The 56,335-nt window shown below is 70.1% G+C and carries 52 protein-coding genes, 1 pseudogene and 1 riboswitch (1 of these 54 cut by a window edge); of the genes and pseudogenes, 18 read left to right on the top strand and 35 right to left on the bottom strand.

The genetic code is table 11. From position 1 onward, the window contains the following. Positions 1–955, top strand: the 3' portion of a protein-coding gene (locus ACERZO_RS34455; RefSeq protein WP_372669869.1) for a hypothetical protein. It extends 107 nt beyond the left edge of the window; the window shows 955 of its 1,062 coding nt (coding positions 108–1,062); its start codon lies beyond the left edge, outside the window; the stop codon is at positions 953–955. Next, positions 948–1,415: a YbaB/EbfC family nucleoid-associated protein gene (locus ACERZO_RS34450; RefSeq protein WP_372669867.1), complete on the top strand. Its 468-nt coding sequence runs from the start codon at positions 948–950 to the stop codon at positions 1,413–1,415. The genes ACERZO_RS34455 and ACERZO_RS34450 overlap by 8 nt, the downstream gene beginning before the upstream one ends. Position 1,416: 1 nt before the next feature. Here the strand turns inward: ACERZO_RS34450 and ACERZO_RS34445 are convergent, their stop codons facing one another. Both ACERZO_RS34445 and ACERZO_RS34440 read right to left on the bottom strand, forming a co-directional pair. After that, on the bottom strand, positions 1,417–3,132 hold the full coding sequence (locus ACERZO_RS34445) for an Hsp70 family protein (RefSeq protein ID WP_372669865.1): 1,716 nt from the start codon (positions 3,130–3,132) through the stop codon (positions 1,417–1,419). A gap of 106 nt (positions 3,133–3,238) precedes the next feature. Further along, on the bottom strand, positions 3,239–5,797 hold the full coding sequence (locus ACERZO_RS34440; RefSeq protein ID WP_372669863.1) for an ATP-dependent Clp protease ATP-binding subunit: 2,559 nt from the start codon (positions 5,795–5,797) through the stop codon (positions 3,239–3,241). A 341-nt stretch (positions 5,798–6,138) separates the two neighbouring features. Here ACERZO_RS34440 and ACERZO_RS34435 point away from each other — a divergent pair, with 341 nt between their 5' ends. Further along, positions 6,139–6,900, top strand: a complete 762-nt coding sequence (locus ACERZO_RS34435; RefSeq protein ID WP_372669861.1) for a (2Fe-2S)-binding protein — start codon at positions 6,139–6,141, stop codon at positions 6,898–6,900. A gap of 702 nt (positions 6,901–7,602) precedes the next feature. Here ACERZO_RS34435 and ACERZO_RS34430 read toward each other — a convergent pair. Further along, positions 7,603–8,172 (bottom strand): TIGR03086 family metal-binding protein, encoded by a 570-nt coding sequence (locus tag ACERZO_RS34430; RefSeq protein ID WP_372669859.1) that lies wholly within the window; start codon positions 8,170–8,172, stop codon positions 7,603–7,605. 65 nt (positions 8,173–8,237) lie between these two features. On the opposite strand from ACERZO_RS34430, the gene ACERZO_RS34425 reads away from it, so the two are divergent. Then, positions 8,238–9,071 carry a DUF6597 domain-containing transcriptional factor gene (locus ACERZO_RS34425; protein ID WP_372669857.1) on the top strand — a complete coding sequence of 278 codons (834 nt, stop codon included), beginning with the start codon at positions 8,238–8,240 and terminating at the stop codon, positions 9,069–9,071. Between the two features lie 106 nt (positions 9,072–9,177). Here the strand turns inward: ACERZO_RS34425 and ACERZO_RS34420 are convergent, their stop codons facing one another. After that, positions 9,178–9,528 carry a histone-like nucleoid-structuring protein Lsr2 gene (locus ACERZO_RS34420; RefSeq protein WP_086674451.1) on the bottom strand — a complete coding sequence of 117 codons (351 nt, stop codon included), beginning with the start codon at positions 9,526–9,528 and terminating at the stop codon, positions 9,178–9,180. Positions 9,529–9,662: 134 nt separating this feature from the next. Next, on the bottom strand, positions 9,663–11,174 hold the full coding sequence (gene lysS, locus ACERZO_RS34415; RefSeq protein WP_372669855.1) for a lysine--tRNA ligase: 1,512 nt from the start codon (positions 11,172–11,174) through the stop codon (positions 9,663–9,665). Positions 11,175–11,351: 177 nt separating this feature from the next. Here lysS and ACERZO_RS34410 point away from each other — a divergent pair, with 177 nt between their 5' ends. The 3 genes from ACERZO_RS34410 to ACERZO_RS34400 all read left to right on the top strand — a co-directional run bounded on the left by ACERZO_RS34410 (position 11,352) and on the right by ACERZO_RS34400 (position 12,964). Further along, a complete protein-coding gene (locus ACERZO_RS34410) occupies positions 11,352–12,104 on the top strand; it encodes a class I SAM-dependent methyltransferase (RefSeq protein WP_372669853.1) in 753 nt (250 codons plus the stop codon). Between the two features lie 27 nt (positions 12,105–12,131). Beyond that, positions 12,132–12,193, top strand: a riboswitch (guanidine-III (ykkC-III) riboswitch). Between the two features lie 27 nt (positions 12,194–12,220). Then, on the top strand, positions 12,221–12,526 hold the full coding sequence (locus ACERZO_RS34405; protein WP_372669851.1) for a DMT family transporter: 306 nt from the start codon (positions 12,221–12,223) through the stop codon (positions 12,524–12,526). Positions 12,527–12,559: 33 nt separating this feature from the next. Then, positions 12,560–12,964, top strand: a complete 405-nt coding sequence (locus ACERZO_RS34400; RefSeq protein ID WP_372669849.1) for a DUF6640 family protein — start codon at positions 12,560–12,562, stop codon at positions 12,962–12,964. On the opposite strand, the gene ACERZO_RS34395 is transcribed toward ACERZO_RS34400, so the two are convergent. Next, on the bottom strand, positions 12,925–13,800 hold the full coding sequence (locus tag ACERZO_RS34395; RefSeq protein ID WP_372669847.1) for an SDR family NAD(P)-dependent oxidoreductase: 876 nt from the start codon (positions 13,798–13,800) through the stop codon (positions 12,925–12,927). The genes ACERZO_RS34400 and ACERZO_RS34395 overlap by 40 nt on opposite strands. A gap of 38 nt (positions 13,801–13,838) precedes the next feature. On the opposite strand from ACERZO_RS34395, the gene ACERZO_RS34390 reads away from it, so the two are divergent. Further along, positions 13,839–14,405, top strand: coding sequence for a TetR/AcrR family transcriptional regulator (locus ACERZO_RS34390; RefSeq protein WP_372669845.1), 567 nt, complete (start codon positions 13,839–13,841; stop codon positions 14,403–14,405). Here the strand turns inward: ACERZO_RS34390 and ACERZO_RS34385 are convergent. The 7 genes from ACERZO_RS34385 to ACERZO_RS34355 form a co-directional block, all read right to left on the bottom strand. After that, positions 14,402–15,181 (bottom strand): type III pantothenate kinase, encoded by a 780-nt coding sequence (locus tag ACERZO_RS34385; protein ID WP_372669843.1) that lies wholly within the window; start codon positions 15,179–15,181, stop codon positions 14,402–14,404. The two genes, ACERZO_RS34390 and ACERZO_RS34385, sit on opposite strands and share 4 nt — an antisense overlap. A gap of 5 nt (positions 15,182–15,186) precedes the next feature. Further along, a complete protein-coding gene (gene panD, locus ACERZO_RS34380) occupies positions 15,187–15,684 on the bottom strand; it encodes an aspartate 1-decarboxylase (RefSeq protein ID WP_086674446.1) in 498 nt (165 codons plus the stop codon). Positions 15,685–15,693: 9 nt separating this feature from the next. Then, on the bottom strand, positions 15,694–16,599 hold the full coding sequence (gene panC, locus ACERZO_RS34375; protein ID WP_372669841.1) for a pantoate--beta-alanine ligase: 906 nt from the start codon (positions 16,597–16,599) through the stop codon (positions 15,694–15,696). Next, the gene (locus tag ACERZO_RS34370) at positions 16,596–17,555 is read right to left on the bottom strand and encodes a Rossmann-like and DUF2520 domain-containing protein (protein WP_372670403.1); all 960 of its coding nucleotides are present in this window, start codon (positions 17,553–17,555) and stop codon (positions 16,596–16,598) included. The genes panC and ACERZO_RS34370 overlap by 4 nt, the downstream gene beginning before the upstream one ends. A gap of 89 nt (positions 17,556–17,644) precedes the next feature. Next, on the bottom strand, positions 17,645–18,748 hold the full coding sequence (locus tag ACERZO_RS34365; RefSeq protein WP_372670402.1) for a PrsW family intramembrane metalloprotease: 1,104 nt from the start codon (positions 18,746–18,748) through the stop codon (positions 17,645–17,647). A 253-nt stretch (positions 18,749–19,001) separates the two neighbouring features. Further along, positions 19,002–21,242 carry a DUF6779 domain-containing protein gene (locus ACERZO_RS34360; RefSeq protein ID WP_372669839.1) on the bottom strand — a complete coding sequence of 747 codons (2,241 nt, stop codon included), beginning with the start codon at positions 21,240–21,242 and terminating at the stop codon, positions 19,002–19,004. 69 nt (positions 21,243–21,311) lie between these two features. Next, positions 21,312–21,773 (bottom strand): DUF3180 domain-containing protein, encoded by a 462-nt coding sequence (locus ACERZO_RS34355; RefSeq protein WP_372669837.1) that lies wholly within the window; start codon positions 21,771–21,773, stop codon positions 21,312–21,314. 61 nt (positions 21,774–21,834) lie between these two features. Between ACERZO_RS34355 and ACERZO_RS34350 the strand changes: the two genes are divergently transcribed. Next, on the top strand, positions 21,835–22,770 hold the full coding sequence (locus ACERZO_RS34350; protein ID WP_372669835.1) for a MerR family transcriptional regulator: 936 nt from the start codon (positions 21,835–21,837) through the stop codon (positions 22,768–22,770). A gap of 260 nt (positions 22,771–23,030) precedes the next feature. Here the strand turns inward: ACERZO_RS34350 and folK are convergent, their stop codons facing one another. The 13 genes from folK to dacB form a co-directional block, all read right to left on the bottom strand. Continuing rightward, complete coding sequence (gene folK, locus ACERZO_RS34345) at positions 23,031–23,522, bottom strand: 2-amino-4-hydroxy-6-hydroxymethyldihydropteridine diphosphokinase (protein WP_372669833.1); 492 nt, start codon at positions 23,520–23,522, stop codon at positions 23,031–23,033. Further along, a complete protein-coding gene (gene folB / locus ACERZO_RS34340; RefSeq protein WP_364248497.1) occupies positions 23,519–23,878 on the bottom strand; it encodes a dihydroneopterin aldolase in 360 nt (119 codons plus the stop codon). The genes folK and folB overlap by 4 nt, the downstream gene beginning before the upstream one ends. Beyond that, positions 23,871–24,677 (bottom strand): dihydropteroate synthase, encoded by an 807-nt coding sequence (gene folP / locus ACERZO_RS34335; protein WP_372670401.1) that lies wholly within the window; start codon positions 24,675–24,677, stop codon positions 23,871–23,873. Before folP ends, folB begins: the two co-directional genes overlap by 8 nt. A 35-nt stretch (positions 24,678–24,712) precedes the next feature. Then, positions 24,713–25,318 (bottom strand): GTP cyclohydrolase I FolE, encoded by a 606-nt coding sequence (gene folE, locus ACERZO_RS34330; protein WP_372670400.1) that lies wholly within the window; start codon positions 25,316–25,318, stop codon positions 24,713–24,715. Beyond that, positions 25,296–27,704, bottom strand: a complete 2,409-nt coding sequence (gene ftsH / locus ACERZO_RS34325; protein WP_372669830.1) for an ATP-dependent zinc metalloprotease FtsH — start codon at positions 27,702–27,704, stop codon at positions 25,296–25,298. Before ftsH ends, folE begins: the two co-directional genes overlap by 23 nt. A 202-nt stretch (positions 27,705–27,906) precedes the next feature. Then, entirely contained in the window at positions 27,907–28,722 is an 816-nt protein-coding gene (locus ACERZO_RS34320) for an ESX secretion-associated protein EspG (protein ID WP_372669828.1), read from the bottom strand. A 288-nt stretch (positions 28,723–29,010) separates the two neighbouring features. Then, positions 29,011–29,796, bottom strand: a complete 786-nt coding sequence (locus ACERZO_RS34315) for an ESX secretion-associated protein EspG (protein WP_372669826.1) — start codon at positions 29,794–29,796, stop codon at positions 29,011–29,013. A 61-nt stretch (positions 29,797–29,857) separates the two neighbouring features. After that, positions 29,858–31,246, bottom strand: a complete 1,389-nt coding sequence (locus tag ACERZO_RS34310) for a hypothetical protein (RefSeq protein ID WP_372669823.1) — start codon at positions 31,244–31,246, stop codon at positions 29,858–29,860. Positions 31,247–31,269: 23 nt separating this feature from the next. Continuing rightward, a complete protein-coding gene (locus ACERZO_RS34305) occupies positions 31,270–31,635 on the bottom strand; it encodes a hypothetical protein (protein ID WP_086671412.1) in 366 nt (121 codons plus the stop codon). Between the two features lie 144 nt (positions 31,636–31,779). Beyond that, positions 31,780–32,331: a hypoxanthine phosphoribosyltransferase gene (gene hpt, locus ACERZO_RS34300; protein WP_354823977.1), complete on the bottom strand. Its 552-nt coding sequence runs from the start codon at positions 32,329–32,331 to the stop codon at positions 31,780–31,782. A 3-nt stretch (positions 32,332–32,334) separates the two neighbouring features. After that, entirely contained in the window at positions 32,335–33,294 is a 960-nt protein-coding gene (gene tilS, locus ACERZO_RS34295) for a tRNA lysidine(34) synthetase TilS (protein WP_372669820.1), read from the bottom strand. Next, positions 33,291–34,301 carry a zinc-dependent metalloprotease gene (locus tag ACERZO_RS34290; RefSeq protein WP_372670399.1) on the bottom strand — a complete coding sequence of 337 codons (1,011 nt, stop codon included), beginning with the start codon at positions 34,299–34,301 and terminating at the stop codon, positions 33,291–33,293. The genes tilS and ACERZO_RS34290 overlap by 4 nt, the downstream gene beginning before the upstream one ends. Positions 34,302–34,382: 81 nt before the next feature. Further along, positions 34,383–36,692 carry a D-alanyl-D-alanine carboxypeptidase/D-alanyl-D-alanine endopeptidase gene (dacB, locus tag ACERZO_RS34285; protein ID WP_372669817.1) on the bottom strand — a complete coding sequence of 770 codons (2,310 nt, stop codon included), beginning with the start codon at positions 36,690–36,692 and terminating at the stop codon, positions 34,383–34,385. Positions 36,693–36,868: 176 nt separating this feature from the next. Here dacB and ACERZO_RS34280 point away from each other — a divergent pair, with 176 nt between their 5' ends. Beyond that, positions 36,869–37,381, top strand: a complete 513-nt coding sequence (locus ACERZO_RS34280) for an inorganic diphosphatase (RefSeq protein WP_004559896.1) — start codon at positions 36,869–36,871, stop codon at positions 37,379–37,381. A 67-nt stretch (positions 37,382–37,448) separates the two neighbouring features. Here the strand turns inward: ACERZO_RS34280 and ACERZO_RS34275 are convergent, their stop codons facing one another. The 6 genes from ACERZO_RS34275 to ACERZO_RS34250 form a co-directional block, all read right to left on the bottom strand. Beyond that, positions 37,449–39,101 (bottom strand): MDR family MFS transporter, encoded by a 1,653-nt coding sequence (locus ACERZO_RS34275; RefSeq protein WP_372669815.1) that lies wholly within the window; start codon positions 39,099–39,101, stop codon positions 37,449–37,451. A gap of 170 nt (positions 39,102–39,271) precedes the next feature. After that, positions 39,272–40,540: a serine hydroxymethyltransferase gene (gene glyA / locus ACERZO_RS34270; protein WP_372669813.1), complete on the bottom strand. Its 1,269-nt coding sequence runs from the start codon at positions 40,538–40,540 to the stop codon at positions 39,272–39,274. 137 nt (positions 40,541–40,677) lie between these two features. Continuing rightward, on the bottom strand, positions 40,678–41,100 hold the full coding sequence (locus tag ACERZO_RS34265) for an uL11 family ribosomal protein (RefSeq protein WP_372669811.1): 423 nt from the start codon (positions 41,098–41,100) through the stop codon (positions 40,678–40,680). Positions 41,101–41,139: 39 nt separating this feature from the next. Further along, on the bottom strand, positions 41,140–41,664 hold the full coding sequence (locus ACERZO_RS34260; protein WP_372669808.1) for a gamma carbonic anhydrase family protein: 525 nt from the start codon (positions 41,662–41,664) through the stop codon (positions 41,140–41,142). Positions 41,665–41,692: 28 nt separating this feature from the next. Then, complete coding sequence (locus ACERZO_RS34255; RefSeq protein ID WP_372670398.1) at positions 41,693–42,898, bottom strand: M14 family metallopeptidase; 1,206 nt, start codon at positions 42,896–42,898, stop codon at positions 41,693–41,695. Between the two features lie 106 nt (positions 42,899–43,004). Continuing rightward, positions 43,005–43,592, bottom strand: coding sequence for a TetR/AcrR family transcriptional regulator (locus ACERZO_RS34250; RefSeq protein ID WP_372669805.1), 588 nt, complete (start codon positions 43,590–43,592; stop codon positions 43,005–43,007). Between the two features lie 123 nt (positions 43,593–43,715). Between ACERZO_RS34250 and ACERZO_RS34245 the strand changes: the two genes are divergently transcribed. Next, positions 43,716–44,171 carry a GreA/GreB family elongation factor gene (locus tag ACERZO_RS34245; RefSeq protein ID WP_372669803.1) on the top strand — a complete coding sequence of 152 codons (456 nt, stop codon included), beginning with the start codon at positions 43,716–43,718 and terminating at the stop codon, positions 44,169–44,171. A 1,244-nt stretch (positions 44,172–45,415) separates the two neighbouring features. Here ACERZO_RS34245 and ACERZO_RS34240 read toward each other — a convergent pair. The 3 genes from ACERZO_RS34240 to ACERZO_RS34230 all read right to left on the bottom strand — a co-directional run bounded on the left by ACERZO_RS34240 (position 45,416) and on the right by ACERZO_RS34230 (position 48,325). Then, positions 45,416–46,744: an AlbA family DNA-binding domain-containing protein gene (locus ACERZO_RS34240; RefSeq protein ID WP_372669800.1), complete on the bottom strand. Its 1,329-nt coding sequence runs from the start codon at positions 46,742–46,744 to the stop codon at positions 45,416–45,418. A 9-nt stretch (positions 46,745–46,753) separates the two neighbouring features. Beyond that, positions 46,754–47,662 (bottom strand): hypothetical protein, encoded by a 909-nt coding sequence (locus ACERZO_RS34235; RefSeq protein WP_372669798.1) that lies wholly within the window; start codon positions 47,660–47,662, stop codon positions 46,754–46,756. A gap of 150 nt (positions 47,663–47,812) precedes the next feature. Next, the gene (locus ACERZO_RS34230) at positions 47,813–48,325 is read right to left on the bottom strand and encodes a hypothetical protein (protein WP_372669796.1); all 513 of its coding nucleotides are present in this window, start codon (positions 48,323–48,325) and stop codon (positions 47,813–47,815) included. Between the two features lie 238 nt (positions 48,326–48,563). On the opposite strand from ACERZO_RS34230, the gene ACERZO_RS34225 reads away from it, so the two are divergent. From ACERZO_RS34225 to ACERZO_RS34195, 7 genes and pseudogenes are all read left to right on the top strand, one after another. Further along, on the top strand, positions 48,564–48,857 hold the full coding sequence (locus ACERZO_RS34225; RefSeq protein ID WP_372669794.1) for a hypothetical protein: 294 nt from the start codon (positions 48,564–48,566) through the stop codon (positions 48,855–48,857). Between the two features lie 451 nt (positions 48,858–49,308). Then, positions 49,309–49,839: a hypothetical protein gene (locus ACERZO_RS34220; RefSeq protein WP_372669792.1), complete on the top strand. Its 531-nt coding sequence runs from the start codon at positions 49,309–49,311 to the stop codon at positions 49,837–49,839. Beyond that, positions 49,839–51,388, top strand: a pseudogene (locus tag ACERZO_RS34215) (DUF3631 domain-containing protein). The gene ACERZO_RS34220 and the pseudogene ACERZO_RS34215 overlap by 1 nt, the downstream one beginning before the upstream one ends. After that, a complete protein-coding gene (locus ACERZO_RS34210) occupies positions 51,385–51,615 on the top strand; it encodes a helix-turn-helix domain-containing protein (protein WP_372669790.1) in 231 nt (76 codons plus the stop codon). The pseudogene ACERZO_RS34215 and the gene ACERZO_RS34210 overlap by 4 nt, the downstream one beginning before the upstream one ends. Then, positions 51,599–52,804, top strand: coding sequence for a site-specific integrase (locus ACERZO_RS34205; RefSeq protein WP_372669788.1), 1,206 nt, complete (start codon positions 51,599–51,601; stop codon positions 52,802–52,804). Before ACERZO_RS34210 ends, ACERZO_RS34205 begins: the two co-directional genes overlap by 17 nt. Before the next feature lie 262 nt (positions 52,805–53,066). Then, positions 53,067–53,393: a trypco2 family protein gene (locus ACERZO_RS34200; RefSeq protein WP_372669785.1), complete on the top strand. Its 327-nt coding sequence runs from the start codon at positions 53,067–53,069 to the stop codon at positions 53,391–53,393. A gap of 16 nt (positions 53,394–53,409) precedes the next feature. After that, the coding region (locus ACERZO_RS34195; protein WP_372669783.1) for a tetratricopeptide repeat protein at positions 53,410–56,335 on the top strand (2,926 nt) is incomplete at its 3' end.

Raw genomic sequence — 56,335 nt, 5'->3', positions numbered from 1 at the left:
GAACGACGCGCTGGACGCCCTCGACGTCCTCCGGACGACCGACTTCCTGCTGTTCGGCTTCGACGACTCCAACGAGAACGTCCGGAAGATGCAGGACGAAATCGCCGGGGTCTACCGCGAGTTCTCCGACGCCGACATCGACCACGAGTCGGCTTCGGGTCTGCAGCACCTGATCATGAACCACGACGCCGTCTGGAAGCAGCTGCAGCGCGACTCGAAGCCGAAGCTCGACGACGCCCGGCAGTTCCTCGACGTGTGGCGCGGCTCCGCGGCGAACGCCGTCAAGGCCTACCTGAACGATCTGGCCGACACCTTCACCGAGGTCGAAACCAAGATCACCGTGCTGGAAGCCGATCTCGTCGCGGCGCGCGAGGCCGTCGCGTCCGCCCGGCAGGACCTGAACAACCTCGGCTCCACGTTCAAGCAGACGGCGGAGGACTACAAGAAGGATCAGGACCGCAAGCGCGAAGGGGCGGCGTCGAAGGTGCTCGCGGCGACGTTCGCCGGCGCGGTCACCGGCCTGCTCGCCGTGGCCACCGGTGGAGCGGGCGCCGCGGCGGGCGCGTCGATCTTCACCGCCGCCAACGGCGCGCTGGTCGCCGGCAACGCCGCGGGCGGCGCGATCACCGCGGTGGTCGCCAACCAGGCGGAGATCAAGGGCGACAACGCCTTGGACCTCTACAGCAGCTTCATGGACAGCGCGGGCAAGATCCGTGATGGCGCCGGCGAAGCGGCCCACACGCTGGCGAACCGCATCGGCGACGAAGCCGTCGACCTGCCGGCGATCCCCGACGCGCCCGACGTCAGCCCGGGCTCGAGCTTCGACCCGGACAACTTCGAAACCGACCACACTTCGCGCCGGACCGAGAAGAACGTGCGGGACGCGAACGTCGACATCGCGCCGGACGGGCAGGTGTCGAGCGGCGCGACGCACGCCGGGAGGCTGGATGGCTGACCGCGAAGCCCTCCTGGCCGAGCTGTCCGCGCTGTCGGCGACGGCGACGTCCGCCGACGGCGCCGTTTCGCTGTCGGTCAACACCGACGGCGTGCTGACCCGGCTGCGGCTCACCGACGCCGTCTCGGGGATGACGCCGGCGGAGATCGCGGACGCCGTGCTACGGACGTACATCGACGCGCAGCGGGAGTCGGCGCAGCGGACCGGGCAGCTGCTGGCGCAGGCCGGCGCCGGCGGCTACGTGCTGGACCGGCTGCGCTGGCGGATGCAGTTCGAGCCGACGCCGCCGCCGGTCCCGGCTCCGGACTCCGCTCCCGCCGCTGCTTCTGCTCCGGCGGAGCAGGACGACGCTGTGCTGAAGGACCGGTCTTCGGACGCCCCGCCCGCGGCGCCGCCGGCCGGGCCGGTCGCGGACGACGACTGGTACGACAAGGGCATGCGGCTCGGCAAGGCCTGGTGAGTCAGGACGGCTTGAGGTCGCTCTTGAAGAACTCGAGGAGCTCGCCGACGCGGCCGCCGCGGATGTCGAGCGAAACGTAGAGCGCGGCTGCCCGGCGGTCCTCCGCGCCGAAGAGCACGACGGCGGTGACGCTGCCGGCCCCGGCGACGTACCGGCCGCGCAGCCCGCCGCCGTCCCACGTGCCGCGTTCGACGCCGCCGCTGCCCATCTGCAGCTTCGCGCCCGCCTCGACGTCGTCGACGGTCACGCCCTGGTAGTAGCTGACGACGTCGCCGCGGCCGAGCCCGCAGCTGACCGCGGCCTGGGCGTGCACCAGCTCGGCCACCTGGTCGGCCCGCACGCAGGTCGCGTGGTCCGGGACGGTGCCGGCGAGCGAACGCAGGCAGGGCGTGAAACCGGTCTGGTCGCGCTGGGCCGTCGACGTGCAGTCCATTGTGGACTGAGCCGCGTCGCTCCGGCTGACCAGCACGGCGACGGTGACCACGATCGCGACGACGACGAGCACGGCGAGCGCGATGAGCCACGGCTTGGTGTTCCGGCGCTTCGGCGGCGCGGGCGGCGGCGCGTACCGGGCGGCTGGTGGTTGTTGCCACGGCTGGGGTCGCGGCGGCGCTGCGGGCGGGCGGACCGGAGCGAAGGCGGGCACGGTGAGGTCGGAGGTGCTGCCCAGCGGGACGTGGTGCAACCCGAAGGCGACGGCGGTCTCGGGCTGGTCCTGCGTGGTCGGCGTGACGCCGAGCTGGCGCGCGAGCAGCGTGGCCAGCAACGGCATCCGGCTCGGCCCGCCGACGAGGTAGACGCCGGCGAGCTGCGCGGGGCTCAGCCCGGCCCGGCGGATCGTCGCGCCGAGCAGTTCGGCGCTGCGGAGCAGGCTGGGCCGCACCAGGGCTTCGAGCTCGTCGCGGCTGACCAGGACGTCGCCGAACGGCTCGGGCATCGGCACGTGGGTCTGAGTGTGGCGGGAAAGGCTTTCCTTGGCGTCGCGGACGTCCTGCAGCAGCGCGCGCCGGGTGCGGCGGTCCGCGGTGGACTGCGGGCGCAGAAGCCGTTGCCACTGCGCGGGATCGGCGTGCGAGACGGACCGTCCGATGTGGACGAGCAGCGCCTGGTCGATGTCGAGGCTGCCGAGATCGGACAGGCCGTCCTCGGCGAGCACGACGAAGCCTTGCCGCGTCACCCCGACGACGGCGCAGTCGAAGGTGCCGGCCCCGAGGTCGTAGACGCCGATGGGCCCGGCGAGCCGGTGCCCGATGCTGGCGTAGTGCGCGGCGGCGGCGACGGGTTCCGGGACCAGCCGGACGTCGGCGAGCCCGGCCTTGGCGGCGGCGGTCCGGACGGCGTCCTGCCGGGTGGCGCCCCAGCCGGCGGGGTGCGAAATCCGCGTCTGCCCGGGCGGCCGGCCGAGCTGCCGTTCGGCTTCCTCACCGATCCGCCGCAGCACGGCGGCGAAGGCATCGGTGACGTCGACCCTCGTGCCACCGAGGTCGAGGGTGCCTTCATCGATGCGCCGCTTGGGATTGGGTTCGAACCGGCTGGGATCGAGCCGCGCCCGCCGTTCGGCATCCTGCCCGACGACGAGGAGGCCGTCATCGTTGACGAAGACGGCGGAGGACATGGTGACGGACCCGTCGACTTCGATGGCCCGCGGCCCGCGCCCGAAGGCGGAGAGGACGCCGACGGTGCTGGAAGTCCCGAAGTCGATCGACAGCACGTCCACGGCGGTTCCCTCCCAAGCCCCGCGGGCATCGTCTCACGGCCCCCGACAGCAAGAAGGGCGGCTCCCCGCTCAGGGGAACCGCCCTTCCTACGTGCCGCTCAGCCGATCACTCGCTTTCGGCTTCGCCGCTCTGCTCCTCGTGGCCCGCGCCGATGCTGACCGGCGGGGCGTCCGGGACCGACGACGGCTTGCGCTCACCGCGGAAGGTGAACCGGGCCTGGTCGTCCTTGTCCTCGGGGTTGCCGCTCCAGCCCTCGACGTCGACCAGGATGATCTGACCCGGCTCGACCTCGCCGAACAGGATCTTCTCCGACAGCTGGTCCTCGATCTCGCGCTGGATCGTGCGGCGCAGCGGCCGCGCACCCAGCACCGGGTCGAACCCGCGCTTGGCCAGCAGCGACTTCGCCTTCGCCGTGAGCTCCAGCTCCATGTCCTTCGCACGCAGCTGCGTCTCCACGCGGCCGATCATCAGGTCGACCATCATGATGATCTGTTCCTGCGTCAGCTGGTGGAACACGATGATGTCATCGATCCGGTTCAGGAACTCCGGGCGGAAATGCTTCTTCATTTCCTCGTTGACCTTCTGCTTCATCTTCTCGTACCGGGTGCCGGTGTCGTTGGACCCGGCGAACCCGAGCGAGACGGACTTCGAGATGTCCGACGTGCCCAGGTTGGACGTGAAGATGAGGACCGTGTTCTTGAAGTCGACCGTGCGACCCTGACCGTCGGTCAGGCGGCCGTCCTCCAGCACCTGCAGGAGCGTGTTGTAGATCTCCTGGTGCGCCTTCTCGATCTCGTCGAACAGCACCACCGAGAACGGCTTGCGACGCACCTTCTCCGTCAGCTGGCCACCCTCTTCGTAGCCCACGTAGCCCGGAGGGGCACCGAAGAGCCGCGAAGCGGTGTAGCGGTCGTGGAACTCACCCATGTCGATCTGGATGAGCGCGTCGTCCTCGCCGAACAGGAACGAGGCCAGCGCCTTCGACAGCTCGGTCTTACCGACACCCGACGGGCCGGCGAAGATGAACGAGCCCGACGGGCGCTTCGGGTCCTTCAGACCGGCACGCGTACGGCGGATCGCCTGCGAGACGGCCTTGACCGCGTCCTCCTGGCCGATGATGCGCTTGTGGAGCTCTTCCTCCATGCGCAGCAGCCGGGTGGTCTCCTCCTCGGTCAGCTTGAACACCGGGATGCCGGTCCAGTTGGCCAGCACCTCCGCGATCTGCTCGTCGTCGACCTCGGCGACGACGTCGAGGTCGCCGTCCTTCCACTGCTTCTCCCGCTCGCCCTTCTGGCCGAGGAGGGTCTTCTCCTCGTCACGCAGGCGGGCGGCCCGCTCGAAGTCCTGCGCGTCGATCGCGGACTCCTTGTCGCGGCGGACGTTCGCGATCTTCTCGTCGAACTCGCGCAGGTCCGGCGGCGCGGTCATGCGGCGGATGCGCATCCGGGCGCCGGCCTCGTCGATCAGGTCGATCGCCTTGTCCGGGAGGAACCGGTCGTTGATGTACCGGTCCGCCAGGGTCGCGGCGGCGACCAGCGCCGAGTCGGTGATCGAGACGCGGTGGTGCGCCTCGTACCGGTCGCGCAGGCCCTTGAGGATCTCGATCGTGTGCTCCAGCGACGGCTCGCCGACCTGGATCGGCTGGAACCGGCGCTCGAGGGCGGCGTCCTTCTCGATGTACTTGCGGTACTCCTCGAGCGTGGTCGCGCCGATCGTCTGCAGCTCACCGCGGGCGAGCATCGGCTTCAGGATCGAAGCCGCGTCGATCGCGCCCTCGGCGGCACCCGCCCCGACCAGCGTGTGCAGCTCGTCGATGAACAGGATGATGTCGCCGCGGGTCTTGATCTCCTTGAGCACCTTCTTCAGGCGCTCTTCGAAGTCACCGCGGTAGCGGGAGCCGGCGACCAGGGAGCCCAGGTCCAGCGTGTAGAGCTGCTTGTCCTTGAGCGTCTCGGGCACCTCGCCCTTGACGATGCTCTGCGCGAGGCCCTCGACGACGGCGGTCTTGCCGACGCCGGGCTCGCCGATGAGCACCGGGTTGTTCTTGGTCCGGCGGGACAGCACCTGCATGACCCGCTCGATCTCCTTGCCGCGCCCGATGACCGGGTCGAGCTTGCCCTCGCGGGCCAGCACGGTCATGTTGCGGCCGAACTGGTCCAGCACCAGCGACGAGGACGGGGTGCCCTCACCGCGGCCGCCGGAACCGGTCTCGGTGGACTCCTTGCCCTGGTAGCCCGAGAGCAGCTGCAGCACCTGCTGGCGGACCCGGTTCAGGTCCGCGCCCAGCTTGACCAGGACCTGCGCGGCGACGCCCTCGCCCTCGCGGATCAGGCCGAGCAGGATGTGCTCGGTGCCGATGTAGTTGTGGCCGAGCTGCAGCGCTTCGCGCAGCGACAGCTCCAGCACCTTCTTGGCCCGCGGCGTGAAGGGGATGTGCCCGCTCGGGGCCTGCTGGCCCTGGCCGATGATCTCCTCGACCTGCTGGCGGACGCCCTCCAGCGCGATACCCAGCGACTCCAGCGCCTTGGCGGCGACACCCTCACCCTCGTGGATCAGACCCAGGAGGATGTGCTCGGTGCCGATGTAGTTGTGGTTGAGCATCCTGGCCTCTTCTTGAGCCAGGACGACCACCCGCCTCGCGCGGTCGGTGAACCTCTCAAACATGTGCACTCCCTCGACTGCTGCGCCGGCGGCCCGTTTCCATCGTGCTTTCACCGCGATGGATTCAGCACCGTGAGACCACTCTAGTAGCCAACTCGTCGCGCTGGCGTACCGCTGGGGCTCTTCGTGGCCTTTTCCGCACCCGGACGTGGGGTCTGCCGGGTGCTTCCATCTTCAGGTTGCCCTGCACCTTTACGTCAACCCCAACGTGCGGACAGCCACCCGGATTCCGCCGTTCGCGCGGTGTCCGCTCACCGCGAACACTCCGCAAGCTGGGAGTGACCAGGGCGACAGCCACCCGATCGGCGCAATCCATTAGGTTAGGCACGCCTAAGGAGGACGCCATGACGCAGCCGAGCACCCGCGAGACGGCGGACGGTCTCGTGCCGTCCCTGCGGCGGCTCGACCTGCGGCGGGACGTCCCGGAGGGCGGAATCCGCTGTTCGGCCGCCTTGGCCGGTTTCCTCGGCGAGTGGCGCACCCGCCTGACCGCCTGGCTGCGGCGCGAGTACGGCGAGGCCCCGCCGCGGACCGCCGACGCGTACCTGGTCGCGTGGTACCTGCACGTCCCGGCCCGGGTCGGCGCCCTGCTCCTGCACCACGAGCGGCGGGTGCCCTCGCTCCGGCCCGCCGACCTGGCCTTCCGCGTCGGCGACGACCAGCCGTACCCGCACGCGCTGACGGTGCTCGGCGACGGGTTCTGCTGCCTGCCGACCGACCCGGCCTCGGCCACCCGGGGCGCGACGGTGGTCCGCGACGAGCGCGCCCTGGCGGCGGTCCTCCGGGCCCGCTACACGGCACACGCGGCCGAGTTCGTCCAGGCGTACGGGACCCAGAGCCCCTTCGGCCGCCGGACGCTCTGGGCCGCGGCGACGGACGCCCTGGAGAGCGCCTTGTGGGGCGCGGCCCGGACCCCGGAGGCCGAAGGCGCCGCCGTCGCGGACGCGGCCCTGGTGCTCGACGCGCGGTACCCGCCGCTGACGTCCGCCTCGACGTTGCGCCTGGAGAACCGGCAGTGGACCCGGCGGCGCGAGAGCTGCTGCTTCTCGTACCTGCTCCCGGCCGAGTCCGAGTGCGACGGCTGCCCGCGCACCTGCGCCCGGTAGCCCCAGCCCCCTCAGACGGCCCCCGCTCGTCCCTGGCAGGGCTCCGGCAAAGTCGGATCGGTGCGGCCGGTCCGGCGGCCGGTGACGTCATGGCCGAGTCGTTTACCTCGCCGGATGCGATGAACGATTCGTTGATGACCACCGAAGCCCAGCGTTCCGCGGGCGGTGGTGCCGGGCGGGAACAGCTGTCCTGCCAAAGCCCTTCCGGCACCCCGAAGCTGTCATGGTGACTACGGCCGGCAACACCGCGTCAAGGCGGGAAAGATGCCTTGACCCGGCGCTGCCGGCCGTGTTCTGGCTTCGGATCGGGGTGCGGGGGGAGTCTGGGTTCTCGTCGGTGTCTGTTCTCGGGGGCCTCCCGCCTTTGGCGTCGGCTTTTGTGGCGTGGCGAGGCGGTGGGTAGTCAGTCGTGGAGGTGGCGGTTGGCGGATGGCATGAACGAGTCGTTCGTCGCGTCCGCCGTCAGGGTCCCGGCATAGTCGGATCGGTGCGGCCGGTCCGAGGGCCGCCGAAGCGCCTCTTCGGCCCGGCGTTCGCGGGCGGTCGTGCCGGGCGGAGCATCGCCCCACCCGACTTTGCCGGAGCCCCGCCCTTCCCTGGGGGGCGTCCCCGTTCCAGTCTATCGGCGGCCCCCGACAAAACCGGCCGATCACCGCCCGAGCACCGCAGTTGTCCACATCCGAGCACCTCTGTGGACAACCGTCAGGCGGTCCAGGCCGGGTCCCGCCCGGAAGCGCCGAGAGCCCGCTCCAGCGGCGAAGCGCCCTCCGGCACCGCCACCGCCTCCCCGTAGACGCCCATCGACCGCGCCTGCTCGCCCATGGCCACCGCGGACTCGTACACCGCCATTGCCGCCTCGGGGGCGCACCGCAGCTCCTGCCCGCTCGCCCGGGCGAGGTCCCACCCGTGCAGGACGAACTCGCCCAGCACCATGTCGCCGACCACCGCCGCCGGGAGGGGCGAGGCGCCGAGCGCCGTCATCCCCTCCCACGCCGAAGGCGTGCCGAAAACGTCCACCAGCGTCTCCGTCTGCTTCTCCAGCGCCGCGCGCCAGTCCGCCGTCACCAGCCCCGCCGCGCCCTCGGTGGCCGACGGCTCCGGCGGGGCCTCCCGACGCCCGGCGGCGACGAGCCACGGGCCCCAGTACAAGAGGTGGTTGAGCAGCCCGCGGACGTCGTAGCCCGCGCACGGCGTCGGGGCGGACAGGTCGTGCGCCGCGTGGGCGACCCGGAGGAACTCGGCCGCGGCGGGCCGGAGGTGCGAAGCGGTCATCCCGCGATCCAATCGGGGGCGCCGCCGGGCCGTCTTGAAGGAACGCGACAGCTACCGTGGTCCACGTGGGCGAGCACCGGATCCCGCGCGGCATCGTGGCCGAGGCCACCGCGCGCACGATGTTCACGCTGAACCGATACGCGCCCGCGCCCGAGCTGGCGGAATTCGTCGACTACCACTGGGTGCTGCACTGGGACCTGCGCGGCAAACCGGCCCACGACCAGCGCGTCCTGCCGAACCTCGCGGTGCACGTCACGTTCTTCCCCGGCGCGTCCGGCGTCCACGGCCCGGCGCACGACGTCTTTTCCCACCGCCTCGAAGGCCGCGTCCAGGGCTTGGGTGTGCGTTTCCGCCCGGGGTGCTTCCGCGCGTTCCTCGGCGCCCCGGTGAGTGACATCGCCGACCGCGCTGTCCCGCTCGCGGACGTTTTCGGACGGAAGGCGATCGACGCCGCGGAATCGGTGCAGAACGCGGCCGGCGACGCGCAAATGGTCCACGCGATCGACAACTTGCTGATCGCAAATCCCGTCGAGCTCTCGCCGGCCGCGCGACGGGCCGCCGAGGCCGTGGAATCAATCGCGCGCGACCCGGGAATTACCCGGGTGGCGCAACTGTGCGCGGATACTGGACTAACCACCCGGTCCGTACAGCGGTTGTTCGCCGAACACGTCGGCTGCACCCCCAAGTGGGCGATCCGGATATACCGGCTCAACGACGCCGCGCGGCGGATCACCACCGAAGGTGAGGCGGATTACGCCGGACTGGCGGTTCGGCTGGGCTATAGCGACCAGTCGCACTTCATCCGCGATTTCCGCGCCGTCACGGGTCAGCCGCCCGCGGAGTACGCCCGGACGGCGCGGGCGGACAGCGAACGGACACCGGACAACGATCGGACATGAAGAAAGCCGCCGGGCGAATTCGCCCGGCGGCCTCGGCTGTACCCCGCTTCGAGGAGTTTCCGGCCGGCCCGGTGACCTGCGTGCACCCGGACCGGCGGAAGCGTCCTCAGTTCTTCTTGTGGTAGGCGTCGACGACCTCGGACGGGATCCGGCCCCGGTCCGAAACCGCGTAACCGTTCTTGCGCGCCCACGCGCGAATGGCCTGGTTCTGCTCGCGGTCGACGGCCGCCGGCCGGGACGGGCCCTTGCCCGCGACCGGACGCACCGAAGCGCGCTTGCGGCCACCGGCGCGACGCGCGTGCTCGACGTACTGGGCGAGTGCGTCCCGCAGCTCCTCGGCGTTTTCCGAAGAGAGGTCGATCTGGTAGCTGACGCCGTCCAAACCGAACTCGACGGTCTCTTCCGCCTCGCTGCCGTCCAGGTCGTCGACCAGCGAGACGAGCACCTTCTGTGCCATCCGATTCCTCCTGCGGGGACTTGCGCAATGATCTGGTTACGGGGCGAGCCCCGGACAGAAGACTTTGTCTAGAACATTAGTACCCGCTTCTGGAGGACAGCGCAAATCTCATTGCGGTATACGACACCGCCGGGTTATTCAGGTCGCACGAGCGGGAAGAGGATCGTCTCCCGGATACCGAGACCGGTCAGCGCCATCAGGAGCCGGTCGATCCCCATTCCGACACCGCCGCTGGGCGGCATTCCGTACTCCAGGGCACGGAGGAAATCCTCGTCGAGCCGCATGGCTTCGCTATCGCCCTGCGCGGCCAGCCGGGACTGTTCGGTGAGCCGTTCCCGTTCGACGACCGGATCGACCAGCTCGGAGTATCCGGTGGCGAGTTCGAATCCGCGCACGTAGAGGTCCCACTTCTCGGCGACGCCGGGCCGTGAGCGGTGCTGCCTGGTCAATGGCGACGTCTCCAGCGGAAAATCACGCACAAACGTGGGGGCGTGCAGGTGATCTCCGACGAGGTGTTCCCACAGTTCCTCGACGAGCTTCCCGTGCCCGAGCTTCGGATCCACTTCCAGGCCCCTGGCCTGCGCGAATCCGTGCAGTTTGGCGGCGGGCGTCTCCGGCGTCACCTCTTCGCCGAGGGAATCGGACAACGACTCGTACATTCCGAGTGTGGTCCATTCGCCGGACAGGTCGTACTCCGAACCGTCGGGCAGGGTGACGACCTGGGTGTCCAGCACCGCCTGCGCGGCCTCCTGGATCAGCTCGCGGGTCATCACCGCATTGGTGTCGTAGGTGGCGTACGCCTCGTAGTACTCGAGCATGGCGAACTCCGGCGAGTGCGAGGAGTCGCTGCCCTCGTTCCGGAAGTTGCGGTTGATCTCGAAGACCTTTTCGATGCCGCCGACGACGCAGCGCTTGAGGTAGAGCTCCGGCGCGATCCGCAGGAACAGCTCCATGTCGAACGCGTTCGAGTGCGTGACGAACGGGCGGGCCGCGGCGCCGCCGTGCAGCGTCTGCAGCATCGGCGTCTCGACCTCGGTGAACCCGCGGCGGTGGAACGACTCCCGCAGCGACCGGACCACGCCGGCGCGCGTGCGCACGACGTCCCGCGCACGCGGGCGCATGATGAGGTCGACGTAGCGCTGGCGGATCCGGGTCTCTTCGGCCAGGTCCTTGAAGGCGTTGGGCAGCGGGCGCAGCGCCTTCGACGTGATGCGCCAGGCGTCGGCCATCACGGACAGCTCGCCGCGCTTGGAGGTGATGACCTCACCCTGCACGAAGACGTGGTCGCCGAGGTCGACGTCGGACTTCCACGCCGCCAGCGCGTCCTCGCCGACCTTCGCCAGGCTGATCATGGCCTGCAGCTCGGTGCCGTCACCCTCGCGAAGGCTCGCGAAGCACAGCTTGCCCGTGTTGCGCAGGAACATCACCCGGCCGGTGACGCCGACGGTCACACCGGTGGCGGTGTCGACGGGCAGCCCCTCGTGCGCCGCCCGCACCTCGGCGAGCGAGTGCGTCCGGGGTACCTCGACCGGGTAGGGATCGATACCCTCCGCGAGGATCCGGTCGCGCTTCTCCCGGCGCACCCGCATCTGCTCGGGCAGTTCGTCTTCGGCGGGCACGCTGGTGGAAGCGGGGTTTTCGGTCATGGCCCATAGGGTACGAACCCGGCTGTGCGCTACGCCAACCGGATTACCTTTCCTTTCCGTCCATACTGCGTCGTTCGTTACCGATCCGGCTACAGTCACGGCCGACGGCTTTCGCAGCGACGGTTGCTCGCCGCTCGAGGGACGGCCTACTTCCGGCCGGATCGGTAACCTGGCCCCGTGAGTGATCCCACGCGCGCCCGCCGGGCGGCTTCGTTCGGCAGCCGAGCCGCCGCGTACGCCGAGCACCGGCCCGGCTACCCGCGGGAAGCGATCGAATGGGGCCTTTCGGGCGCTCGCGAGGCACCGCGGCGCGTACTCGACCTGGGTGCCGGAACGGGCAAGCTCACTCTCGGCCTGGCGGAACTCGGGCTCGACGTCACGGCGGTCGAACCCGACCCGGAAATGCGCGCCGAACTGGGCCGGGTGGTGCCGTCGGCGACGTCGCTGGCGGGCCGCGCGGAACGGATCCCGGTGCCCGACGCGGCCGTCGACGCGGTTTTCGTCGGCCAGGCGTTCCATTGGTTCGACGTCCCGGCGGCGATGACGGAGATCGCGCGCGTGCTGCGCCCGGGCGGCGTACTGGTCCCGATGTGGAACTACGAAGACGAATCGGTGCCGTGGGTGGCGAAGTTCACCGAACTCGGCCGCGAGGGCGCCCGCCGCCCGGCGTCCACGGAGGATTTGCGCGACGTGGCGCACCCCGAGTTCGAGCCGTTCGAAAGCGACCGGTTTCGCCATGTGCAACGGCGCACGGCGGAGAGCCTGCTGGAAACGATCGCGACGTATTCGATGGTGATCGTGTCGGCACCGGAGGAGTCGACGGCGCTGCTGGCGACGCTGCGCGAGTTCCTGGCGTCGAATCCGGCCACGGCGAGCGGCGAGTTCGACCTGCCGTTGATTACGTGGGGCCTGCGCGCCCGGCGCCGGTGAGACATTTTTTGTCATGCTAGCTTCGGAAGGGACGTCGCCCGACGTCCCGGACGAGCGCGTCGTACCCGGTCAGGACAAGACGGCGCAGTGTGAACAAGCACTGCGAAAGGGTTTTCATGTCCTGGTTGGTCCTGATCCTGTCCGGAATCCTGGAAACGGTCTGGGCGGCGGCGCTCAAGGGGTTCTTCAAGCCGGCTTCGGTGGCGACGTTCGCGGTCGCACTGGTACTCAGCATGAGCGGACTGGCGTACGCGCTGCGGGAGATCCCGCTGGGGACGGGGTACGCGGTGTGGGTGGGCATCGGGACGATCGGCACGGCGCTGTACGGGATGCTCGCACTGGGCGACTCGGTGACCGCGGCTCGGTTGACGTGCTTGGGGTTGATCGTCGCCGGTGTGGTGGGGTTGAAGATTTTGCATTGACCTCGATCAAGCTGGAGGTTCCATACTGCGGGGATGAGCCGGAAATCGTTGGGCCGCACCCTGATCTCGCTGACGTCACTCGTGACCGCGGTCGGCCCCTACCGGGCCGACTGGAACGAAACCCACGTGCACAACCCCGCTTGGCCGCCGCACGCGAAGTTCCACAACGGGCAGACCATGAGCCTCGGGCTCGCGCTCGGCGTCACCAGCCTGTGGCAGCTGTGGCGCGCACCGACCCGGGCCAGTCTCGACGCCGGGGCCGCGTTGGCCTCGCTGTACTGGCTGACGCAGATCTCCGCGCTGGCCTACCCCGGCTCGAAAGCCGTGGACCCGCCGGGCGAAGACAAGTTCCCCCAGGCCAAAGTGGCCTTCCCGGCCCTGGCGGTGACGGCACTCGGCTACGTGCTCGAGCGCCGAAGGCTGGCCCGCGGAAAGTAAGGCCGCAGAGTCGCCGCGGTGACCCGATCCAGCAGCCGGTCCGGCAAAACCCGCACCAATCGCGTCAAAAACCCCGCGTCCCGGCCGATCGTGTACCGCGTCCGCGGGCGCCGGATCGTGGCCGCGTCGGCCACGATCCCGCCCGCCTTCTCCGCCGGCATGCCCGCCCGCGTGAACCGCAACGAATGAGCGACCACGGCCTCGACGAGCCCGCCGTACCGCCGCTGATGCTCCGCGCTCATCTTCGCGGCGAGCCCGGTCGCCGTGGCCGCGCCTCGCGAGCCCATCTCAGTCCGCACCGCGCCCGGCTCGACCACGACCACGTCCACGCCGTGCGGGGCGAGTTCCCGGCGGAGTGCGTCACTGACCGCCTCGAGCGCGAACTTCGTCCCCGCGTACGGCCCGTAAGTCGCCATCGCGACCTTCCCACCCACCGAGCTGATGTTCACGATCCGCCCGCTGCTGGCGTGCAGGAACGGCAGCAGCGCCTGCGTCACGGCGACCTGCCCGAACAAGTTGACGTCGAACAGCCGCCGCCACTCGTCGAGCGGCAAGGTCTCGACCGGCGCGTTCACCGAGATGCCCGCGTTGTTGATCAGAGCGCGCAGCGGAAACTCCGAAGCAGCCACCTGCGAAGCAAGAGAAGCAACGTCCGACGGCCGCGTGATGTCCAGGATCACCGGCGAAATGCCCTCGGCCCGGATGGCGGAAGCGTCAGCTTCACGGCGGACGCCCGCCAAGACGTGGTAGCCGCGAGCGGCGAGCGCGCGGGCAGTCGCCAAACCCAGCCCCGTCGAGGCACCGGTGACGACCATGAGTTCATGTGACGCTGTCATACGAACCACTGTCCAGAACTCATGTGACAATGTCAACCATGACGACCCGAGCGGAAAGCGCGGCCGCGACCCGGAACGCCCTCGTGCGCGCCGCGGCGGAGCTGCTCGACGAGGGCGGACCCGACGCCGTGACGCTCCGCGCGGTGGGTGCCCGGGCCGGCGTCTCGCGCGGCGCGCCGTACGGGCACTTCGAAGACAAGGCGCACCTGCTGACCCAGCTCGCCGTCGACGCCTGGAACTCCCTGGCCGACGACGTCGAACAGCTGCGCGCCGAGCCGGACGCGACTCCGGCCGAGACGCTCGAACGAGCGCTCCTGGCCCTCATCGGGCTCGGCCGGAAGCAACCGCACCTGTACGCGCTGATGTTCAGCACCCCGGCCGACGCCCCGGACGCCGCCGCGGCCGCGAGCCGCGTCGAGAACCAGTACCTCGACGCCGTCGCCGCCTTGGTCGGGGACGCCGACGCCCGCCGTTACGGCGCCCTGCTCATGTCGAGCGCGCACGGCATCGCCGGGCTCGAACTCACCGGCCACCTGGCCGAGGAGAAGTGGGGCGTGGACGGCGAAGAACTCGTGCGCACGCTCGTCACCGCGATCAAGACCTAAGGGCGGATATTCCGCTCGTAGACCAGCCGCAGCCCCAGCAGCGTCAGATCCGGGACGTGGTCGGTGATCGTCTCCGACTCGCTGATCACCAACGGCGCCAACCCGCCGGTCGCCAAGACCGCGACCGGTTCCGTCCCGTTCGGCGACAGCTCGCGGACGATCCGCCGCACCAGCCCGTCCACCTGCCCGGCGAACCCGTAGAGGATCCCCGACTGCAGGCACTCGACCGTGTTCTTGCCGATCACCGACCGCGGCGGGACCAGCTCGACCTTCCGCAACGCCGCCGCGCGCAACGCCAGCGCGTCCACCGAAATCTCGATCCCTGGGGCGAACGCGCCGCCGAGGAACTCGCCGCGCGCCGAGATCGCGTCCACATTGGTCGACGTGCCGAAGTCGACGACCACGCACGCCGTTCCACTGTGGAGGTGGTGCGCGGCCAGCGTGTTCGCCAGCCGGTCCGCGCCCACCTCCTTCGGGTTGTCCACCAGCAGCGCCACACCCGTGCGGACGCCCGGCTCCACCACGATCTTCGGCACGGCGGCGTAGTACCGCGTCAGCATCACGCGCAGTTCGCGCAGCACCGCCGGCACCGTCGACAACGCGCTGATGCCCGTCACGGAATCCGCGTGCGGGCCCAGCAGGCCGCGCACCGTCAACGCCAGCTCGTCGGCCGTGATGCGCGCGTCCGTCCGCATGCGCCAGTCGCCCACCAGGTCGTGGCCGGACCAGAGCCCCAGGACGATGTTCGTGTTGCCGACGTCGACGGTGAGCAGCAAGCGCGTCAGCTCTCGGCGTGCAGCAACGCGTCGAGGCGGCGGGCGTCGGCCGTCTCCGCGACCGGGAACACCGCCGTCTCCTCCTCCGGCGGCAGCGTCACCGTGCCGGACAGCAGCCCCGATCCCTCCGGCGCGTAGCCCGGGTCGGCGTGCCGGTGGACGATCCGGTTGTCCGCGTCGACGAACACCACGCGCGGTTCGTACGTCGCGGCTTCGGCGTCGTCCATCTGCCCGTAGGAGATGAGGATGACCAGGTCGCCCGGGTGCACCAGGTGCGCCGCGGCGCCGTTGATGCCGAGCACGCCGCTGCCGCGTTCGCCCTTGATGACGTAGGTCTCCAGCCGCGCGCCGTTGGTGACGTCCACAATGGACACCTGTTCGCCCGGCAGCAGGTCCGCGGCCTCCATCAGGTCCTCGTCGACCGTCACGGAGCCGACGTAGTGCAGGTCGGCCTGGGTCACGGTGACGCGGTGGATCTTCGACTTGAGCATGGTGCGGTACATAGTGGACTCCTATTCCCCTGCGTCCAGCCGCTCCGGGTGCTCGACGGCGGCGCCGAGCAACACCGGAACGTTGTCGATCAGCCGGGTACTCCCCACCCGGGCCGCGATCAACAGTCGTGCTTCACCATCGACGGGCGCGGGCCCGAGGTCGGTTCCCCTCAACTCCAGGTAATCCACCTCGACCGCGGGCCGCGCGGCGAGGGTCTTCCACGCGGCCTCGAGGACCGCCTCCGCACCGTCGCGCCCGACGAACGCGCCCGCGGTGAGGGCGGCCGACAGGACGACGGCGTCTTCACGCTGCTCGGGCGTCAGGTAGACGTTGCGCGACGACAGCGCCAGCCCGTCGCGCTCCCGCACGGTCGGCACGCCGATGACGTGCGTGTCGATGTTCAGGTCGCGCACCATCCGCTTGATCAGGACCAGCTGCTGGTAGTCCTTCTCCCCGAACAGCGCGTAGTCGGGCCGAAGCAAGTTGAACAGCTTCGCGACGACCGTCAGCACGCCGGCGAAATGGCCGGGCCGGACAGCGCCCTCCAGCTCGTCGCCGAGCGGACCCGGGTGCACGGTCACGACCGCGCCCTCGCCGTAGAGGGCGTCGGCACTCGGCGTGAACGCGATTTCGACGCCGTCCTCGCCCAGGACGGCCAGGTCGGCCTCCAGCGGCCGCGGGTAGGCCTCGAAGTCTTCGCCCGCGCCGAACTGCAGCGGGTTGACGAAGATCGAGGTGGCCACGACGTTGTTCGGCAGCCGCTTGGCGCGGCGGATCAGCTCGCGGTGGCCGGCGTGCAGCGCACCCATGGTCGGGACGAGCGCCAGCTTGCGGCCGACGCCGTGCAGGGCCTTGCTGACCTGGCTCATCTGCTCCGGCGACGCGAACGTGTTCAACGTGCCGCGGCTGAATTTCGGTGTGGTCACTGGTCTTGCTGCCCTTCGGCGGGATCGTCGAGGAGTTCGGTGAGGTCTTTGGCGGCCGCGGTGTCCAGCAGCCCGGCAGCCGAGGAACGCGCCACCGTGCGCCTGGCCAGCGCGCGATAGGCCGGCTCCACCTCCGGCGCCCGGTCCGCCAGCACCGCGAGGTGCTTGCGGACGGTGCCGAGATCGCCACGCGCGACCGGCCCGGTGAGGGCGCGGTCGCCGTGTCGCAGCACATTATCCAACGCCGCCGAAAGCAGTGGTGCCACCAGGCGCTCGGAATGCCCGATTCCCGCTTCCCGCAAGACTTCCGCGCAGTCGGCGACCAGCGTCATCAGGTGGTTCGCGCCGTGGGTCAACGCAGCGTGGTAGAGCGCTCGCGCGGAGTCGGGGATGCGCACCGGCTCGGCACCCATCTCGACCGCGAGCGCCTCGCCGACGTTCCAGGCCGCCTCGTCGTCGGCCGCCGCCGTGACGCCGATGCTGCACGCCGCCAGCCGCTCGAGGTCCTCTTCGCGGCCGGTGAACGTCATCACCGGGTGCAGCGCGAGCGCCAGCGCGCCGGCCTCGGCCGCGGGGGCGAGCACGTCGATGCCCTGCGCGCCGGAGGTGTGCACGACGATCTGGCCGGGCCGCAGCGACTCGGTCGCGACGAGCCCGCGGACCATGCCGGCCAGCGCGTCATCGGGGAGGGCGAGCAGCACCAGGTCCGCCTGGCGGACGGTTTCGTCCGGCGGCAGCAGGGGCACGTCGGGGAGGAGGCGTTCGGCACGGGCCAGCGACGCGGCGGACAGCCCCGACGCGGCGACCACGGTGTGCCCCGCCCGGCCCAGCGCGGCACCGAGCACACTGCCCACCCGGCCGGCGGAGACGACGCCGACCGCCAGGCGAGCGGGCCTCATCATGGCGTGCGCCTGTGGACGCTCATGGTTGGCAGACTCCCTCTGCTCTCGTTCCAGTCCCTTTCCGGGTACCGGACGACGGCGCGAGACTAACTCGATTGAGCGGGAAGCGTTGAGCCCGGGTGACCAGCTTCACCCGGACCGGGTCACCCTCGGGCGGCCTCGTCGGCGAGGCGCGTCGCCTCCGCGCGGGCGGCCTTCAGCGTGCGCAGCAGCTCCTGCTGGCGCTGCCGGTCGTCGTCGCTCGTGAGCTCCTGGCGGTCCAGGAACGCCAGCTCCGTGACGCTCGCCTGGTACACCGCGACGGCCTTCGCGGCTTGTTTGCCGGACTGGCGTTTCGCCTGCCGCCGCCACGCGCGTCGCCCGGGCAGGCTGGCCAGCAGGTCGACCTCCGACGGCGCGATCCACCGCGCGGCGGCCATGTGCGGCAGGGCGGCGGCGATGATGCGCTGCTCCCGCCGTCGTTGCAGGACGACCAGGTAGACCACGCCGAGGAACAGCGGCAGCATGATCAGGAAGTAGACGGTGAGGAACTTCGACCCGCCCAGCAGCGCGGCGCTGTTCCACAGCGCGTGCAGGCAGACGGCGGCGAGGTAGCCGGCGATCGGCGCGATGACCCGCATCGCCTTCGTGGTCGTGCGCGCGGCGATGCCGATCCCGATGCCGGTGAGCACGGCGAACAGCGGGTGCGTGAACGGCGCGAGGACACCGCGGAGGAAGAACGCCGTGATGACGCCTTGGCTGTGCCCGTCGCCGAAGCCGTAGTCGGCGAACGCGCGGCCGAAGTAGTAGATGTTCTCGGTGAACGCGAACCCGGCGGCGCTGAACCCGGCGTAGACGACGCCGTCCACGACGCCGTCGAACTCGCTGGACCGCCGCCACAGGATGAGGACGACGAAGAGGGCTTTCGCGGCCTCCTCGACGACGGGCGCCGAGATGAGCGCGGCGATGGTGTTGCCGGTGCCCTTGCCGAGCAGCTCGTCCCCGACGGCCTCGGCGGTGGTGTTGATGAGCAGCGCGGTGATGGTCGCGATGCAGGCACCCCACGCGAAGGCGAGCAGCAGGAACTTCGCGGGCTCGGGCTCCCAGCGGTCGACCCAGAGGAACCCGGCGACGACCCCGGCGACCGGCACGAGCGCGGCGAGGACGCCGATGGTGACGGCGAGCGGGCCGACCCGCGCGGTGGCCAGGCCGAAGAGGAACAGGCCGCAGAGGGCGACCACGATCAGGCCGAGCACCGGCAGCAGCACGGTGATCCGGCGAGGCCGCCGTCCCCGGTCGAGTCCCGTCGCGGGCGAGAGGGTTCCGCTCACAGCCGGTCACCCTACGCAGACCGGACAGGAAGAGAAACGCCACCTGGCACACACGGCACGGGTTCAGCCCGCCGGGCGCTTTCGAGTGCGCCCCAAGGCGGCCTTCGGTGCGTCTTGCGCACCCAATGTGGCCTTCGGTGCGTGTGACGCACCGAAGGCCACATTGGGGCGCTTGGGTCCGGCGCTGGGCTCAGTCCTCCGCGCGGCGACGGCGGCGGGGTGTCGAGCCCGTTCCGCCGTTCGCGGCCAGCAGCTCGCTCACCGAGCGGCCCGCCGTGTGCGATCCGCTGCCCGGGGGCGCCTCGGCCGACCGGCGGCCGTTGCGAGCGCCGTTGTGGCCGTTGCCGTTCTGCTCCACGTCCGCCGGGTCGACCGGGGCCATGTTGCGGCGCGACATCGACGCCCGCTCGGCGACCATGCCCTCCCACGCCGGGGGCTCGCCGTCCGGGCGACGGCGGCGGCCACCGCCCGTCGGCTCCGGCGGCGCGGCGGGCACGGCCGGCAGCTGCTGCGACTCGTCCGGCTTGCGGCGGCGGCCACCCGAGCGGCCCTGGAAGTTGCGGACCGACTCCGGCAGCGTCGGGTTCACCATCGGCGCGTCGGCCTGCGCGGCCTCGGCGGGCGCGCGGTGCGAGCCCCCGTGGCGCGACGCCGGCTCGTCGAGGATCGGCGACATGTCCGCCCGCGAGAACTGCTCCAGCCGCGACGGACGGCGCCCGTCGGCGGCCGGGACCGGCGTCGTCGGGGGCACCACCGGCGGCAGGTTCGTGCGCGACGGCTGCCGCGCGGCCGGCGGGTTGTTCGGCACCGGAGTCGTCGGCGGGACGACCGGGAGGTCGCGCCGCGACGCCGTGGCGTCCCGCGGCACCGGCGGCGTCTTCGGCTCCGGCGGCTTCGGCCGGTTGGGCCGCTGGCGCTCGGCGAAGTCGTCGCGGTTCTGGAAGGCCGCGCTCAGGTCGGTCACCGGCCGGATGTCCGACCGCGACATCTCCGACGGCTTCACCGGCGGCGCGGGCCGGGCGGGCGCCGGCCGCGGCGGCTCGGGCGGCTTGGGGCGCGCACCGTTGCCGACGCGCGGCAGGTCCGGCCGCGACATCTCGACGCGCGGAATCGCCGGCATCGACCGCTCCACGCGCGGGATGTCGGACATGGACCGTTCCACCCGCGGAATGTCCGGCCGCGACATCTCCACCCGCGGAATGGCGGGCATCGACCGCTCGACCCGTGGGATGTCCGGCATGGACCGTTCCACCCGCGGAATGTCCGGCCGCGACATCTCCACCCGCGGGATCGCGGGCATGGAGCGTTCGACGCGCGGGATGTCCGATCGCGAGACCTCGCCCGGCCGCGGCGCTTCGACGCGCGGCAGGTCCGAGCGCGACACCTCGGCGGGCCGCATCGCCGGCCGCGACAGCTCCGCGCGGCGCGCGGGCGGCGGCTCGGGACGGCGGATCTCCGTCTTCGGCTCCGGCGCGCGCCGGATCTCGGTCTTCGGGTCGGGCCGCGGCACCTGGCGCGTCGGCTCGGCGGCGGCCTCGGGACGGCGCTCGGGCTTGGCGACCTCTTCGGGCTTCGGCAGCCGCATCGGCTGCGACTCGGCCTGGCGGCGGGCCGCTTCGGCGCGCAGCTCGGCGGCCTTCAGCTCGCGCTGCGCGGCGTTCAGCGCCGGGTCGACCGCCGGCACCGGCGGCCGGCGTTCGCTCAACGGCGTCGGCCGCGAAATCTGCTGGGTGCTCTGCACGGAGACGTTCGCCGGGGCCTTCGGGACCGGCTTGCCGCCGAAGCCCTTGCCCTTGCCGAGGCCCTTGCCGTTCGCGGGCTTCCCGCCCGAGGCCTTGCGACGCCGTTCGTCGAGCACGCGGTCGATCAGCTCGGTCGGCCGCTCGCCCGCCTCGGCCGGCTTCTTCCCGGCCATCAGCTGAGCGGGCCGCTTCTTCGGCGGGCCGTCGGTGACCATGCGGTTCTCGTCGGAGAGCTTGCGCATCCGGGTCGCCTGCGCGGTCAGCGCGACGCGCTCGAGCAGCACCTCGCCGCCGAACAGCGACTGGAGGCTGTCGCGCAGCGCGGAGACTTCGGCGCGCAGCGCCTCCAGCTCCTCGCGGCCCTTGGAGTCGGCCGCCGTGCGGTTCTCGGCCTCCACCTCCAGCTCGAATTCGCGCCGGGCCGCGATCTCGCGTTCCAGCTCCAGTTCGTACACAGCCTGCGCCTCGGCGACCGCGTCCTCGCTCTGTGCCGCGTGCTTGCGGTACTTCACGGCGAGGAAAGCGCCGATCAGGGCGGCCCAGAGGGCGGCGACGATCCCGAGCCGGAGGTAGCGGAGATCGTCGCTGAGCACCAGTGCGAGGGTGGCTCCGATGGCGAGGACGAATCCGACGACGAGCCACGGCCTGCCCAGTAGGCGGCCGCGCGAGTCGTCACCCACGCCGGTCATGCCTGACACCGTACCTGCTCGTAATCCGAACGAGACCTACTCGGTCCCGCGAGCGGTGGGATTCCAGCGCTAACCGGTCGTCCCGCGGGTGTGCTCACGGTCTTGGTCACGCGGGGTCCGGCAGCAGTGCTCGAGCCACAAACCCGCTGCTACCAGGGCCGCGGAGGACGCAACGCCGACGACGCCGGCGCGGGTGTCGAGCACGGCGGCGAAGAGTTCGTCACGTCGTGGGAAAACGTAGGCGAGCGCGGCCAGCCAGGCGCCGCCCATGAACGCTCCGGCGAGTGACGACGCCTTCGCCAGCGCCACCGATCGGGCGATCCCGATCGCGGCGACGACCCGGCCGTTCTTGATCCGGGAGCGGATGGAGAGCGCGAGCCCTGCCTCGACGGCGGCCAGCACGGCGAAGGTGACGCCGGCGAACGTGGGCAGCTGCGGCAGCGAGCCGTACGCGACGACGAAGAGCAGGTAGCCGAGGACCAGGCCGAGCAGCCCGGCCACCACCAGGTCGCGAGGCCGGGTGAAGTGCATGGCACAACCGTACCGTGCGAGGCTTGACTCTCCAGCGACTGGAGAGTTCATCATGCGTCTTGTGGGCACCACCGCGACCTTCACCATCGGCGAGCTGGCCCGGCGGACCGGCCTGCCGGTCAAGACCATCCGCTTCTATTCGGACGAGGGCCTGCTGCCCCCGACCGAGCGGACGGACGCCGGCTACCGCCTCTACGACGCCGCGGCGATGGCCCGGCTCGAGCTGGTCCGCACCTTGCGCGAGCTGGGTCTCGGCCTCGCCGACGTGTCGGCTGCCTTGACGCGGTCGGCGACGGTCGGCGAGCTGGCGACCCGGCACGTCGAGGCGCTGGACGAGCAGATCCGGCGCCTGCGGCTGCGCCGGGCGGTGCTGCGCGCGGTGGCCAAGCGTGATTCCGAGCTGGAGGAAGTGAAACTGATGAACCGTCTCGCGTCGATGTCCGACGAAGAGCGCAAGCGGCTGGTGGACGAGTTCTGGGACGAGATGGTGTCCGGGCTCGAGATCGACTCGCAGTTCTACGAGCGCATGCGCGCCGGCAAGCCCGAGCTGCCGGACGACCCGTCGCCCGAGCAGCTGGAGGCGTGGATCGAGTTCGCCGAGCTGGTCCAGGACCCGTCGTTCCGGGCGCTGATCCGCGGCATGAGCGAGACCCAGGCCCGGCAGATCCGCGACGGCGAATTCGAGCAACCGTCCTCGGCCTGGCAGACCAACTGGCCGAGCTGGGTATCGCGCGCCGAAGCGGCGGTGGCGGCGGGCGAGTCGCCGACGTCGGAGGCGGGGCAAACGCTTGCGGCCGAGATCGCGGCGGCGACGGCCCGCACGGACCAGGACCCGGCGTCGCCGGAGTTCCGGAGCGAGATGGCGGCCCGCTTCGAGACGAGCGGCGACCCGAGGGCGGAGAGGTACTGGCAGCTGCTGGCGACGATCAACGGCTGGCCCCCGGTCCCGACGGCCCAGCCCGCGGTCCGCTTCATGATCGAGGCACTGCGCGGCTGAGAGTTGTGGGTGTCGGGGCGGTTCCAACCGCCCCGACACCCACGACAAATTCGGGGCCTTCCGCACGCCGACCCGCGACCGCAACTCGGCGATCAGCCGGGCGTGATCGGTAACGGACGCGCCCGACTCACCGATAGCCCGTCTTTCCGCCCCCGGCCGCTGGGGGACCCCCGGTTTCAACGTTACTCGCGACGGCCGACAGTTCCGGGCCCACGCACCGGGGTTGTCCACAGGGCGCTCGAGTTGTCCACAGGCCAGGTTCAGCGCAGGTCGAGGTTCGTCCGGCGGACCGTCGCCACCTCGTCCGCCGGCCGGGCCGCCAACAGCGAAGCGATCGGGCCGTGGCCCGGCAGTACCGCCGCCGGCTCGATCTCGACCCACGGCACCAGCACGCTCGCCCGGTCCGGCGTCCCCGGGTGCGGCAGGAGCAGCTCCGGGTCGGCCGACTCCACGCCGTCCACCGTGACCACGTCGACGTCCAGCGTTCGCGGGCCCCAGCGCAGCTCGCGGACCCGGCCCGCCTGCTGCTCGGCCGCCTGGCCCGTGCGCAGCCACGCCCAGTGGTCGCGCGCCGGGTCGTCGACCACGCACACCGCGTTCAGGAAGTCCGGCTGGTCCTCGACGCCCCACGCCTTCGTCTCGTACACGCTCGACACCACGACCAGCGCCGGCCGCACCGCGTCGAGTGCCAGCTTCAGGAAGCCGAGCCGGTCGCCGAGGTTCGAGCCCAGCGACAGCACCGCGCGGCTCATCGGTCGCGCCGGACCGTCACCGCGACGTCGTCGAACGTCAGCGGGATCGGGGCCGACGGCTTGTGCACCGTCACCTCGACCGCGCCCAGCCGCTCGTCGCGCATGACCTCGTCGGCGATCTTGCCCGCGACGCTCTCGATCAGGTCGTACGGCTCGCCCGCGACGATCCCCGCCGCCAGCTCGGCCAGCTCGCCGTAGTGCAGCGTCTTCGTCAGGTCGTCCGACGCGGCGGCCGGCCCGAGGTCCAGCCACACCGTGATGTCGACGACGAACTCCTGCCCGTCGCGCTTCTCGTGCTCGAACACGCCGTGGCGGCCGAACACGCGCAGGCCGGTCAGCGTGATCCGGTCAGACATCCGGGGAACCCTTCCACCAAGCGGCGGCCACGGCGACCGCGTCCAGCGACGCCCCGACCTCGTGCACCCGCACGCCCCACGCCCCCGCGGCGGCAGCGAGCGCGGAGATGGCGGCGGTAGCGTCCTCACGGCCGTCCGGTGGCCGCGGCGTGCCGTCCTTTTCGGACAGGAGACGGCCGAGAAACCGCTTGCGCGAGGCCCCGACGAGCACCGGGAACCCCAGCGACAGCAACGAATCCAGCCCGCGCAGCAACGCCCAGTCGTGCTCGGCGTTCTTCGCGAAACCCAGCCCCGGGTCCAGCACGATCGCGCTTTCGGCGACCCCGGCGGCGAGCGCTTCGTCCACCCGGGACAGCAGCTCGGCCCGCACATCGGTGACGACGTCCTGGTAGGACGCCAGCGCCTGCATGTCCTTGCTGTGCCCGCGCCAGTGCATCAGCACCCACGGCACGCCGCTGTCCGCGGCGACACGCGCCATGTCCGGATCGGCCAGCCCACCCGAGACGTCGTTGACGATGTGCGCCCCGGCTTCGAGCGCGGCGGCGGCGACGGCCGCGCGGGTCGTGTCGACCGAAAGCGCCATCCCCTCGCCGGCGAGGGTCCGGATGACCGGCAGGATGCGCCGCAGTTCGGTGTCGGCGTCCACCCGGGCCGCCCCGGGCCGGGTCGACTCGCCGCCGACGTCGATCAGGTCGGCGCCGCGCGCCCACATCTCGCGCGCGTGCTCCAGGGCCTGCTCGAGCCCGAGGTAACGGCCACCGTCCGAAAAGGAATCGGGCGTCACGTTCAGCACGCCCATCACGACGCACCGGCCGGGAGCGGGAAGCCCCACGCTCACCGGCGCGCCTTGATCAGATCGAGCGCCTCCGCCCGCGACGACGGCGAAGTCTTCAGCTGCCCGCGTACCGCGGAGGTGGTCGTGCGGGCACCGGGCTTCCGGATGCCGCGCATGGCCATGCAGAGGTGCTCGGCTTCGATCACGACGATGACACCGCGCGGTTCGAGCTTCCGGACGATGGCGTCGGCGACCTGCGAGGTCAGGCGCTCCTGGACTTGCGGGCGCTTGGCGTAGAGGTCGACGAGCCGGGCCAGCTTCGAGAGCCCGGTGACCTTGCCGGCGGCGTTAGGGATGTACCCGACGTGCGCGACGCCGTGGAACGGCACCAAGTGGTGTTCACACTGGCTGAACATCGGGATGTCCGTGACCAGCACGAGTTCCTCGTGGGACTCGTCGAAGGTCCGGTCCAGGACCGAGTCCGGCTCGGTGTACAGGCCCGCGAACATCTCGTGGTACGCGCGGGCCACCCGGGCGGGGGTCTCCCTGAGACCGTCCCGCTCCGGGTCTTCGCCGCAGGCCAGAAGGAGCTCGCGGATCGCCTTCTCCGCCCGGTCCTGGTCGAAGACCGGGCGGTCGGCGTCACTGGGGCTTTTCGGGTCCATCCACGTCACGTCGTTCTCCCTCGTTCTGCTGGTTGCCCGCCTGGTCGGCGAACCAGCCGTGCTCACGAGGGCGTTCTTCACCACCGGGCCGCCACGACTGGCCCGGCTGACCGCCCGGCGACGTCGCGGGCGTCCAGCCCGGAGGGGCACCGTAGTTCGGCGGACCGCTCTGGCCGGCCGGACCGCCCGGCTGGCCGCCGTAGTTCTGCGGCCAGTGCGCCGTGCCACCTGCGCCACCGTTCGGGCCGCCGTAGGGACGGCCGCCGTTCGAATTCGGGTAGGCGCCCGGCTGCGGCGGGGCGTACGGGTTCGCGTTGGGGTCGACCGGCGACGGCGACGGGTACGGCGGGCCGCCCGGGAGGTCGCCCGCGCCCTGGGCGGTGCCGACCGGGGTCGGCTCCGGCTTCAGGACCGGCTTCTCCTTCTCCGGCGGGGGCCACGGCTCGCCGCGCTCCATCGCCAGCTCGCCCGGGGTCTTGATCGGCGGCTTGTCGGACGGCGTCCGCTCACCGAACTCGTTGAACACGGTGATGTGCGGGCGCTTCTCGACCGTCGCGAAGATCCGCTCCAGGTCCTTGCGGGTCAGCGTCTCCTTCTCCAGGAGCTCGATGACCAGCTCGTCGAGCACGTCGCGGTAGGTGTTGAGCACGTGCCACGCCTCGGTGTGCGCCGTCTCGATGAGCTTGCGCACCTCCTCGTCGATCTCGTGCGCCACCTCGAGCGAGTAGTCCGCCTGCCGCCCGGCCGACCGGCCGAGGAACGGGTCGCCCTGCTCCTGGCCGTACTTGACCGCGCCGAGCCGGGCGCTCATGCCGTACTCGGTGACCATCGCGCGGGCGATCTTCGTCGCCTGCTCGATGTCCGCCGACGCGCCGGTGGTGGGCTCGTGGAAGACGAGCTCCTCCGCCGTGCGGCCACCCATCGCGAAGACCAGCCGCCCGATCATCTCGGAGCGGGTCATCAGGTCCTTGTCGTCCTCGGGGACGAGCAGCGCGTGCCCGCCCGTGCGGCCGCGCGGCAGGATGGTCAGCTTGTAGACCGGCTCGATGTCCGGCATCGCCCACGCGGCGAGCGCGTGCCCGCCCTCGTGGTAGGCCGTGATCTTCTTCTCCTTCTCGGAGATGATCCGGCTCTTGCGGGCGGGACCGCCGACGACGCGGTCGACGGACTCCTCCAGCGCGGCGTCGGTGATCACGTGCCCGTTCTGGCGGGCGGTGAGCAGCGCGGCCTCGTTGAGCACGTTCGCCAGGTCGGCGCCGGACATGCCGACGGTCCGCTTGGCCAGGCTGCCCAGGTCGGTGCCCTGGGCGATCGGCTTGCCCTTGGCGTGCACCTCGAGGATCGCCTTGCGGCCGCGCAGGTCGGGCGCGGACACCGGGATCTGCCGGTCGAACCGGCCGGGGCGCAGCAGCGCCGGGTCGAGGATGTCGGGCCGGTTGGTGGCCGCGATCAGGATGATGCCGCCGCGGGCGTCGAAACCGTCCATCTCGACGAGCAGCTGGTTCAGGGTCTGCTCGCGCTCGTCGTGGCCGCCGCCGAGGCCGGCGCCGCGCTGGCGGCCGACCGCGTCGATCTCGTCGACGAAGATGATGCAGGGCGCGTTCTGCTTGGCCTGTTCGAACAGGTCACGCACTCGCGAGGCACCGACACCGACGAACATCTCGACGAAGTCCGAGCCGGAGATCGTGTAGAACGGCACACCCGCTTCCCCGGCGACGGCTCGCGCGAGCAGCGTCTTACCGGTACCGGGCGGCCCGTAGAGCAGCACGCCCTTCGGGATCTTCGCGCCCAGCGCCTGGTAGCGCGCCGGGTTCTGCAGGAAGTCCTTGATCTCGTACAGCTCTTCGACGGCCTCGTCGGCACCCGCGACGTCCCCGAAGGTCGTCTTGGGCATGTCCTTGTTCAGCTGCTTGGCCTTGGACTTGCCGAAGTTGAGGACGCGGTTGCCGCCACCCTGCGCGTTGTTCATCATCCACATCAGCAGGCCCAGGACCAGGGCCAGCGGGATGGCGAAGATGAGGATCTGCGTCAGCACGCCCTGCTGGGTCACCTTGGTGGTGAACTTGATCGGCTGGCCGCCGGTCTTCGCCGCGATCAACGAGTCGTAGATCGGGCGGGTGGCGTCCGAGGGGTACTGCGAAATGATCTGGGTGACCTGCTGGCCGTCCACGTCGATGGGCTTGGACAGCAGCAGCTTGAGCTGCTGTTCCTTGTCCTCGAGGCTGGCTTCCTTGACGTTGTTCGAGGAGATCTGGGAGTTCGCCACCGAGATGGGTGCCTGGGTGTACCCACGATCACTGTCGAAGATCGTGTTGTACGCGAACAACGCCAGCAACCCCGCGACGATCCACAGCAGTGGGTTCCTGAGCACGCTCTTCCGGTTCATACGACTCGGCCCTGGTGGCCTCGACCCTCCCTGGTTGGGCGGCTCCTGTGATACCCGCCATCACGATCTTGACAACCCGTGGTGCCCGGGCTGCCGTCCCATCAGGGTACCGTCCGCTGCCGCGTTCATCCCCTGTGAGCCTCTCGCAGGTCAACGGGCGATACCGCGCCCGGGTTCCCGCCCGGCGTCCACGCACTTCACGCTAGCGCGTGCCGTCGGACACACTGCTCACCATCTCGCCCAGCCGGGTCCGCAGCGTCGCCGGGTCGGCGGGGGCGACCGTGACCCACTCGCGGCCGTCCGTACCTGCGCGGGAGAGGCTGAGGTAGCGCCCGGTCGCGGTGTCGAACCAGGCGAGCACCCGGGACCGCTGCTTGGCCCCGACCTGCGAACGGCTGTTCGCTGCCAGCTGACCGCCGCGTTGCCGCGGCTGCCCGGAGATGCGGCCGTAGGCCTCCCGCGGGTCGGCCGTGACGCGCTCGCTCAGCGGCGTCCGGCGCGCCCGCCCGCGGTCTTCGCCCGGGTTCGACGGCAGCGAGACGGGCACCCGGATCGGCGCGGTGCGCAGGGCGTCGTCCAGCGGGAGTGTGACCGACGCCTCGCTCCCGCGCGGGCCGGCCGGGAGCACCCCGACGACGGCGGAGACCAGGCCGTCCGGGGGGACGTCCCGCAGCCAGATGCCGTCGGCGTCCTGGACCGCGAGGACGCCGAGGGTGTCGTCGGCCGCCGCGAGCACGCCGATGGTTGGCGCCTCGAACTGCGGGATGTGCAGGGCGTCGATGGTCAGCGGGGCGAAGGCCAGCAGCTGCAGGGCGTCCTCGATCGGCGGCGCGAGCCGGCCGCGCGGATCGCGGATGCCGCGGGCCTTCAGCTCGGCGTCGACGCGGTGGCGCAGCGAGACGCGCTCGTCTTCGGTCGCGCCGTGCGACCGGACCAGCAACGGGTACGGCAGCTCCCCGACCTGCGCCGACTCCCAGAGGAAGTCGAACACGAGCGGCGAGAAGAACTCTTGCATCACTACTCTCCCGGTTCGGACTCTTGCTCAGCGTAGCCCGCACCACCGACAAAAAGTGATCGTCGGAGGAGCACGCTCGGAGAAAGCCGGAGCCCGATCTTGGCAGAGGCGCCGAAGCGGCCGTGGCCCGCGGTACGGCCCGGCGGCGGGAGGCCATCGCGCGGGGAAGACGAGGGCTCAGCCGGCCCCGGCGGCGGGCAGTCTCGCGCAGGCAGGGGCGCAGCCGAGCCGGTCGGATGCCTCGCACTGGCGAGGGCAAGACCTGTTCGGCCGAACGCCCTCGCGCGGCCGTCAGACCGTGCTGGTCTGCGCGGCCCCGGCCAGCATTTCGCCCAGCCGGTGGCGCAACGTCGCCGCGTCGGCGGGGGCGATCGTGATCCAGTCACGGCCGTCGCGGCCGCGGGTCGCCTGCGTGAAGTACCGGCCCGTCTCCGTGTCGAACCAGCTCAGCACCGGCGTCCGGGTGCGGCCGCCCATGCGCGACCGCGCGTTGGCCGCGATCTGGCCGCCACGCAGCCTCGGCTGGGCGTGCAGCTTCGCGAGTGCCTTGCGGTCCTCGTCCGCCGACGCGCGCTCGTCGCCGTTGCCGCGGCGGGACAGGAAGTCGACGCCGTGCGCGCCGACCAGCTGCTCCAGCGGGACCGTGACCGACTTCTCCGACCCGCGCGGGGCGCCCGGGAGCAGGGAGACGATCGCGCTCGCCAGGCCGTCCACCGGGCACGGCTGCAGGTGCAGGCCCCGCGTGTCCTGGACCGCCAGCAGGCCCTGGCCGCCCAGCACGCCGGCGATCGCCAGCAGCGGCTCGGCGTCCGGGGCGATCAGCTGGACCGCGTCGAGGCTCAGCTCGGCCTGCGCCAGCACGCCGAAGTAGTCCTCGACGTGCGGTTCCGGCCGGCCGCGGCCGTCGGCCAGCCCGCGTGCGGCCAGCCCCTCCAACGTGCGCCGGCGCAGCAGCGACCGCTCGTCCACGGTCTCCCCGTGCGAACGGACGCGCAGCGGGTACGGCAGCTCGCCCAGCCCGGCGGCCTCCCAGAGGAAGTCCACCTCGACCGGGGTGAGCAGCTCAGCGTTCGGCATCGAGCCACCCCCAGGTGAAACCGGGCCGGACCCGCCGTCGGCGGACCCGGCCCGGAAGGAATCAGCGGTCTTCGTCGTCCTCGGACCACGCGCCGATCACCGGCGGCGGGGTCGCCTGGTCGGCGCCGAAGGCCGCGTCCGGGTCGGCCTCGATGAGGAACGACGCGTGCGTGTGCTCCTCGTCCTGCTCGCCCTGGGCGCCCTGCGGGGCCATGCCGCCCATGCCCGGGTTCATCGGCGGCGGCGTCTGCCCGCCGATGGTGCCCGCCGACGAGACGAGACCCTGCTGCGGCGCCTGGGCCGACGCGGCGCTCTGCCCCTCGGCCGACGCCAGCGACGTGTCGTTCGCCTTCGCGCCCGACTTGCCGCCCTTGCCGAGCGCGCGGGAAGCCAGCGCGCCGAGGCCGCCGGCGGCACCGCCGATGCCGAGGCCCATGCCGATCTTGCTCAGCGGGTTGCCGCTGCCCTGCTGGCCGGCACCCGTGCTGACGTGACCCGCGCCGGTGTTCGTGCCCGCCGCCGTGCCGCCGGTGCCGCCGGCCGTGCCGCCCGCGCCGTCGCTGCCGAGCACCGCCGCGTCGTGGCCGAAGGCGCCGCCGTGGACGCCGTTCGGGCCGACCGCCGCGTGCTGCGCGTCGAACGCGCCGCCGTGGCCGCCGAAGCCCGAGCCGCTCGAGGCGAACACCGCGCCGCCCGCGCCGGACAGGCCCTGCACCGGGCCGGTGCTGCCGACGCTGCTGATGCCGTTGAACGACACGGAGTTGTGCGAACCGGTCGGCTTCATGCCGAGCGACTCCGGGCCGAAGCTCGGCGTCGAGCTGTCGACCTCGCTCATCGCCTTGGTGTAGGCGTTGAAGAACGCGACCTGCTGCGCCTTGACGTCGTTGGCCGCGTCCGCCTGCGCCTTCTGGTCGGCGATCAGCGCCGCCGGGCCGCCCGCCAGCGCGGCCGCCATGGCCTGCTTGGGGTCGTAGTCCTTGGGGGCCGGCATCTTCTTGACCTCGGCGGCCGCCGTGGCCTGCCGGGCGAGCCGGTCGGACATCGTGTGCGCGGCGTCGGAGGCCTGCGAACCGGAGTTCGCGATGGCCACCAGCGCGCCCTGCGCACCGGCGGCACCGCGGCCGACCCACGCGTTGCCCAGCTCGGAGATCGCGTTGTAGAGGTGGTCGGAGGCCTGCTTCAGCTCGGAGCCGTGGTGCGCCCAGGCGTGCCCGGTCGCCTCGGCCGTGCCGGGGTCGTTGTTGTTGACCGCGCCGTTGTACAGCTGCTGGCTGGCCTGCGCGTTCCAGTTCGGCGGGTTGGCGATCGCGCGGTCGCTGCCCATGTCGAAGCCGCCGGCGCTGCCGCGGGCGTTGTCGACGATGTTCTGCGACGACGCGTTGTCGCCGAGCGGCACGAGCGAGCCCGGGTCGGTCGTCGTCGCCGGCTGGTCGCTGTGGTTCGGAGCCATGACTTCGAAATCCCCCTCTGGGCTCAGGCGTTGCGGAACGGGTCGGCCGCGGCCTGGTCGATCTCGTGGTACCGGGACATCGCCGTGACGATGCCCTCCTCGGCGGCGGTGTACTGGTCGAGCAGGTTCTGCAGCGCGGCGGCGTAGGAGTCGTTCCCGCCGTCGGCGCGCTGGACGAACTTGGCCGCCATCGCGTTGCCGACCGGGTTGTCCCCGAGCTTCGGCGGCTGCGCGAGCGTGCCCGCCCCGCTGAGCAGGGCCTCGACCGCGTCCTTGCCGGTGCGGATCTTGTTCAGCACGGTCTGCGCGGCGTCGGGGTCGATCCCGACCTGACCCGCCGCGGCCGCGGCCTTGAACGCGTTCGCGTCGGCAGCGCTGCTGTTCCCCATCTGAGCTCTCTCCCGTTCCCCCGACCCGGTCACCGCGGGCACGAATGGTCTTCGCATAGGTTAACGCACGTGATCAGAGCGTATGACGCAATCAACGCAGCCGGGGTTCCGCAGATCCGGTAGTTGCGGTGAACGGTCGGTGAACTAGGAGGTGTACACCTTCGGGTCCAGCGTCCCGATGTACGGCAGGTCCCGGTAGCGCTCGGCGTAGTCGAGGCCGTAGCCCACGACGAACTCGTTCGGGATGTCGAAGCCGATGTACTTCACCGGGACGTCCACCTTGACCGCTTCCGGCTTGCGCAGCAGCGAAACGACCTCGAGCGACGCCGGGTTCCGGCTCGCGAGGTTCTTCAGCAGCCACGACAGCGTCAGGCCCGAGTCGACGATGTCCTCGACGATCAGCACGTCCCGGCCGGCGATGTCCCGGTCGAGGTCCTTGAGGATCCGCACGACGCCGGACGACGACGTCGCCGAGCCGTACGAGGAGACGGCCATGAATTCCAGCTGCGTCGGCAGCGGCAGCGCGCGGGCGAAGTCGGTCATGAACATGACCGCGCCCTTCAGGACGCCCACCAGCAGGAGTTCGCCCTGCCCGTTGGCCGGGTAGTCGGCGGCGATCTGCGCCGACAGCTCCGTGATCTTGTCCTTGATCTGCTGCTCGGTGACGAGCACGGAGGCGATTTCGCCCTCGTACACGGGTCATTCCCCTCGGGTGGTGGGTTGGGAGACGACGCAGAGCCTGCCATGTGCCCGCCGGGCTTCCAAGTTGCCGGGCAACCAGACACCGCCCTGACCACGCCACCGGGCGACGAGGTCGTCGACCGCGCGGAGGTGCTTGTCGGTGAGCTCGGGCACACCCGATTGCAGCAACCACCTGCGGAGAACCCGCCGGCGCACCGCCGCGGGCTCGGGCGCGAGGACGCCGACAGCCAGCCCTTCGGAGCCGCCCGCGCGGGTGAAGATCATGTCCGCCAATGTGTCCAGTGCCTCACTGTCCTCACGCAGCTGCGCGGCCGTGCGGGCGAGTGCGCCGGCGACGCCGCCGTTGAGGACGTCTTCCAGCAACGGCAGGACTTCGGTGCGCAACCGGACGCGGGTGAAGCGCGGTTCGGCGTTGTGCGGGTCCTCCCAGGGCTCGACGCCGAGCTCGGCGCAGGCGGCCCGGGTGGTCGAGCGCGGGACGGCGAGCAGCGGGCGGCCCCACGGCGGGTCGTGCGGGCGCATGCCGGCCATGCTGCGCGGGCCGGAGCCGCGGCCGAGGCCGAGCAGGACGGTTTCGGCCTGGTCGTCGAGGGTGTGGCCGAGCAGGACGAGGTCGTGGCCGGCCAGCGCGCGGTAGCGGGCCTTGCGCGCGGCGGCTTCCGGGCCGCCCGGGCCGGTGACGTCGGTCCGGCGCACCTCGGCTTCGTCGGCGCCCAGTGACTTCGCCGCGGCGGCCGCGTCGAGCGCGATCTTCGCCGAGCCCTCCTGCAGGCCGTGGTCGACGACCAGCGCGCGGACGCGGTGGCCGCGGTGGTGCCCGACGTACGCCGTGGCCTCGCACAACGCGAGGGAGTCGGCGCCGCCGGAGACCGCGACGCACAGCTCGGGGGGCGCTTCGACCGCGTCGAGGAACGCGCGGACGGCCCGGCGGACGGCCGCGACCGCCTTGTCCGTCATCCGTGCAGGCGCCGGACCCACGCGGCCGGGTCGGCGATCTCGGCGCGCGAGGGCAGGGTGTTCGGCGAGCGCCAGACGGCGTTGAAGCCTTCCATGCCGACGGCGTCCACGACGTGCTTCGTGAACTTCGCACCTTCTTCGTACTGACGGATCTTCGCGTCGACGCCGAGCAGCGCACGCAGCAGCCGGTCGAAGACGCCGCCGCCCTTGCGCCGGGCGGTGAACCGCGCGCGGATCGTGTCGACGCTCGGGACGACCCGCGGGCCGACGGCGTCCATCACGAAGTCGGCGTGGCCTTCCAGCAGCGTCGAGAGCGCCAGCAGCCGGTCGAAGACCGCACGTTCCTTCGGCCCTTGGAGCAGCTCGGCGAGGTTCAGCTTCGGCCCCTGCTTGATCGCCTCGGGCAGCCGTCCGACGAGGTCGGCGAGGCTGTCGGAGCCGCCGCCCGCGAGGCCGGCGACGAGCCGCTCGACTTCGTCGGCGAAGTAGTCGCGCAGCCAGCGGACCGCGGTGAACTGCAGGCGGTGGGTGCATTCGTGCAGGCAGACCCAGAGCCGGAAGTCGCGGCCGGGGACGTCCATCGCCCGCTCGGCGGCGACGACGTTCGGCGCGACGAGCAGCAGCTGCCCTTCCCGGTCCGGGCCGCCGAAGGGGTCGTACTGGCCGAGCACGCGGCTGGCCAGGAACGCGAGTACCAGCCCGGTCTGCACGCCGGCGCCGCCGGCCAGGATCGGCCCGAACGGCCCGCCCTGCCGCGGCAGCGCGCGCCCGGTCAGCGCGTCCAGCCCGTTCGCGGCCGAGCGCACCCAGCCGGGGCGGTCGACGACCTCGCCGGGCAGCAGCGGCAGGTCGAGGCCGAGGCTCGTCAGCTCCCGGACGTGCCCTTCGGCTTCGATGGTCAGCTCACGCAGGTCGGCGACGGCCGCCTCGGCCTCTTCACGCGGAACCTGCGGGCCGCCGCGCACGAGCAGCGCGCCCGTCTGCGCGGCGAGCGCCCAGTCGACCATGGGCCGGGTCTCGGTTTCCTGACTCACCCTTCCGACGCTACCTGGCCCAGGTCGGTTTCCGGCCACGATCTTCGTACGGTTCTACGAGCACCCGCACTTGCGCAGGCTGGTCGCGAGGGCGTCGATCGCGTCCCGGCCCGGTTGCTGGTCCGAGCCGTTCGACATGAACGCGAACACCAGCACCCGGCCGTCCTGGTCCAGGACCAGCCCGGCCAGCGTGTTGACGCCGGTCAGCGTGCCCGTCTTCGCCCGCACCCAGCCGCGGCCGGCCTGGGACGCCGGGGTCTCGAACCGCTTGTCCGCGAGGGTGCCCGAGCCGCCCGCCACCGGGAGGCCGGCCAGCATCGCGCGCAGCTTGGCCGTGTTCGGGTTCTTGCCCTCCGGCGCCGCCGCGGCCGCCATCAGCTGGGTCAGCAGCTTCGCCGGGATCTTGTTCTCCGTCGAGATGCCGCTGCCGTCGGACAGCTTGACGCCGGCGGTGTCGAACCCGTGGTCCTTGAGCACCTTGATGGTCGCCGCGGCACCGCCCGCGAAGGTCGCCTCCTGGCCGGTCGCCAGCGCGACCTGCCGGGCGAGGGCCTCGGCGAGGACGTCGTCGGACAGCTCCATCGTGTCCGAGACCAGCTCGGTCAGCGGGGCCGACTTGACCTCGGCGAGGACCTTCGCGTCCTTCGGCGCGGTCGCCTGGCCGCCCGCCGACGCGCTCAGCTTCGACGCGATCGTCCCCGCCAGCGCGCTGCCCGCGTTGGGCACGCGCTGGGAGTTGTTGTTCTTCGGGTCCTGGCGCCCGGCGTCGGCCATCACCGAGCCGATCTGGGTGGCGAACGTCGACGGCGCGTCGCCCGCGGCCCAGCCCGGCGCGGTCGTCGCGCCCTTGAACAGGCTCAGGTCGACCTGCACCTTCTTGACGTTCGGGTTCGCCTTCTTGACCTGCGCGACGAGGTCGTCGACGTGGGCGGCGCCCGGGTACAGCGGCGACTCGGTGCCCAGTGGCAGCGCGGTCAGGGTGACGTCGCCGCCGCCGACCAGGATCACCGTGCCCGGGTCGGCGCCCTGGACGATCTTCGTCGACAGCCGCGTGTTCGGGTCCATCGCCAGCAGCGCGGCCGCGGAGGTCAGGACCTTCGTCGTCGACGCGGGGGTCACCGCGGTCCCCGCGCTGTGGTCCCACAGCGTCGTGCCGGTCACCGGGTCGACGACGCTGCCGTTGAGCTGGCCCAGCGCGCTGTTGCCGGCCGGACCGGCCAGCACCGACTTGACGCCGTTCGCGGTCGGCGCCTTCCCCGACGTGTCCGGGCCCTGCAGCTGGCGCGTGGCGGCGGCCGGGTCCGGGCTGTCGCCCTTCGGCGCGTTCGGCGCCCACGGCAGGCCGAGCCGGTTCGACACCTTCGGCATCGCGGCGGCGACCCCGCCGCCGGCCAGCAGCAGCACGACGACCGCGACGATGGCGATGATCTTGCCCTTGCGGCGCTTCTTCGGCGGCTGCTCGGCGGCCGCGGGCTCGGCCGGCGGAGGCTCCGCGGGCGGCTCGTTCCGCGGCTGGGGCTGCTGCTGGAAGGCGCCGGGGAACTGGGTCGGCCGCTCGATCCCGACGGTCGCCTCGGCGTCGAACCGCTGCCCGTCCGGCTCGATCCGCATCGGCCGGGCCAGCGACCCGGCGGACGCCGACGGGACGACCCCGCGCGGCGGCTCCGGCGGCAGGCCGGGACGTCGTTCGGCCGGCTCGGCGGTGCGCTCCGGCACGTCGATGCGCTGCGCCCAGGGCGCGTCGGCCCGCTGCTGTGACTGTTGCGGCTGCTGGGGCTCCTGACGGCGTTGGGCCAGCTGCTCTTCGCGGCGCTGCTGCTCCTCGCGCCAGAGCTGGAGCTCTTCACGCCACGGCTGCGCCTCGGGCTTGTCGGACCGCGGCTCGTCGTGCCGTTCCGGCTGCTCACCGGGCCAGACGTTGCGCTCCACCGGCACGATCGGCGTCTTCTGCGGCGCCGGCTGCCGGGTGTCCGCGGGCTTCGGCTCGGCTTGGATGTACTGGGTGCTCTCGGCCTGCTTGACCTCGATGAACTGGGTGCTCTCCGCGACCGGCTCGGGCTCCGGCTTCGGCTTCGGCTTGGGTTCGCGGGACCCGAGCCGGTCGGCGAGGTCCTGCTTCGCCGGGGGCGGCGGGGGCGGCGGCTCCTCCGCGGGGGCGTTCAGGCCCGGGACCGGTTCGGGCGCGACGTTCGGCGCGAACCACGATCCCTTCGGTGCCTCACTGCCTGTGACCTTCGGCACGCCAGGACCGTCCGGAGCGCTCGCCGGCGGGTCGGGCAGCGCCATCGGCGTGGTCTCCCGCGCACCGGACGACGAGCCGTCTTCGTCCGACGACGGCCACATCGGCTGGTCGTTTTCCGGCACCCACCACTCCTTCTCACCTGCCCCGGAAGGGGCCAAGCTCACATGCCTCCGGGCCGACATCGATGCGACCCGGACGCAGGGCGTAGTCCACACTAGGAGACGTCAAGACAGTCATGAAGGTTGCCGCCCGCGACGCGTGGCATGCCGGGACCTATGAAGAAGCAGTGAGGACAGGCGTGGAGTTCGACGTCACGATCGAAATCCCCAAAGGGGAGCGCAACAAGTACGAGGTCGACCACAAGACCGGCCGGATCAAGCTGGACCGGACCCTGTTCACGGCCACGCAGTACCCGGCCGACTACGGCTTCATCGACGACACCCTCGGCCAGGACGGCGACCCGCTGGACGTGCTGGTCCTCGTGCAGGAGCCGACGTTCCCGGGCTGCCTGATCCGCTGCCGCGCGATCGGCATGTTCCGGATGACGGACGAGAAGGGCCCGGACGACAAGGTCCTCGCCGTCCCGACGAACGACCCGCGCCTGGAGCACCTGCGCGACATCCACCACCTGAACGAGTTCCACAAGCTGGAGATCCAGCACTTCTTCGAGGTCTACAAGGACCTCGAGCCCGGCAAGAGCGTCGAAGGCTCGTCCTGGGTCGGCCGCGCCGAGGCCGAGAACGAGATCGCCCGCTCGTACGAGCGCGAGACCGACCGCCTGGCCAAGGAAGAGGCCAACGGCGGCCACTGAGCCCCGCGCAGAGCTTTCACACGAGAAGGCCCCCTCGGGAATCTCCCGAGGGGGCCTTTTCACGCGGTCAGTGCGCCAGGGCGAGCGCCGGGGCGTCGGCCTCGGCTTCCGCGCGCTGCTCCATCGCCGACTTGTCCGAGAGCGGCTTCTCCTTGAGGAACCACACCAGCGCGAAGCCGACGGTCAGCACGATCCCGCCGACCAGGAACACCGTGCTCATCGACTCGGCGAAACCCTGCAGGATCGGCCGGGCCAGCGTCGGGTCGAGCGTCGACAGGAACGACGTGTCGTTGACGTCGAGGCCGCTCTGCATCTGCTTCGCGAACTCCGGGTGCTGCGCCAGCGCCGTCGCGTAGGCCGGCGTGGTCATCGCCGAGCGGATGGCGTTCGCGATCCGGTCGCCGACCGTGCCGAACAGGATCGAGAGGAACACCGCGGTGCCCGCCGTGCCGCCGATCTGCCGGAAGAAGGTCGCCGCCGAGGTGGCGACGCCGATGTCCTGCGGGCGGACGTCGTTGGTCGCGGCCAGCACCAGCGTCTGCATCGAGGCGCCGAGGCCGAGGCCGATCACGAAGGCGATGATCATGACCAGCGCGAGCGAGCTGTCGACGGTGATCGTGGACAGCGCGAACAGCGCCGCCGCCATCAGGCCGATCCCGGCCACCGCGAACATCTTGTAGCGCCCGGTCTTCGAGATCAGCCGGCCGCTGGTCAGGCTCGCGGACATGATGCCCAGCGTCAGCGGGAGCATCTGCAGGCCGGCCTGGGTCGGCGTCGCGCCCTTGACGATCTGCAGGTACAGCGGCAGCGACATCATCGCGCCGAACATCCCGGCGCCCTGCACGACGGTGACCATCGTCGACATCCGGAACACCGGCCGCTTGAACAGGCGCAGCGGCAGCAGGGCGGCGTCGCCCATCCGGCGTTCGATCCAGACGAACGCGGCCACGCCCAGCCCGCCGACGACGTACATGGCGATCGAAGCGGCGGAGCCCCAGCCCCACTCGCGGCCCTGCTCGGCGACGATCAGCAGCGGCACCAGGCCGGTGGCCAGCGCGACGGCACCCCAGTAGTCGACCTTCTGGTCCACGCGGGTGTGCGGGAGGTTCAGCACCTTGGTGACGACGACCAGCGCGGCGAGCGCGATCGGGACGTTGACCAGGAAGACCCAGCGCCAGCCGGTGATGCCCGCGAAGGTGTCGATGCCGGCGAAGAACCCGCCGACGACCGGGCCGGCAACGCTCGAGATGCCGAACACCGCCATGAAGTAGCCCTGGTACTTGCTGCGCTCACGCGGCGCGGTGATGTCGGTGATGATCGCGAGCGCCAGCGACATCAGGCCACCGGCGCCGAGGCCCTGGAAGGCGCGGAACGCGGCGAGCTCGTACATCGACGTCGCCATGCCGCTGGCCAGCGAGCCGACCAGGAAGAGCGAGATCGCCGTCAGGTACATGGGCTTGCGGCCGTAGAGGTCGGACAGCTTGCCGTACAGCGGCGTCGAGAGCGTCGCGGTGATGAGGTACGCGGTGGTGGCCCAGGCCTGCAGGGACAGGCCGTGGAGCTCGTCGGCGATGGTGCGCATCGAGCTCGAGACGATCGTCTGGTCGAGCGCCGCGAGGAACATGCCGAGCATCAGCCCGGACAGGACGGTCAGGATCTGGCGGTGGGACAGTTTGCCGTTCGTAGCGGCTGCTCCTTCCGCCGTGGTGGTGTCGCTCATGGTGGGTCTCCCTCAGCCTTCGTGCGTAGTTGCTTGTATCGCTCAACTACTTGTCTCGACCAAGTATTCCCAGAGAGCTTGCATGGTGCAATCAAATTTTCTGTGAGCCCGGTCTCGGACGCGGCGAAGGCCTCCTCACCGGCTCGGCGAGGAGGCCTTCGCGGTCGACGTCAGGCCGAGTAACCCGGGATCGGGAACGGCGCCAGGAACTCGCGGATCTCCGCGGCGATCGTGTCCAGCGCGGCCTCGTCGGACGCGGCCGCCGCGGTGATCGTGCGGTCGATCCACGCCGCCACCTCGACCTGGTGCTCCGGCCGCAGCCCGCGCGTCGTGATCGCGGACGTGCCGAGGCGGATGCCGGACGGGTCGAACGGCTTGCGCGGGTCGAACGGCACCGTGTTGTAGTTCAGCTCGATGCCCGCGCGGTCCAGCGCCTGCGCCGCCGGCTTGCCGGCGACACCCTTGTTCGTCAGGTCGATCAGCAGCAGGTGGTTGTCGGTGCCGCCGGACACGAGGTCGTAGCCGCAGGCGAGCAGGGCGTCGGCCAGCGCGCGGGCGTTCGCCACGATCCGGTGCGCGTATTCGCTGAACGACGGCTGCTGCGCCTCCCCGAGCGCGACGGCGATCGCCGCGGTCGTGTGGTTGTGCGGGCCGCCCTGCAACCCCGGGAAAACCGCCTTGTCGACGGCCTTCGCGTGGTCGGCGTCGGACAGGATCATCGCGCCGCGCGGACCGCGCAGCGTCTTGTGCGTGGTCGTCGTGATGACCTGCGCGTGCCCGACCGGCGACGGGTGCGCGCCGCCCGCGACCAGGCCGGCGATGTGCGCGATGTCGGCGACGAGCACCGCGTCCACCTCGCGCGCGATCTCGGCGAACGCCGGGAAGTCGATGACGCGCGGGATCGCCGTGCCGCCGGCGAAGATCAGCTTCGGCCGGTGCTGCCGGGCGAGGTCGCGGACCTGGTCGAGGTCGACGCGGCCGGTCTCCTTCGCGACGCCGTAGCGCACCGGGTTGAACCACTTGCCGGTCGCGGAGACGCTCCAGCCGTGCGTGAGGTGCCCGCCGTCCGGCAGCGCCATGCCGAGCACGGTGTCGCCGGGCTGCGCGAACGCCAGGTACACGGCCAGGTTCGCCGGCGACCCGGAGTACGGCTGGACGTTCGCGTGGTCGGCGCCGAACACGGCCTTCGCCCGCTCGATCGCCAGCTGCTCGACCTGGTCGATGAACTGCTGGCCCTCGTAGTAGCGCTTGCCCGCGTACCCCTCGGAGTACTTGTTGGTGAGCACGGTGCCGGTCGCCTCGAGCACGGCCTGCGAGACGTAGTTCTCCGACGCGATCAGGCGGATCTTGTCGTGCTGGCGCTTCGCCTCGTCCTCGACGAGCCCGGCGATGGCGGGGTCGGCGGCGGCGAGTGCGTTCAGTTTCGGCTGGTGTGTCATGGCGTACTCCGGCTCTGGAGTGGCCTTCACCCAGGCGCGCGGTGCCGGCCTCGTCGTCGCTTCCCGGTGGTGCTCCACCTCGATGGCGCCAGTCGCTGCTGCGCGTGGCAGTTTAGTGGACCCGGCTCGACGCGGCGTCAATCGACGACCACGACCCCCATGGACCGGGCCGTGCCCGCGATCGTGCGCATCGCCATTTCGACGTCGGAGGTGTTGAGGTCCGGCAGCTTCCGCTCGGCGATCCCGCGCAGCTGGTCCGTCGTCAGCTTGCCGGCGACCTCGTGCCCGGGCCGCGAAGAACCCTTGTCCCCCAGCGCTTTCTTGATGAGGAACGACGTCGGCGGCGTCTTGAGCCGCAGCGCGAAGGAGCGGTCCTCGAACACCGAGACGACGACGGGCACGATGTCGCCGCGCTGGGCCGCCGTCGCGGCGTCGTAGGCCTTCTTGACCTCGACGAGGTTGACCCCGGTCTGCCCCAGCATCTTGCCGAGGTCGACGACCGGGGCGTTGCCCGCGGACAGTTCCAGGGTGACCTGGTGGGTGAGTTTCTTCGGAGCCATGCCCCGAAGCTAGGGTCTCCAGTTACTGGAGGGTCAACCTCAATCCAGCGGCTCGATGCCGGCCTTGTGCCGCTTCGCCAGGTCCTGGTAGACGGGCGCGTTGTGCTCCACCCACAGCCGGGCGGAGTCGGTGAGCGGCACGAACTTCTTGGCCGGGCTGCCCATCGCGACGACCTCGGACGGCACCTCGGTGCCCGGCGTCACGGTGGCGCCCGCCGCGACCAGCGTCCGCTCGCCGATCTTCGCGTCGTCCAGGACCGTGGAGCCGTTGCCGATCAGGGCCTGCTCGCCGACCGTGCAGTCGTGCACCAGGCACTGGTGGCCGACCGTGGCGTTCTTGCCGATCTCGCACACCTTGCCGACGTTGACGTGCACGACCGAGTTGTCCTGGATGTTGGCGCCCTCCCGGACGATGATCTTGCCGAAGTCGGCGCGCAGCACCGCGCCGTACCAGATCGAAGCGTCCTTCTCGACGACGACGTCGCCGATGAGCGTGGCGGTGGGCGCGATCCAGGCGTCCGGGTGGACCTGCGGGCTGAGCCCTTCGAAGGAGAACAGAGGCATGCCCGCACCCTAGACCGCGCCCTGCGCCTCAGCCGGTGATCGCCGCGTTGATCAGGATGTCGACGGCTTGGTCGTTGCGCGTGGTCTGCGGAACGATCTGGGTGTCCCGCGGGTAGAAGCCGGGGCTGCTGCCCTTCGGGTACATCTCGAAGGTGAAGCTCCAGATCTTGTGCGTCGCCCACATCCAGTCGTTGACGCTGCCGTCGGTGATGTAGAGGTCGCTGGACTGCTGCGGCGTGTAGCCGTTGGTCGCCGCCATCTGCCGGCCGAGGTTTTCGAACTTCGTCGCTTCGGCGGCGGTGAGCCCGGGCGCGGTCCGGTCGTAGGTGTAGCCGAACGGCCAGAGCACCAGCTCGGAGTAGGTGTGGAAGTCGATGTGCGTCTTGATCTGCTGCGTGCCGCCGACGACCCGCGAGTTCACCCAGTTCGAGACGGCCCTGGTCTCGGGCGCGGAGAACGCCGCCGTGCCGCGGTAGGTCTCACTGGACGTCTGGCCCGACGAGCCGCCGCAGCAGCCCCACTTGTAACCCCAGTTCCGGTTGGGATCGGTGCCGGGGCCCTGGCGGTTCTTGCGCCAGCTGTGGAACGTGCCGCCGGAGATGTCGTACTCGGAGCCGTCCGGGTTGACGCTGGGGACGACCCAGATCTCGGTGCTGTCGACCAGCCGCTTGATCGCGCTGTTCGTGGCGTACCCGCTGGTCAGCCGCTGCACGATGTGCAGGCACATCTCGGTGGTGAGGTGCTCGCGCGCGTGCTGGTTGCAGGTGAAGAGCACCTCGGGCTCGTTCTCGTCGGTCGCGGCGTTGTCGGAGATCTTGATCAGCGACAGCGCGCGGCCCTCGTACGACGTCCCGGCGCTGCCCAGCTTCGTCAGCGACGGGTAGTTCGCGACGGCCTTCTGCAGCTCGGTCTGGCTTTCGGCGTAGGTGTGGTAGCCGGTGTAGCCGGCCGGGAAGTCCTCGACGGTCGCCGCGGTCCGCGGCCGGTTGACCGCGCCCAGCGCCTTGACGCCGAAGCCGAGCGCGCGCAGCTGGGCGGCTTCGCCGGGGTTGGCGATGACCGTCGTCGTGCCGTTCGTGCTGTCGAGGATGTCGGCGCCGGTCCGCGCGACCTCGGTGCGCTGCTGGGCGGTGCCGGTGCCGGTCACCTCGTAGACCTGCGGTCCACTGGGCTGGGCACCGGCCACGCCGCCGGTGGTGGTGAGCATCAAGAGGGCGGCCGCGGCCGCCGCCAGGCACGTTCGTGGGCGCATAGCGTCTCCTGCTCTCGGGGGTCTCTCGACCCTGGCCGGAGCCGGACGTACCGCGCAATCCGTACGTCTACGGATCTAAAGGGCGTTGCTAGCCGTAGTTGGCGAAGCAGAGCGCCTCGATGTCGCCACGCAGTGCGGCGAACGGCCGCGGGCGCACCCGCTGCTGGACGACCGTGCCGAGCAGGTACGACAGGAGCGCGCGGGCCCGCGCCCGCGGGTCGTCGACGTCGAGCGGCGCGAGCAGTTCGGCCAGCAGCTCGGTGAGCGACGTGAGCATGGCGTCGATGGCCTGCGGGTGCTGCGCGCGGCCGGCGGCGATCCAGTACTCGAACCAGAGGAACGCCGCGTTGGGGTTGGCGGCGAACACGCTCAGGTACTCCTCGAGGACGGCGAAGAGGCGCGTACGCGGGTCGTCGTGCTTCGCGGCGACTTCGCGCAGCCCCGCGGCGAAGGCGGTGATGTGCGCGGCCATGGCGCGATCGATGAGGACGTCGATGTCGGCGAAGTAGTAGTGGATCGCGCTCTTGGTGAGCGGCCCGGCGTCGGCGATGGCCCGGACGGTGCACCCGGCGAGCCCGTCGCGGGCGAGGACGATCCGCGCGGCCTCGACGATCTGCTCCTGCTTGGCCAGCTGGTTCGGGGAGAGCCGGTCGCTGCGACCGGGGACTGCGCTCACGGTGATTCTCGTTACCTTCTGACTGGACGGCAGCCCCGAATCCTAGGGCAGACGTCCCGTGGGTGGCCTGCGGGTGAAAAACCGGATTGGCCACCCCGGTCCGCGCAGCGGACAATGCCCGGCATGGTGATCTCAGGGGACAAGGGGCTCAGCTCGGCAGCGCGCAGCCAGCTGGAGAAGGAAATCGCGAACCTGCGCGCGCAACGGGAAGCCCTCGCGCCGCAACCCGGCGAGCAGGAGCGCACGGGTGACGCGGCGGACCAGGCGGACGTGATCGACCGCGCGGAGGCGGCGGCCCGGCTCGACCGCCAGATCGCGGACTTGGCCGCGAAGATGGAGCACGGCGGCTACGGCAACTCCCAGCTCCCCGACGGCACAGTGGTGACGCTCCGCTTCTCGGACGGAGACGAAGAGACGTTCCAGGTGGTGACGGTCCCGGGCGAAGACGCGGACGCGATCACCTCGGACAGCCCCTTGGGCCTGGCCCTGGTGGGAGCCAAGGCGGGCGACGAGATCACCTACCGAACCCCGCGCGGCGACGCGAAGGCCACCGTGGTCAAGGTAACGCCCCCGAAGTAACCCCCTGCTGATCCCGAAGGCCCCCGGCCACAAGCCGGGGGCCTTCGTTCGTACTTTGACCCGTAAGGGTGGTTCTGCAAAGGAGAAATCGCGAGAAACCCGCCAACGCAAGCGGGGCGGGGGGCCGGGGGCGGAGCCCTCCGGGCGGGGCGTGGGGCGGAGCCCCACAAGACACGCGAGACAAGGAAAAGGCCCACACCCTTGTGGGCATGGGCCTTCCACCTTGTCGAGCCGCCTGGGGGAATCGAACCCCCGACCTATTCATTACGAGCGGAATTCGTCACTTGTTGACCTTGACCGCAGAGCCCTGACCTGCACATACACGGTCCGCGAACGTCCGTGGACGTCCAGGATTAGCCACCCCGATTGTCACCCACTTCGACACCCATCCAGGTCAAGGAGGCTGCCACAGCCGACGAGCGCCTCCATGTACCACTCAACTCGATCAATGCGAGTGCTGCTGACGTGGGCCTCCGGAACCCGGGTGGCAGTTGCTCCGTTAAACCAGCCGGAGGCCCCCACTGGTGTCCCCTCCCTGCCGCCGCCCCAGGCAGGTGACCGTGTCCCCTTGCTGCTGCAGGTGGACCTTGAAGGCGGTCAGCGCAGTTTCTTGTCTCTCCTCCGGGAGGGGCTAGCGCGAGCGAGGTTGCAGTGCTTCACGAATTGCTTAATAACGATGTTATCCACGGAGTCGTCCGGGCCGCGATTCAAGTCGTCAGCATTTGGCTGGTGAGGCGAGTTGAGCGACGGAAGACGAGGCCATGTCCCACGTGTGGCGGGCCACACTGCGGGAAGTGACCTGAAGGGGCTTCCGGCTTGGCACCAGGCCGGAAGTCACATTGCCGTCGGCCGCCGTCCAGCCGCGGCTGGCACCTCGTCGGTTCCAGCGCGCCTCTCGCCCGGATGTGCCGATCACGATCCGGTTGGGTCGTTCAACAATGCGTGCCCGCTGGAAGAGCTGGTCTCGCGGCAGCAAACGCATGCCCAACCTCATCGGCGCCGGCGGCGAGCACGTCGTCCACCCGTCTCTGCTCGCCTCGGCCGCCACCATATCGACACCTATGCGGCGCTGCGCGACGAACGCCTGCGCTGGCGCGAGCGCACCTCCTGGCTCGAAGCCCTCCATGCCGCAGTCGCAGCGAATTTCGACACCGCCGGAGGCTGGGCGCCCACGGAGGAGGACGAACCCTACTTACCGTAGGGCGCCGGCTCGGTTTTCGTCAGTCAAGGCACACCAGCAACATCTAGTCGCTGACCAAGCCGACATTGTTCAACCACGCGTGAAGTTCGTTGCGGCCAGGCGCTCCCATCCTTTGCCATCTAACCGATCCGTCTGACTTGATCAGCGTGGTCTCAGGTTGGCCGTAGTCGGCCAGAAGATCAGCTGCAATGGAGTATGCGCAGCTCAGAAGCTGGGTCGGCTCGCCAACTACCGAATGCAGAGACGCAGTAAGATGAGTCGGCTCGTTAGAACTCCGCCTGACCGTTACCCGGTCAATAAACGCATGTTGCTGCGCTGGCGCATACAGATCGGGGTAAACCGTTCGTGCGCCAACGGTCCTCGCCAACACGTCTATGTCGCCGTAGGCCCCAGCCCAGTCAGCGTAAGCGGCAGCTATTTGCAGGAGCGACAAGATGCGCAGCTCAAGCGCCGAATAGTTGAGCCGAACGTGATCGCGATATTTCGCGAACCCCACGAGCACCCTTATGAACGATGAGCCGTCCGTGTACCACGCCGCCTCCACGTCGTTGTGATCACAGCTGAGTCGTCCCCGCTGCACGACGGGCATGCGACCAATAAAGCCCCGTACAAGATCAGGATCTGGCGTATTTTGAACCAGGCTCCCATAAAATCCAGCCATCTGACCAATGAAAGCCTCGTCAACTCGACGCTCCGCAGGCACAGCTGGCACTGCAGCTAGCTCCAGGAATATTAACGGCTCAGCGTTAGCCACATCACCCGCTTCCGGCGGAGTGCCGACTCCACGATTAAAAACCTCGCGAACTCGGGCGACATGGTCTTCAGCCAAGCGGAATCGATCTCGATAACGATTCGCTATCTCGGTTTCCTCAAGCCAAGCAGTATTTCGCCCCACCCGCAGTGCGTACGAGTACTCAGGTCGAGTCGTTCGCCGGACTGCGTGCGGCGCCAGCGGACTGCGAGGAACACCGATCAGAAGGACTCCCCTTCCCGGAGTATCGTGGTCCTCCACAGCCCGTATCGCGACAGCCGGGTAGAGCGGCGCCACCCTAGCTCGCAGACCTTGCTCCATTTTACCAATTAGATCATCGCTCTTGGTAATATCCAACGGCTTCAGAGCAGCCGCATTGCCCTGGTCATCCTCCACAATGCCGATCACCAGTAGCCCACCCTGCGCATTGGCCAGCGCAGTGACATCTTTGGCGAGTTCGTCCAACCCGGCCGGCTTAGATGTATACGAATCCTCGGCCTTGAAATCGAGATGTAGATCTTCGGCGACTCCCTCCGCACATGCCCTGCGCAGGTCTTCGGCGCGAAGATCTTGAAAATCGGCGCCGAGCTTGGCGGCCACCCGAGGCAGGCGTACGGACATGCGTTCAGCTTACTGGATGCCGTCGCCGTCAGCCTTCGCTTTTTGCGCATCAAGTCGCTCGTAGTAGCGCTCAGCCACCTCCCCATACTTCTCCGTCCACGGGTATGCAGGGTCGGGTTTAACAACTAGACGAGAGCCATCATTCTCAAAGTACCGGAGATCCAGATTAAATAGATGCGAGTCCCGAACGTTCATGCCGAGGTCACGCACCCAGAACTCAACTTGAAGGAAGCAGTTCTCGGCTTTGCCCGCACCAGCCATCCTCAACTCATCAGAGTGAATGAATCCACGCCATTCTACATACCGCGTCTCACTTGGCGGCAAGATAATCTCCTGCCCACTTCGCATTCCGACAAATTCTCCAGCCGAGTGCTTGAAGATGTCCACGCGCGCCGAGATATTAGAACAGTTAACGAGTGCAAAGGTTACATGTCGGACGAAGAGATAATTTTGCGTACTCTCCAGATGCATGTCAGTGTCAACTTTGAGGGGGATTGAGTTCCAATCAACGGGCACTGACCGGTCAAGGTAGCCGAGCGGCGGCAAAGGGTCCGCTGAGGAATTAGGTGGCCGACCGCCGGGCATCGCTCGGACGTACACGGCGGGCGCCCGCGTATCAAGCTGAGCCTTTATGAACCGCTCCTCAGTGGCCTGCGACGCAGCTCGCTCCCGTTCCTCAGCTGCCAGCGCACGTGCTTCCGTTCTCTTCGCACGCTCGTCGGCCTCCTGAAGTGCGCGGACCTGGCGGTCAGCGTCTTCACGTGCCAACTGCAGCTGTCCTAAATCAGCGGCCACCTGCTTGCGGATCTCCTCGACCTGCAGCTCGGCGGCTTTCGCAGTCTTAGCAGTCCACCTTGCAGCAAGCACAGCTGCACCTAAAGCCAGGAAAGCAGAGATGCCCCCGATCCAGGTCGGCACGTCGCCAAAGTCTGCGCTCATAAGCGTTCAGCTTAACGTGGCCTGCATCACGTTCGAGGTCCCCTCTGAACACTGCCCCGTCCTCCGCATCGGCCGAGACACGACGAGATCGTCGTCGCTTCAGCCTTGGAGAGGAAGGGCCGAGCAGGGCTAGGTGTTGATCACGCCGTAGTGAGTGGCAAGTGCCGCGAACTCGGCACCTCTGCGTCGAGTTGCCCGATCGATAAGGCGACGCATCGTGGTCCTGCCGAGCGGCTGATATCGCGCCCAGTCCGGCGCAAGGTCGCGCGCCTCGGCGAGCCAGGCCAGCGCGTCTCGGTCGCGGCGAAGGTCGGCGGCCGCAGCGGCAAGGAACAGCCGGTGGCCAGCTTCCCAGAAGGCTGGGACGTCGCCCGCCGTATCCGGTACCGCGGCCGCCAGACGTAGTGCCTGTTCGGGGTCGCCGGCACGAGCGGCAAGTTCAACGTTCTGCAAGGCGGCCACGCGCGGACCGAAGATCGCCGCCTCCGAAGCCGTATCGCCTCGTGACCGGATCGCAGCAGCGTGAGCAGCGGCAAGAAGATCCTCGGCGCGGCCGGCGCTCCCGGAGCGCAACGCTGCGGTTGCCGCATTGAACAGCAAATTGCCGAATACTCCGGCGCGTATCGGGTTGCGGTCGAGCATCCGCGGTTCGATCGCGGCGGCCGCCTGCGCGGCAACGCGCTCAGCATCTTCGGCTCGGCCCTGGCGGACCAGCGTCCACGCCAGGTAACGCAGGGAGATTGCAGCCTCTACCTCGGGAGAATCCGACTCGGCCGCAGCCTCGATCCGCGCACGAACCGCACGGCTGGCGGCCGGACGGCTGACCGGCTACGCCGCCGGCCTCGACCTCACGCCCGAGGAGGACGAGGACACGAGCACCTTGCTCGCCGACGTGCTGACCGCGATCGGCGACGCCGAGAAGGCGTGGTCGGAACGCATCGTCGACCGGCTCGCCGAGCTGCGGCCGGCGGTCTACGGCCCGTGGGCCGAACTGCCCACCGGGGCGGCGAAGGCAACCCAGCTCTCCACCGCGCTGAAACCGCTTGGGATCACCACCAAGCAGGTGTGGGGCAACGACGCCGACACCGGCAAGGGCGCCAACCGGATGGGCGTCAAGCGCGACTGGATCGCCGACGCGCTGACCGAACGTGACCGGAACCGCAAGAGCGGCTAGCTCCCGCAGGGCTCTAGGTCTAGAGCCTCGTCCCTCTAGACCTAGAGCCCTCCCTAGACCACCACAACACCGCTGATCAGCGCCCTAGCACCTAGAGGCGCGGGCCGAGTGCGGCCAAAAACAGCCCCGGAGGCTCCGTTGAACCCCCTCAGCAACCCGACCGTCCTACTCCTACTCATTATCGCAATCGTCACTCTCCGCTACTCCTGGTCGTGCGCGGTGTACCCGTACAAGCCGTGCCGCTCCTGCCGAGGCTTCGGCAATTTCCGCTCGCCGCTGCTCCGCGCGATCCGGCTATGCCGCCGCTGCAACGGGACCGGCCGCACGCTCCGCGCCGGCCGCCGCGCCTACAACGCCTGCCACCACGCCCGCCGGTCATACCGCGATCTCCGCGACCGCGACCGCCGCGAAGACAACCGCTGACGCGCAGCCCAACCGAAAGGCCATACCCATGAAGACCACACTGCTCGACCCCGAGCGTCAGTTCCTGGGCTGCGTGATGCAGGTCCGGCTGACCGCGGCCCGTCGACTGCTCGCCGGCATGCGCGCCGACGACTTCGGCTCACCGATCGCCTCTCGCGTTCTCCAGCTGGGCATCGAGCTGACCGGCGCGGGACACGCGCCGACCCCGATGGCCGTGCTGGATCACGCCCGGGAGAGGACGGCGACCGAACCGCGGTCCGGCGGGGCGCACCGCCTGCACAGCCTCGGCCTCTGGATCGTCGAGACGTACGCGGACGGCCCGATCCTGCCGCCGCCGTACTACGGCGCCTGGCTGAAAGCCGTCGTGCTGAAGAACGCGTACCGCCGAGCCGTCCGGGAGCACGCGGCCCGCCTGGTGCAGGCCGTCGAAGACGACTCGCCGACAGACATCCTCCGCCACCAGCTCGACGACACCGAACGCCTCGACGACCTGTGGCAGCGCTACCGCGCGGCCGGCGGCGACGACGAACCGACCGCGCGCCTGGAGGTGGCTGCCTGATGTCCGGATTCGACGACACCCTGTCCGTGATCGACTTCGTGATCGACGAGCCTTCGCCTTCCTGCCAGCAGTGCGGCCGGCCGCGTGGTGACTCGCCGTCCGGCGACTTCTGCTCGGAGAACTGCCAGCGCGTCTGGCGCGGCCGTCACACCGCGGCCAAGCCGGCCGAGGACGACGGCGCTCAGCCGAGCGAGTCGCTCCCGAAGGCCGCGCCGGTCAACCCGCTCACCTGGCTCGGACCGGCGCCGGCCGGCGCTGTCGCGAAGCCGGGTCACGAGGTCCTCGACGCGGTCGTGACGTTCGTGGCGCGCTTCTCCGCCTTCGCCAACGAGCACGCCGCGCCGACGCTGGCGCTCTGGTACGCCCACACCCACGTTGCCGAACGGCTCTACGTCACGCCGAGGCTGATCCTCGACTCGGCGGAGCCCGGTAGCGGCAAGACGCGCGTGCTGGAGGTCGCGCAGTACCTCGTCGCCAAGCCGGAGATGACGATCAGCATCACGCCGGCCGCGATCTTCCGCATGCTCGCCGACGGGCCGATGACGCTGCTGTTCGACGAGATCGACGCCGTGTTCAACCCGAAGACGGGCGGGAACAACGAGGACCTCCGCGCACTGCTGAACGCGGGGTACAAGCGGTCGGCGACGGTGACGCGGTGCGTCGGCGACGCCAAGAGCATGAACGTCACGCGGTTCCCGGTCTACGCGCCGGTCGCGCTTGCCGGGATCGCCGGCGGCATGCCGGACACGATCACCACGCGGGCGATCACCGTGCACATGCGCAAGCGCCGCTTCGACGAAGTGGTCGAGGAGTTCATCGAAGAGGACGTCGAGCGCGAGTCGGCGCCGGTGCGCGCCGAGCTGGCGGAGTGGGTCGGGCGCGTCGGCGACGAGGTGAGCCGCGCGCGGCCGGAACGCCCGGACGGCGTCCGCGACCGGGCGGCCGAGATCTGGCGGCCGCTGCTGGCCATCGCGGACGCGGCCGGCGGGCACTGGCCGGAGACGCACGGAAGGCGTGCCGTCACTTCGTGCTCGAAGCGACCGCACAGCCGGCGTCGATCGGCGTGCGGCTGCTGGCCGACGTCCGGCAGATCTTCGCCGCGCAGAACACCGACCGCATGGTCACCGCCGAGCTGATCCGCGAGCTGCACACCATCGAAGACGGACCGTGGACCGACGTCCAGGGCAAGCCGCTCGACAGCCGCCGCCTGGCGAAGGAACTCGACCGCTACCTGGTCCGGCCCAAGGACCTGAAGGTCAGCGGCAAGACGCTCAAGGGCTACCGCATCGACGGCGACGGCGGGCTGGCCGACGCCTGGAGCCGCTACCTGCCGCCGCCCGAAACGGGCGCGACCTCCGCGACCAGCGCAACCCCGCAGGTCGGAGCCCGATCAGACGCCGCGGAGTCGTCGGCCGTTGCCGCGACCTCCGCAACCGGGGTCGCGGACGGTCGCGGCACTCAACAGCCGCTCGCACCCACGCTGACCAGCCCGGTCGCGGAGGTCGCGGACGTCGCGCCTACCAAGCCGGACCACGAGGGGGATCGATGAACGCCGTACCCATGCCGGTCGCCGTGCCTGAACGGCACCTCTACCGGATCACCGAAGCCATGCGCCTGCTCTCGATGAGCCGCTCGGTCATCTACGAACAGCTCCGCGCAGGTCGCCTGCGCTCGGTCAAGCAGGGCCGCGCCCGGCTCGTCCCAGCCGTCGCCATCCAGCAGTACGTCGAGTTGCTCATGAAGGAAGCGGAGGTCAGCTATGGCGAGTCGGCGTAGCCGCGGAGACGGCGGGCTCTACTGGTCGGAGAGTCGTCAGCGCTGGATCGCCGAGCTGACGACCGGCTACCGGCCGAACGGGAAGCGGACCGTCCGCAAGGCGAGCGGCAAGACCAAGACCGAAGCTAAGGACAAGCTCAAGGAGCTGATTCGTGACGTCGAAGAGGGCGCCGCTAACGCGTCGACCGGCTACACGGTCGAGCAGGCGGTGAACGACTGGCTGGTGAGCTACGAACGCGGTGAGCGGGACCCCAACACCGTGAAGGCCGTCCGGTCCCTGGTCAACAACCACATCGTGCCCGCGATCGGTGCTCGTCCGCTGGTAAAGCTCGAAGCCGACGACGTCGAGGACTGGCTGGCAGAGAAGGCCGAAGTGCTGGTGACCTCGACCTTGCGCAACCTCCGATCGATCCTCCGCCGGGCGATCAACCGCGCTCAGGTCCGCAAACGGGTTCGATACAACGTGGTGCTGCTGTGCGACGAGCTTCCAGCGGGTAAGGGCGCTGGTCGACCGTCGAAGGCGCTCACACTCGCTCAAGCCCAAGCGGTGCTCGCGGCAGCGGAGTCGTCACCGATGCGCGCCTACATCGTGGTGTCCCTGCTGACCGGCGCACGGACCGAGGAGATGCGACCGCTCACCTGGGACCACGTGGACCTCGTGGGCAAGCCGAACGCGACGCCGGCAATCCCGCCGAATGTCAAGGTGTGGCGTTCGGTCCGCGCCCGCGGCGAGACGAAGACGCGAAAGTCACGGCGCACGCTGGCGCTGCCTGAACGGGCCGTCAAGGCGCTGGAGGCACACCGAGTGGCCCAGCAGGCGGTGAAGGCTGTCGCGGGCGACGACTGGCACGAACAGGGACTCGTGTTCGCAACCAACGTCGGCACCGAGCGGGACGTCAACAACGTGCGACGGGACTTCCGCCGGGTGATCAAGGCGGCCGGGCTCAACCCGGCTCAGTGGACACCCCGGGAGCTGCGGCACAGCTTCGTCTCGATCCTCTCGGACGGCGGAATGCCGATCGAGGAGATCTCACGGCTGGTCGGGCACAGCAGCACCGCCGTGACGGAGCTGGTCTACCGGAAGCAGATCTGGCCGGTGGTCGAGTCCGGCGCGACTGCGATGGACCGGCTGTTCCCCGCGACGGACGAACCTGCGGGACTTCCTCCGACCACCAATCAGGTGTCTTAGCCGCCCACTCCGACGAGCCAGGCCCGCCCCGAGCTATCGGTGGGGCTGGCTCGTTAGCGATCTGGTCGAACGAGTGGCCGCATCGGGTCATCACGTGGCTTGATGGCGGCGTTCTCACGCCACCGTTCACCGAATAGGCCAGGGCCAGGCTGTGCTACGAATTCCGCCGTTCACCGGTGGACGGAGTTATGCGAATCCGCTCATGTAACAGCACGCGTACAGTGGCGACTTCTCGGAGAGCGTCGTGTGAGGAAGGACGTCGGTGGACGAGAACCAGTGGATTGAGCTGTCGGATGCGATCGGGGTTGTGCGCGAGCAGTTGGTTGCAGCCCAAACGATCGGTCGGCAGACCGTAGCGGGGCAGTCGTTGACCTTCGCTGTGGGAAAGGTGTCGATCGAGTTCGCCGGCGAGGTGAAGCAAGTCAAAGGCGGCTCCGGTGGCGTGAAATTCTGGGTGGTCACCGCAGACGCGAAGGGCGAACGCACGAGTAGCGCTGCGCACAAGGTGACCGTGGAATTGGTCCCGCAGACACTGCAGGGGACGCCATTCATCGTGGCTGACGACGCCGACGCTCCGCCACCGAACTGAGGATCGGCCAGCGGTGATGCGTCGCGAGGTCGAGGTGTACAGCGACTGGCCCGGTCATCCCCCGGAGCAGGGACGGTGGACGTGCGGGTCGGGGTATCTGCTGGCCGGACGGTTGGTGCTGACGGCGGCACATGTGGTTTGTCGGGCCAGTCAGGCATTGTCGAGTGTGCGGATTCGCGCCGAGTCCGGCGGTCTGGTCGCCGCTCGTGTGATGTGGCATCGTTGGGAAAGCACGATTGACGCGGCGCTATTGGAGATCACCGACTCGGCGTGGGTTCCGCCGCAGTGGCGTCATTCAGTGCGCTGGGGGCGGTTTGTCACGCGCAGCCCGGGCCAGGAGTGTGAAGCGATCGGCTTCCCCAAGGTAGTCGCCACCCCGCAGATGCGCGACAGCCATCACGCCGTAGGGACGCTCAACCCAGGCACGTTGGTCAAGTCGGGCCTGTACGCCATGGAGGTGACCAACCCGCCGTCGTTTGTGGGAGCGGACGGATCGGCATGGGCAGGCATGTCCGGTGCGGCCCTGCGATGCGGAGACCGTGCCGGCGTTCTGGTCGGTGTCGTAACCCAGGACCCGAGCGGATTCGATAACCGTCGTCTGATCATTATGCCGATTTCCGCGGTCGCATCGGACGTTGGATTCGCCAAGATCGTCGCCGACCACACAGGCCGGCCGCCGCTGGTGGAAGCCGTCGAGCTGGCGGAATTAGCGGAACCCGTGAGTACCCCGGCGTCGCCTGCCGAGTTGTTACGCGCTGATGCCGCGACCGTCCCGTTTCGACCTCGCCCCGAGTTCGACGAGCTTCGGGACTGGTGTGAGGCGGATGCGTGGGCAGGAACCCGCCTGGTGGCGGGGGCCGGAGGGCAGGGCAAGACCCGCCTCGCTCGCCATCTTGCCTCCTCGCTCACTAGCCGGGGCTGGGCGACAGTGATGCTTGGCGAACACGCTCGTGCCGAGGATCTCGCGGTGCTGGCTCATGTCGTGGCGCCAACATTGGTGGTGGTCGACTATGCCGAGGGCCGTGCTACCCAGCTCGACCCGCTCGTGGACGCCCTGAACCGGGCTGAGGCCAAGGTACGACTGTTGTTGCTGGCCCGAACCGCAGGCGCGTGGCGCACCGAGCGAGTCACACCCGCCTCGCATCTATCCATCCTGGCTGATGACCGCATCGTCGTGAATCTGAGACCGGTCGAGCCCGACCGCGACGGCAGGCAACTTGCGTGGCGAGAGGCAATCGACGCGCTAGCCAACCGGCTGGCCACCCTCGATGGGTACCAGGCCATCGCGTGGCCGAACGTAGTTAGCCGGCTGGCCTTACCACCACTGGACGATGACCGTTTTCGGACCATTCTCGCAGTGCAGATGCACGCCCTTGCTGCATTGCTGCATGCCGACGACCCTATTCCGGTGTTGACAGGGACGCCGGTGGACGCGCAGGAGGTGTTGCTGGAGCACGAGGCCCGCTACTGGTCCCGGATCGCCGAACGTTTCGGCATTAGCCTCGCCCCAGCCACTCGGCGAAGCCTGGTCGCCGCGGCCACGCTGTGGGGCGCATCGACGGGCGAGGAAGCGCGCAAGATCGTCGCTACCTCGCTTACACACGCAAGCGATGACCAGATCACAAATATCGCGGACTGGCTGGCCACCCTGTATCGCGACGGCGAACGCTACTGGTCCGGGCTGCAGCCAGACATACTCGGCGAGTACCTGGTCGGCACTGCCCTGTCCGAAGGGGAGCAAAACCCAGGCTTGGTAACCGCTACACTGGCCGCCGCGTCGACGGGACAACTGGAGCAGGCACTCACCGTGCTGGGCCGCGCCCACCCGCAGCACCCGCGCCTAACCGCAGTCCTCACCAGAGTCGTGCTGAACTCAGGAGTAGCCGGTGCCCGAGCAGCGGTCACGGTAGCTCCCCGCCTCGCCCAGCCTCGTCCTCTGCTGGCCGCGTTGGATCGGTTCGTCCACGGCGCCGAGCTTTCCCAGCTCTACGAGTTGCAGATCGCCTTGCCTCGCCTCAGCCTGTTGCTGGGGCCGACCACCGTCACTGCCGCAGCGCAGCTTACCCGTTTACTGCGCTCCGCCATCGACGCCGAACGCGACGCCTATCTGCCGGCCCTGGCCAGGTCGATCAACAACCTCGCGGTCCGGCTGGGTGAGGTGGGTCGACGACCCGAAGCGCTGGCCGCCGCTCAGGAAGCCGTCGAGTTCTACCGGGAACTTGTCAAGGGCAACCGCGACGCCTATCTGCCGGACCTGGCCATGTCGATCAACAACCTCGCGGTCCAGCTGGCTGAAGCGGGTCGACGACCCGAAGCGCTGACCGCCGGCCAGGAAGCCGTCGCCCTGCGCCGGGAACTTGTCAAGGGCAACCGCGACGCCTACCTGCCCAACCTGGCCACGTCGATCAGCAACCTCGCGAACCGGCTGGCTGAAGCGGGTCGACGACCCGAAGCGCTGACCGCCGGCCAGGAAGCCGTCGCCCTGCGCCGGGAACTTGTCAAGGGCAACCGCGACGCCTACCTGCCGGACCTGGCCACGTCGATCAACAACCTCGCGAACCGGCTGGGTGAGGTGGGTCGACGACCCGAAGCGCTGACCGCCGCTCAGGAAGCCGTCGCCCTGCGCCGGGAACTTGTCGAGGGCAACCGCGACGCCTACCTGCCGGCCCTGGCCATGTCGATCAGCAACCTCGCGGTCCGGCTGGCTGAGGCGGGTCGACGACCCGAAGCGCTGGCCGCCGCTCAGGAAGCCGTCGAGTTCTACCGGGAACTTCTCGAGGGCAACCGCGACGCCTACCTGCCCAACCTGGCCGGGTCGATCAACAACCTCGCGGTCCGGCTGGCTGAAGCGGGTCGACGACCCGAAGCGCTGGCCGCCGCTCAGGAAGCCGTCGAGTTCTACCGGGAACTTCTCGAGGGCAACCGCGACGCCTACCTGCCGG

Origin of the sequence: Amycolatopsis kentuckyensis, assembly GCF_041679295.1 — a bacterium.
In the GTDB taxonomy this organism is placed as follows: domain Bacteria; phylum Actinomycetota; class Actinomycetes; order Mycobacteriales; family Pseudonocardiaceae; genus Amycolatopsis; species Amycolatopsis kentuckyensis_A.
The sequence above is the reverse complement of the archived record's forward strand: the minus strand, read 5'-3'. Positions and strand labels throughout refer to the sequence as shown.

Coding starts and splice junctions, on each gene's coding strand:
- ACERZO_RS34290 (WP_372670399.1), bottom strand. CDS start 34,301: ATGGTCGACTGGGCGCTCGCCGCGCAGACGGGCGCGCTGCTCGTGCGC.
- ftsH (WP_372669830.1), bottom strand. CDS start 27,704: ATGAACCGGAAGAGCGTGCTCAGGAACCCACTGCTGTGGATCGTCGCG.
- glyA (WP_372669813.1), bottom strand. CDS start 40,540: ATGACACACCAGCCGAAACTGAACGCACTCGCCGCCGCCGACCCCGCC.
- ACERZO_RS34355 (WP_372669837.1), bottom strand. CDS start 21,773: ATGCACTTCACCCGGCCTCGCGACCTGGTGGTGGCCGGGCTGCTCGGC.
- lysS (WP_372669855.1), bottom strand. CDS start 11,174: ATGACCGAAAACCCCGCTTCCACCAGCGTGCCCGCCGAAGACGAACTG.
- ACERZO_RS34435 (WP_372669861.1), top strand. CDS start 6,139: ATGACGCAGCCGAGCACCCGCGAGACGGCGGACGGTCTCGTGCCGTCC.
- ACERZO_RS34275 (WP_372669815.1), bottom strand. CDS start 39,101: ATGAGCGACACCACCACGGCGGAAGGAGCAGCCGCTACGAACGGCAAA.
- ACERZO_RS34430 (WP_372669859.1), bottom strand. CDS start 8,172: ATGACCGCTTCGCACCTCCGGCCCGCCGCGGCCGAGTTCCTCCGGGTC.
- ACERZO_RS34245 (WP_372669803.1), top strand. CDS start 43,716: ATGGTGATCTCAGGGGACAAGGGGCTCAGCTCGGCAGCGCGCAGCCAG.
- folP (WP_372670401.1), bottom strand. CDS start 24,677: ATGGGCGTGCTGAACGTGACGCCCGATTCCTTTTCGGACGGTGGCCGT.
- ACERZO_RS34310 (WP_372669823.1), bottom strand. CDS start 31,246: ATGGCTCCGAACCACAGCGACCAGCCGGCGACGACGACCGACCCGGGC.
- ACERZO_RS34315 (WP_372669826.1), bottom strand. CDS start 29,796: ATGCCGAACGCTGAGCTGCTCACCCCGGTCGAGGTGGACTTCCTCTGG.
- ACERZO_RS34265 (WP_372669811.1), bottom strand. CDS start 41,100: ATGGCTCCGAAGAAACTCACCCACCAGGTCACCCTGGAACTGTCCGCG.
- panD (WP_086674446.1), bottom strand. CDS start 15,684: ATGTACCGCACCATGCTCAAGTCGAAGATCCACCGCGTCACCGTGACC.
- ACERZO_RS34205 (WP_372669788.1), top strand. CDS start 51,599: ATGGCGAGTCGGCGTAGCCGCGGAGACGGCGGGCTCTACTGGTCGGAG.
- ACERZO_RS34305 (WP_086671412.1), bottom strand. CDS start 31,635: ATGGGGAACAGCAGCGCTGCCGACGCGAACGCGTTCAAGGCCGCGGCC.
- folE (WP_372670400.1), bottom strand. CDS start 25,318: ATGGACCCGAAAAGCCCCAGTGACGCCGACCGCCCGGTCTTCGACCAG.
- ACERZO_RS34390 (WP_372669845.1), top strand. CDS start 13,839: ATGACGACCCGAGCGGAAAGCGCGGCCGCGACCCGGAACGCCCTCGTG.
- ACERZO_RS34420 (WP_086674451.1), bottom strand. CDS start 9,528: ATGGCACAGAAGGTGCTCGTCTCGCTGGTCGACGACCTGGACGGCAGC.
- ACERZO_RS34230 (WP_372669796.1), bottom strand. CDS start 48,325: ATGCTCGACCGCAACCCGATACGCGCCGGAGTATTCGGCAATTTGCTG.
- ACERZO_RS34395 (WP_372669847.1), bottom strand. CDS start 13,800: ATGACAGCGTCACATGAACTCATGGTCGTCACCGGTGCCTCGACGGGG.
- ACERZO_RS34260 (WP_372669808.1), bottom strand. CDS start 41,664: ATGCCTCTGTTCTCCTTCGAAGGGCTCAGCCCGCAGGTCCACCCGGAC.
- folK (WP_372669833.1), bottom strand. CDS start 23,522: ATGAGCCGCGCGGTGCTGTCGCTGGGCTCGAACCTCGGCGACCGGCTC.
- ACERZO_RS34210 (WP_372669790.1), top strand. CDS start 51,385: ATGAACGCCGTACCCATGCCGGTCGCCGTGCCTGAACGGCACCTCTAC.
- ACERZO_RS34400 (WP_372669849.1), top strand. CDS start 12,560: ATGAGCCGGAAATCGTTGGGCCGCACCCTGATCTCGCTGACGTCACTC.
- ACERZO_RS34440 (WP_372669863.1), bottom strand. CDS start 5,797: ATGTTTGAGAGGTTCACCGACCGCGCGAGGCGGGTGGTCGTCCTGGCT.
- ACERZO_RS34405 (WP_372669851.1), top strand. CDS start 12,221: ATGTCCTGGTTGGTCCTGATCCTGTCCGGAATCCTGGAAACGGTCTGG.
- ACERZO_RS34220 (WP_372669792.1), top strand. CDS start 49,309: ATGAAGACCACACTGCTCGACCCCGAGCGTCAGTTCCTGGGCTGCGTG.
- folB (WP_364248497.1), bottom strand. CDS start 23,878: ATGTCTGACCGGATCACGCTGACCGGCCTGCGCGTGTTCGGCCGCCAC.
- ACERZO_RS34360 (WP_372669839.1), bottom strand. CDS start 21,242: ATGACCGGCGTGGGTGACGACTCGCGCGGCCGCCTACTGGGCAGGCCG.
- ACERZO_RS34450 (WP_372669867.1), top strand. CDS start 948: ATGGCTGACCGCGAAGCCCTCCTGGCCGAGCTGTCCGCGCTGTCGGCG.
- ACERZO_RS34240 (WP_372669800.1), bottom strand. CDS start 46,744: ATGTCCGTACGCCTGCCTCGGGTGGCCGCCAAGCTCGGCGCCGATTTT.
- tilS (WP_372669820.1), bottom strand. CDS start 33,294: ATGACGGACAAGGCGGTCGCGGCCGTCCGCCGGGCCGTCCGCGCGTTC.